51 protein-coding genes and 3 pseudogenes (2 of these 54 running past the window's edge) are annotated in these 57,671 nt (G+C 41.5%); 4 read left to right on the plus strand and 50 right to left on the minus strand.

The window, feature by feature from the left end:
• The 20 genes from FJQ87_RS13995 to FJQ87_RS14090 all read right to left on the minus strand — a co-directional run.
• Positions 1-1,708, minus strand: the 5' portion of a protein-coding gene (locus tag FJQ87_RS13995; RefSeq protein ID WP_140933133.1) for a nucleoside-diphosphate sugar epimerase/dehydratase. Its footprint begins 227 nt before the window's first position; the window shows 1,708 of its 1,935 coding nt (coding positions 1-1,708); the start codon lies at positions 1,706-1,708; its stop codon lies beyond the left edge, outside the window.
• 584 nt (positions 1,709-2,292) lie between these two features.
• Positions 2,293-3,468 (minus strand): DegT/DnrJ/EryC1/StrS aminotransferase family protein, encoded by a 1,176-nt coding sequence (locus FJQ87_RS14000; RefSeq protein ID WP_140933134.1) that lies wholly within the window; start codon positions 3,466-3,468, stop codon positions 2,293-2,295.
• Positions 3,469-3,470: 2 nt separating this feature from the next.
• A complete protein-coding gene (locus FJQ87_RS14005) occupies positions 3,471-4,118 on the minus strand; it encodes an acetyltransferase (RefSeq protein WP_140933135.1) in 648 nt (215 codons plus the stop codon).
• Complete coding sequence (locus FJQ87_RS14010) at positions 4,111-4,722, minus strand: sugar transferase (RefSeq protein WP_140933136.1); 612 nt, start codon at positions 4,720-4,722, stop codon at positions 4,111-4,113. The genes FJQ87_RS14005 and FJQ87_RS14010 overlap by 8 nt, the downstream gene beginning before the upstream one ends.
• Positions 4,719-5,927, minus strand: coding sequence for a glycosyltransferase family 4 protein (locus FJQ87_RS14015; protein WP_140933137.1), 1,209 nt, complete (start codon positions 5,925-5,927; stop codon positions 4,719-4,721). Before FJQ87_RS14015 ends, FJQ87_RS14010 begins: the two co-directional genes overlap by 4 nt.
• A gap of 69 nt (positions 5,928-5,996) precedes the next feature.
• Positions 5,997-7,127: a UDP-N-acetylglucosamine 2-epimerase (non-hydrolyzing) gene (gene wecB, locus FJQ87_RS14020; protein WP_140933138.1), complete on the minus strand. Its 1,131-nt coding sequence runs from the start codon at positions 7,125-7,127 to the stop codon at positions 5,997-5,999.
• Positions 7,128-7,145: 18 nt separating this feature from the next.
• Complete coding sequence (locus FJQ87_RS14025) at positions 7,146-8,249, minus strand: NAD-dependent epimerase/dehydratase family protein (protein ID WP_140933139.1); 1,104 nt, start codon at positions 8,247-8,249, stop codon at positions 7,146-7,148.
• The gene (locus FJQ87_RS14030; RefSeq protein ID WP_140933140.1) at positions 8,250-9,287 is read right to left on the minus strand and encodes a polysaccharide biosynthesis protein; all 1,038 of its coding nucleotides are present in this window, start codon (positions 9,285-9,287) and stop codon (positions 8,250-8,252) included.
• Positions 9,288-10,145 (minus strand): glycosyltransferase family 2 protein, encoded by an 858-nt coding sequence (locus FJQ87_RS14035; protein WP_140933141.1) that lies wholly within the window; start codon positions 10,143-10,145, stop codon positions 9,288-9,290. It abuts the gene before it with no gap.
• On the minus strand, positions 10,142-11,254 hold the full coding sequence (locus FJQ87_RS14040; RefSeq protein ID WP_140933142.1) for a hypothetical protein: 1,113 nt from the start codon (positions 11,252-11,254) through the stop codon (positions 10,142-10,144). The genes FJQ87_RS14035 and FJQ87_RS14040 overlap by 4 nt, the downstream gene beginning before the upstream one ends.
• Before the next feature lie 146 nt (positions 11,255-11,400).
• Positions 11,401-12,711 carry a glycosyltransferase family 4 protein gene (locus tag FJQ87_RS14045; protein WP_140933143.1) on the minus strand — a complete coding sequence of 437 codons (1,311 nt, stop codon included), beginning with the start codon at positions 12,709-12,711 and terminating at the stop codon, positions 11,401-11,403.
• 112 nt (positions 12,712-12,823) lie between these two features.
• Positions 12,824-13,831, minus strand: a complete 1,008-nt coding sequence (locus FJQ87_RS14050) for a glycosyltransferase (protein WP_140933144.1) — start codon at positions 13,829-13,831, stop codon at positions 12,824-12,826.
• Between the two features lie 141 nt (positions 13,832-13,972).
• Positions 13,973-14,686 (minus strand): dTDP-4-amino-4,6-dideoxyglucose formyltransferase, encoded by a 714-nt coding sequence (locus FJQ87_RS14055; RefSeq protein ID WP_140933145.1) that lies wholly within the window; start codon positions 14,684-14,686, stop codon positions 13,973-13,975.
• Positions 14,687-14,705: 19 nt separating this feature from the next.
• Entirely contained in the window at positions 14,706-15,818 is a 1,113-nt protein-coding gene (gene vioA, locus FJQ87_RS14060; RefSeq protein WP_140933146.1) for a dTDP-4-amino-4,6-dideoxy-D-glucose aminotransferase VioA, read from the minus strand.
• A 30-nt stretch (positions 15,819-15,848) separates the two neighbouring features.
• Complete coding sequence (locus FJQ87_RS14065; protein WP_140933147.1) at positions 15,849-17,276, minus strand: lipopolysaccharide biosynthesis protein; 1,428 nt, start codon at positions 17,274-17,276, stop codon at positions 15,849-15,851.
• 4 nt (positions 17,277-17,280) lie between these two features.
• Complete coding sequence (rfbA, locus tag FJQ87_RS14070) at positions 17,281-18,156, minus strand: glucose-1-phosphate thymidylyltransferase RfbA (RefSeq protein WP_140933148.1); 876 nt, start codon at positions 18,154-18,156, stop codon at positions 17,281-17,283.
• A gap of 48 nt (positions 18,157-18,204) precedes the next feature.
• Positions 18,205-19,290, minus strand: a complete 1,086-nt coding sequence (rfbB, locus tag FJQ87_RS14075) for a dTDP-glucose 4,6-dehydratase (RefSeq protein WP_140933149.1) — start codon at positions 19,288-19,290, stop codon at positions 18,205-18,207.
• 227 nt (positions 19,291-19,517) lie between these two features.
• Entirely contained in the window at positions 19,518-20,483 is a 966-nt protein-coding gene (locus FJQ87_RS14080; RefSeq protein ID WP_140933150.1) for a Wzz/FepE/Etk N-terminal domain-containing protein, read from the minus strand.
• A 285-nt stretch (positions 20,484-20,768) separates the two neighbouring features.
• Complete coding sequence (locus tag FJQ87_RS14085; protein ID WP_168195202.1) at positions 20,769-23,552, minus strand: SLBB domain-containing protein; 2,784 nt, start codon at positions 23,550-23,552, stop codon at positions 20,769-20,771.
• Positions 23,553-24,273: 721 nt separating this feature from the next.
• The gene (locus FJQ87_RS14090) at positions 24,274-24,882 is read right to left on the minus strand and encodes a transcription termination/antitermination NusG family protein (RefSeq protein WP_140933151.1); all 609 of its coding nucleotides are present in this window, start codon (positions 24,880-24,882) and stop codon (positions 24,274-24,276) included.
• 501 nt (positions 24,883-25,383) lie between these two features.
• Here FJQ87_RS14090 and FJQ87_RS14095 point away from each other — a divergent pair.
• Complete coding sequence (locus FJQ87_RS14095) at positions 25,384-26,889, plus strand: peptide MFS transporter (protein ID WP_140933152.1); 1,506 nt, start codon at positions 25,384-25,386, stop codon at positions 26,887-26,889.
• An 83-nt stretch (positions 26,890-26,972) separates the two neighbouring features.
• Here FJQ87_RS14095 and FJQ87_RS14100 read toward each other — a convergent pair whose 3' ends face one another.
• Entirely contained in the window at positions 26,973-27,776 is an 804-nt protein-coding gene (locus FJQ87_RS14100; RefSeq protein WP_168195204.1) for an IS4 family transposase, read from the minus strand.
• 53 nt (positions 27,777-27,829) lie between these two features.
• On the opposite strand from FJQ87_RS14100, the gene FJQ87_RS14105 reads away from it, so the two are divergent.
• From FJQ87_RS14105 to FJQ87_RS14120, 3 genes and pseudogenes are all read left to right on the plus strand, one after another.
• A complete protein-coding gene (locus FJQ87_RS14105) occupies positions 27,830-28,174 on the plus strand; it encodes an IS66 family insertion sequence element accessory protein TnpB (protein ID WP_140933154.1) in 345 nt (114 codons plus the stop codon).
• Positions 28,175-28,176: 2 nt separating this feature from the next.
• Positions 28,177-28,521: pseudogene (tnpB, locus tag FJQ87_RS14110) on the plus strand (IS66 family insertion sequence element accessory protein TnpB).
• An 80-nt stretch (positions 28,522-28,601) separates the two neighbouring features.
• A complete protein-coding gene (locus FJQ87_RS14120) occupies positions 28,602-30,104 on the plus strand; it encodes an IS66 family transposase (RefSeq protein ID WP_140933155.1) in 1,503 nt (500 codons plus the stop codon).
• A 114-nt stretch (positions 30,105-30,218) separates the two neighbouring features.
• On the opposite strand, the pseudogene FJQ87_RS14125 reads toward FJQ87_RS14120, so the two are convergent.
• From FJQ87_RS14125 to FJQ87_RS14265, 29 genes and pseudogenes are all read right to left on the minus strand, one after another.
• Positions 30,219-30,707 (minus strand): annotated as a pseudogene (locus FJQ87_RS14125) (IS3 family transposase); the annotation flags it as partial.
• A gap of 80 nt (positions 30,708-30,787) precedes the next feature.
• Positions 30,788-32,311 (minus strand): group II intron reverse transcriptase/maturase, encoded by a 1,524-nt coding sequence (gene ltrA / locus FJQ87_RS14130; RefSeq protein WP_140933156.1) that lies wholly within the window; start codon positions 32,309-32,311, stop codon positions 30,788-30,790.
• A gap of 664 nt (positions 32,312-32,975) precedes the next feature.
• Positions 32,976-33,679 (minus strand): annotated as a pseudogene (locus FJQ87_RS14135) (IS3 family transposase); the annotation flags it as partial.
• An 83-nt stretch (positions 33,680-33,762) separates the two neighbouring features.
• Positions 33,763-35,318, minus strand: a protein-coding gene (locus tag FJQ87_RS14140; RefSeq protein WP_140933157.1) for an IS3 family transposase whose coding sequence is annotated in 2 segments (ribosomal slippage) — positions 33,763-34,856 and positions 34,856-35,318 — 1,557 coding nt in all. Because the reading frame shifts where the segments join, the coding sequence is not laid out codon by codon here.
• A 44-nt stretch (positions 35,319-35,362) separates the two neighbouring features.
• Positions 35,363-35,692: a transposase DNA-binding-containing protein gene (locus tag FJQ87_RS14145; RefSeq protein WP_140933158.1), complete on the minus strand. Its 330-nt coding sequence runs from the start codon at positions 35,690-35,692 to the stop codon at positions 35,363-35,365.
• Positions 35,693-35,792: 100 nt separating this feature from the next.
• Entirely contained in the window at positions 35,793-36,893 is a 1,101-nt protein-coding gene (locus FJQ87_RS14150; protein WP_140934136.1) for a response regulator, read from the minus strand.
• Positions 36,894-37,137: 244 nt separating this feature from the next.
• A complete protein-coding gene (locus FJQ87_RS14155; protein ID WP_240778927.1) occupies positions 37,138-37,908 on the minus strand; it encodes a VacJ family lipoprotein in 771 nt (256 codons plus the stop codon).
• 277 nt (positions 37,909-38,185) lie between these two features.
• The gene (locus FJQ87_RS14160; protein WP_240778929.1) at positions 38,186-38,560 is read right to left on the minus strand and encodes a DUF2802 domain-containing protein; all 375 of its coding nucleotides are present in this window, start codon (positions 38,558-38,560) and stop codon (positions 38,186-38,188) included.
• Between the two features lie 314 nt (positions 38,561-38,874).
• Positions 38,875-39,366 (minus strand): chemotaxis protein CheW, encoded by a 492-nt coding sequence (locus FJQ87_RS14165; protein ID WP_140933161.1) that lies wholly within the window; start codon positions 39,364-39,366, stop codon positions 38,875-38,877.
• Positions 39,367-39,373: 7 nt separating this feature from the next.
• Complete coding sequence (locus FJQ87_RS14170; protein ID WP_140933162.1) at positions 39,374-40,384, minus strand: chemotaxis protein CheW; 1,011 nt, start codon at positions 40,382-40,384, stop codon at positions 39,374-39,376.
• The gene (locus FJQ87_RS14175) at positions 40,368-41,159 is read right to left on the minus strand and encodes a ParA family protein (RefSeq protein ID WP_140933163.1); all 792 of its coding nucleotides are present in this window, start codon (positions 41,157-41,159) and stop codon (positions 40,368-40,370) included. Before FJQ87_RS14175 ends, FJQ87_RS14170 begins: the two co-directional genes overlap by 17 nt.
• 22 nt (positions 41,160-41,181) lie before the next feature.
• The gene (locus tag FJQ87_RS14180; protein WP_140933164.1) at positions 41,182-41,697 is read right to left on the minus strand and encodes a hypothetical protein; all 516 of its coding nucleotides are present in this window, start codon (positions 41,695-41,697) and stop codon (positions 41,182-41,184) included.
• A 34-nt stretch (positions 41,698-41,731) separates the two neighbouring features.
• Positions 41,732-42,940, minus strand: a complete 1,209-nt coding sequence (locus FJQ87_RS14185; RefSeq protein WP_140933165.1) for a chemotaxis response regulator protein-glutamate methylesterase — start codon at positions 42,938-42,940, stop codon at positions 41,732-41,734.
• Between the two features lie 23 nt (positions 42,941-42,963).
• A complete protein-coding gene (locus FJQ87_RS14190) occupies positions 42,964-45,123 on the minus strand; it encodes a chemotaxis protein CheA (RefSeq protein WP_140933166.1) in 2,160 nt (719 codons plus the stop codon).
• A gap of 15 nt (positions 45,124-45,138) precedes the next feature.
• Complete coding sequence (locus FJQ87_RS14195; RefSeq protein WP_140933167.1) at positions 45,139-45,876, minus strand: protein phosphatase CheZ; 738 nt, start codon at positions 45,874-45,876, stop codon at positions 45,139-45,141.
• Positions 45,877-45,890: 14 nt separating this feature from the next.
• Positions 45,891-46,274 carry a chemotaxis response regulator CheY gene (gene cheY, locus FJQ87_RS14200; protein WP_140933168.1) on the minus strand — a complete coding sequence of 128 codons (384 nt, stop codon included), beginning with the start codon at positions 46,272-46,274 and terminating at the stop codon, positions 45,891-45,893.
• Positions 46,275-46,308: 34 nt separating this feature from the next.
• Positions 46,309-47,028: an RNA polymerase sigma factor FliA gene (locus tag FJQ87_RS14205; protein ID WP_140933169.1), complete on the minus strand. Its 720-nt coding sequence runs from the start codon at positions 47,026-47,028 to the stop codon at positions 46,309-46,311.
• Positions 47,021-47,902 (minus strand): MinD/ParA family protein, encoded by an 882-nt coding sequence (locus FJQ87_RS14210; RefSeq protein WP_140933170.1) that lies wholly within the window; start codon positions 47,900-47,902, stop codon positions 47,021-47,023. The genes FJQ87_RS14205 and FJQ87_RS14210 overlap by 8 nt, the downstream gene beginning before the upstream one ends.
• 4 nt (positions 47,903-47,906) lie before the next feature.
• Positions 47,907-49,421 carry a flagellar biosynthesis protein FlhF gene (gene flhF / locus FJQ87_RS14215; protein WP_140933171.1) on the minus strand — a complete coding sequence of 505 codons (1,515 nt, stop codon included), beginning with the start codon at positions 49,419-49,421 and terminating at the stop codon, positions 47,907-47,909.
• An 11-nt stretch (positions 49,422-49,432) separates the two neighbouring features.
• Positions 49,433-51,532 carry a flagellar biosynthesis protein FlhA gene (flhA, locus tag FJQ87_RS14220; protein WP_140933172.1) on the minus strand — a complete coding sequence of 700 codons (2,100 nt, stop codon included), beginning with the start codon at positions 51,530-51,532 and terminating at the stop codon, positions 49,433-49,435.
• A 130-nt stretch (positions 51,533-51,662) separates the two neighbouring features.
• Complete coding sequence (gene flhB, locus FJQ87_RS14225; protein ID WP_140933173.1) at positions 51,663-52,793, minus strand: flagellar biosynthesis protein FlhB; 1,131 nt, start codon at positions 52,791-52,793, stop codon at positions 51,663-51,665.
• A 45-nt stretch (positions 52,794-52,838) separates the two neighbouring features.
• On the minus strand, positions 52,839-53,630 hold the full coding sequence (gene fliR, locus FJQ87_RS14230) for a flagellar biosynthetic protein FliR (RefSeq protein WP_140933174.1): 792 nt from the start codon (positions 53,628-53,630) through the stop codon (positions 52,839-52,841).
• 20 nt (positions 53,631-53,650) lie between these two features.
• The gene (gene fliQ, locus FJQ87_RS14235) at positions 53,651-53,920 is read right to left on the minus strand and encodes a flagellar biosynthesis protein FliQ (protein ID WP_140933175.1); all 270 of its coding nucleotides are present in this window, start codon (positions 53,918-53,920) and stop codon (positions 53,651-53,653) included.
• Positions 53,921-53,951: 31 nt separating this feature from the next.
• Positions 53,952-54,716 carry a flagellar type III secretion system pore protein FliP gene (gene fliP, locus FJQ87_RS14240; protein WP_140933176.1) on the minus strand — a complete coding sequence of 255 codons (765 nt, stop codon included), beginning with the start codon at positions 54,714-54,716 and terminating at the stop codon, positions 53,952-53,954.
• Positions 54,713-55,219, minus strand: a complete 507-nt coding sequence (fliO, locus tag FJQ87_RS14245) for a flagellar biosynthetic protein FliO (RefSeq protein ID WP_140933177.1) — start codon at positions 55,217-55,219, stop codon at positions 54,713-54,715. Before fliO ends, fliP begins: the two co-directional genes overlap by 4 nt.
• An 8-nt stretch (positions 55,220-55,227) precedes the next feature.
• Complete coding sequence (gene fliN / locus FJQ87_RS14250) at positions 55,228-55,605, minus strand: flagellar motor switch protein FliN (RefSeq protein ID WP_140933178.1); 378 nt, start codon at positions 55,603-55,605, stop codon at positions 55,228-55,230.
• The gene (gene fliM / locus FJQ87_RS14255; protein ID WP_140933179.1) at positions 55,598-56,632 is read right to left on the minus strand and encodes a flagellar motor switch protein FliM; all 1,035 of its coding nucleotides are present in this window, start codon (positions 56,630-56,632) and stop codon (positions 55,598-55,600) included. Before fliM ends, fliN begins: the two co-directional genes overlap by 8 nt.
• Before the next feature lie 18 nt (positions 56,633-56,650).
• Positions 56,651-57,181, minus strand: coding sequence for a flagellar basal body-associated protein FliL (fliL, locus tag FJQ87_RS14260; protein WP_140933180.1), 531 nt, complete (start codon positions 57,179-57,181; stop codon positions 56,651-56,653).
• Positions 57,182-57,281: 100 nt separating this feature from the next.
• On the minus strand, positions 57,282-57,671 hold the final stretch of the coding sequence (locus tag FJQ87_RS14265) for a flagellar hook-length control protein FliK (protein WP_140933181.1). It continues 1,566 nt past the right edge of the window; only the last 390 of its 1,956 coding nucleotides appear in the window; the start codon falls outside the window, past its right edge; it ends in the stop codon at positions 57,282-57,284.

Here is a 57,671-nt window from a genome sequence, read left to right on the forward strand (position 1 = left end):
CATGCTCTGTACCTGTGACATCATCACCGATGAGTAACTCTTCATACAGTTTTTCACCTGGTCGTAAGCCACTAAACTGGATTTCAATATCTCCCTCAGGAAAATCACTGTCACGTACAGAAAAGCCGCTGAGGCGGATCATCTTAGCGGCTAAATCGACAATCTTTACCGATTTACCCATATCAAGCACAAACACGTCCCCACCTTTGCCCATAGCACCAGCTTGGATAACAAGCTGTGAGGCTTCAGGGATCGTCATAAAGAAACGAGTGATTTCAGGATGAGTGACGGTAACAGGACCAGCATTAGCAATTTGTGCCCGAAATAATGGCACAACCGAGCCCGATGAACCGAGCACATTTCCAAAGCGAACCATACAAAAACGGGTATTAGACTGAGTTTTAGATAAAGCTTGTAATACTAGTTCAGCCATTCGCTTTGTCGTGCCCATGACATTGGTCGGTCTAACTGCTTTATCGGTAGAAATTAATACAAATGTTTCGACTTTAGCTGCGATGGCTGATTTAGCAGTATATAAAGTACCAAATATATTGTTACGTACCCCTTCAACGACATTATGCTCAACTAAAGGTACGTGTTTATACGCTGCGGCATGATAAACGGTTTGCACCTTAAAGGCTTTCATGACTGCCAACACTCGATGCTCACGCTGTACTGAGCCCAACATAGGAAATATTTCAACGTTAAGCCCTAAATCACGGGCCGTCGCAATAAGTTCCCGCTCAATGGAGTACAAAGCAAACTCTGATAGTTCAAACAACACTAATTTTTTAGGTGATTGTTTTAAAATCTGCCTACATAACTCAGAGCCAATAGAGCCCCCAGCGCCAGTTACCATCACCACTTTATCGGTAATATTGGCAGCTAACAAATCTTGTCTTGGGACTACGCTATCACGCCCCAGAAGATCTTCAATATCAACTTCTTTGACATCACTAAATAACTTATCGCCACTAACGAGATCAGCCATTGCAGGTAACGTCATAACTTTAACCATTAGTGGCTCAAGCTGATTAATAATATCTTGTCTGCGTGATCGCGATGCACTCGGGATAGCTAACAAGACACGAGATGCTGCTTTTTGCTTAATTAGTCTACATAACTCTTGTGGGGCATGGACATGCAGGCCTTGAATAACCGTTTTTTGCAAGTTTTCATCATCATCAACGAAAGCAATAGGATGATACTCATGACTTTGAGCCAGTGCGTTAGCTGTTTGACGGCCACTTACGCCAGCGCCATAAATTATCACTGGCTCTCCCTGACGGTTCATCCCTTCAACGACTAATGAACGCATAATAATTCTGGGGCCACCAACTAAAACCAAGGCGAAAGCAGCATAAATAATTGGTACCGTACGAGGTAAGTCAATGTTTCCATAATAAGCAAACAGAACTAATGCTATCGTTGAAATTCCAACCCCAGTAAGAATAGCCAAGAAAGCTTGCGAGCCCATGTAACGTAGCACAGCACGATAAAGGCCAACTCTTATAAAGGCTGCAATGCTCACTGGAATGGTTAACGCAATAAGTACCCAATATTGAACATGGACTAATACATCGAATGAGTCGACTCGTACCACTAGAGCGAAAACAAAAGCAAGCACTAAGAACGCTGAATCAATGACGACACTAACTGCGCGCTTTTGGGACCGTGTTAACGAAAATAAGAACTGCAAACATTCCATCACTTACTCCAAAGACAATTCACGAGCATTTAACCAACTAGGCGACCTAAATCTCATCACTCCGCGATAAGGATTTAAGTTACAACACTACTGCACAGCCTGATAGTTTAACACCCATGCATATTATTCATTTCTAAAAAAATTCAAATTTTGCGTTAGCAGAGTAAAATTATGTAATTACAAATTACACTAGAATAGGATATATCCCGTTATCCCAACAAGATGGCCTCCTATTACGCAGCTTAACACATACGCCCATGACCACCTTGAAAACATAGAGTACGACAACTGAAGGCTATCAAGATTCAAGAGGAGTGAACACATACTGACAGTCACGTAACTCACCAGACGCAATGCTATCATCCACGCTTGCTAAACAAAGAGATCCACACTAGAACTTTACAGTCACACTCGACAAATACGCGCGATATTATGCTTAATAAAGTTCAGAAAGCGTGCTGCACAAAAAAACAGCGAGACAGATTTTTTTGCCATTTCGGAAATTTGAGACATAAACGAAAAAACGCTAAGCGTTGCAAAACAAACGCCTAGCGTCACACTTCGAATAGATAAGCTTAAAGGGGCTACTTTTGAGCAGACTGAAGCACTGAACGAATAACATCACAGCTTTTTTGCATTTCTGGTGCAGTTAATGTGGGATGAACAAGGAACATTAAACTGGTTTCACCGAGCTGCACAGCATTGGGTAAGCGCTCAGCAGGGCGCCACGGCGTGTTATCAAATGCTTTTTCAAGATAAATTTCTGAACAACTGCCTTGATAAGCTGGCACGCCCGTTGCGTTGATTTCCTCAACGATGCGATCACGGCTCCAACCTTCTTTAAGTTGGTCAGGGTTGACGAATAGATAATGCTTGTACTCTGCGTGTTCTATATAATCCGCGACTTCCACACAACGCACAATGGCTAAATCCACTACCGTTTGATCAATCAGTTTACCATTATGTTGTCGTTTTGCAGTCCACTCAGACATACGCTTAAGCTGTATACGGCCTAACACACCTTGAAGCTCTGTCATACGCCAATTAGTACCAAAGCTTTCATGCAGCCATCGAAAACCACTGGGATAATGACGGTTATAAATAGCATCATAACTTTTACCATGATCTTTATAGGACCACATGCTAGACCACAGGTCATGATCATTAGTGGTAACTAAGCCACCTTCGCCACCAGTAGTCATAATTTTATCTTGGCAAAAAGACCAAGCCCCGATATGCCCAATAGTACCAACACTGCGGCCTTTGTATTTGGCACCATGTGCTTGTGCGCAGTCTTCAATAACATAAAAACCACGCTCATTGGCCAATGACATAATTGCATCCATTTCCGCCGGCATACCAGCAAGATGCACAACTATCACAGCTTTAGTTTTTTTTGTGATAACTTTGGAGATAGTTTCAGCCGTGATGTTCTGACTATTAAGATCAACATCTGCAAACACTGGATTAGCACCTGCTGTAACGATTGATGAAGCAGAGGCTAAAAATGTACGCGGAGTAGTGATAACTTCATCACCAGTACCGATATTAAGGGCTTTTAACGCAACATCAAGTGCAAGTGTGCCATTACCCAAAGCGATGGCATATTCACAATTGACCCAAGCGGCAAACTCTTTTTCAAATTCCCGGCACTCGTTACCAGTCCAGTAATTAACTTTATTTGACAGCAGTACGCGACTAACTGCATCGGCCTCTTCTTGAGTAAAACTCGGCCACGGAGAAAAAGGTGTATTTAGCACAATTATAATTCCTTACGGTTGATTGGCTTAGCAGGAATACCAATAACCGTCTGATTATTTAATACATCATTAATTACTGTTGCTCCTGCTGCAACAATAGAGTTTGAACCAATTCGTATAAGCTGTTTAATTTGGCTGCCAATACCAATCCAACAACATTCTGCAACTTGAACAGCACCAGCTAAATGTGCACCAGGACTAATGTGAACACCATCAGCGATCATGCAATCATGATCGACTGAAGCAACAGTATTAATAATACATCCCTTACCAATGTAACTGAATGAATTAACGACTGCACCAGCCATCACAACCGTGCCATCACCAAGTTGAGCGTAATTGCTTACTACTGCACTAGGGTGAACTAAAGGCAAACAACAAGCTCCGTGCTCAAAGAGAAGTCTATACTTTTTTAACCGAGTAGCATTGTCACCAATGGCAACTACTATATTTGTATAATCATGAATTCGCTTTATGAGGATATCGCTATTACCATATACGGGCCAATGCTCTATCCGAGCTAACTCTGGCCATCTGTCATCGTAAAAATGAATTTCAGTGAAACCATTGAGCTCAGCAATTTCGGCAATCACTTTGCCATGGCCACTAGCACCAAGAATAGCGCATGATCCAGATGAGGAATTACTCATCTCCATTGCCTTGCTGCGTTTGCCCTGTGAAAGGCTCAATTGTCACATGACCTTCAGCAGAGATTCCTTCTTTGATAAAGACTTTTTTGACTGTTGACAGCAAAATCTTAATATCTAGGAGGAAAGTTCTGTTATCTACATACCAGACATCAAGCTTAAACTTCTCTTCCCAACTAATGGCATTTCGACCATTAATTTGCGCCCAGCCAGTAACGCCTGGGCGAACTTCATGGCGACGTTCTTGCTCATCACTGTAAAGTGGCAAATATTGCATCAATAATGGACGTGGACCAACTAAGCTCATTTCACCTTTAACAACATTCCAAAGCTCCGGTAACTCATCTAAGCTTGAATTTCTCAATTTATTACCGAATGAAGTCATCCGTTCTGTATCTGGCAATGGATTGCCATCAATATCCAACACATCTTTCATTGTACGAAACTTAATCATATTGAAAGGTTTTCCATTTTTTCCAGGACGTGTTTGCCGGAAAATCACAGGGGAGCCGAGATTCTCTTTAATTTTCCAAGCAACAAATAAAATAATTGGAGACAGTAAAAAAAGTGCTAAAATTGATAATATTAAATCAAATATCCGTTTCATTTTATATCCTCGAATACAGAAATAAACTTATTAACTCCTCGTTCAAGAGATAAATGGTCATGATAAAAATTACTAGCATTTAGAGCCATTTGATATCTTTCCTCAATGCTCAAGTCAGTTAATTGATGAATAGCTAAAGCTAAAGATTCAGATGAGTTCGCTTTACAGCAAACACCAGCTTGAGCCATTTGAATTAATTGACTAGCGTCACCATCAACCCCCATTACGATGGGTTTACCAACAGCTAAGTAAGCTTGCGTACGAGATGGTATCGTAATTGAAAATAATGGGTCATCTGTCAAATGAACTAATAGAATATCTGCAGCATTTAAAATTCCCCCAACCTCTTGCATCGGAACTCGCGGCAAAAAGAACATATTATCAAGCTGCAATTCATCAACTTTTTTCTGTGCTGATAATTTTGCAACTCCATCACCAACTAATACTATATTAACAGGAGTATTTCGCTCACTGAGCAATTTGGCGGCATCCACAATCGCAGGTAATCCCTGAGCAAAACCAAGATTACCTGCAAAAACAACGTTTAATTTATTGTTTAATGGCAAAGAAACTTTTGTTTCAGTTGAGTTTGCTAAAGCAACTTCATCACACCAATTATAAATAACTTCAATTTTGGATTCTGGAATACCTTTAGCAATCAATTTATTCTTAAAACCTGGCGACAACACAACTATTTTTGCAGCACGTTTATATACAAAATTACAAACGACATCTACAACTGAAAGCGCTTTTTTGTTGGAAAGCATCCTTGTCGCAGCAAGTGTTTCTGGCCATAAATCCTGGATGTCAGTAATAAAAGGGACACACCTGAACATGCCGATAAACAATGCAGATAAAGATGTGGTTAGTGGGGGGTGATAACTATAAATTACATCAGGCCTATTAGCTTTTAATAAACCACAAATTAACGAACTGCAAGCAAAGGAAATATAATTAAAAACTCTTTTTATCGCGGAACTATTGTGACTCGGGTACAAAGGTACTCTATGAACAACTACATCATTGATAACATCTTTCTTATATAATGAAATTTTATAACCGTCATATACTTTACCGCCTGGATAATTAGGAAAGCCGGTAATGACCTCTACTTGATGTCCCTTTTTTACCAATTCTTGAGCAAAAAGAAGTCCTTTAAACGTTGGTTCTGGATCAAACCATTGCGTGACAATTAAAATTTTCAAAATATTTTCAACTTGTAAGTTATACGATAGTCTGTATAAGGAGGTAATTACTCCTTATACAAGTAATAATTAATACTGTTTCCAAACAGTACGCATAACATAATCACGATAGCTATGAATTATGCGTACAACTTTAACAGAAACATTAGGCATGCTGTAATCTGCAACCAAACGTAAATCACGTAATTCACCACGACTTTGAGTATCTAAAATAGATAAAGCTTGAATCACTCTTTCGACGTCTAAACCAACCATCATTACTGAAGCTTCTTCCATACCCTCTGGTCGTTCATGCGCCTCACGTAAATTAACAGCTGGGAAATTCATAATAGATGATTCTTCATTAATAGTACCACTATCAGAAAGTACTGCCTTTGCATTTTTCTGTAGATGATTGTAATCATGAAAACCTAGAGGTTTTAATAATTGAATATTAGGGTGAAACTCTATCCCCTGTGCCTCTATTCGGTTACGGGTACGTGGGTGAGTAGAAACAATAACAGGTAAATTATAAAGCTCTGCAACAGTATTTAAAGTTTCTGCTAACTTAGTTAACTGCTTAGGAGAATCAACGTTTTCTTCACGGTGAGCACTTACAACAAAGAATTGCCCTTTCTGTAATCTCAAGCGCGAAAGTACATCTGAACCATCAATTTGCGGCATATAATGATTGAGCACTTCAAACATTGGGCTCCCTGTTTTAATCACACGATCAGCCGGTAAACCTTCAGCCAATAGATAATCACGAGCAATCGTACTATAGGTTAAATTAATATCTGCGGTGTGATCTACAATACGACGATTAGTCTCTTCGGGCACACGTTGATCGAAGCAACGGTTACCCGCTTCCATATGGAAAATAGGCACTTTACGTCGCTTAGCTGGAATTGCTGACAAACAAGAATTAGTGTCACCGAGCACTAACATAGCTTCAGGCTGTACTTCTTCTAATACTTGGTCGACTTTAATTATCACTTGACCAATAGTTTCTGCTGCATTTTTACCCGCAGCATTCAAAAAATAATCTGGCTTTCGTACACCTAAATCATTAAAAAAAACTTCATTAAGTTCGAAGTCATAATTTTGACCAGTGTGCACCAAAATATGTTCGCAGTGTTCATCTAATTCAGAAAGTACACGGGATAAACGGATAATCTCTGGACGGGTACCAACAACAGACATGACTTTTAATTTTTTCATTCTACTTACTCAAAATCATTATAAAGGACAAGCAAAAGTATCTGGTGCTTCACGATCAAAAATTTCGTTAGCCCACAGCAAGACAATCATTTCTTCATCACCAGTATTGGTAATATCATGTGACCAACCAGGAACAGTCTCAACAATACGAGGAAAGCTACTATCTGTTTCTAATTCATAACGCTCACCAGTAGCTATATGTTCAAACTTAAATAATGCTTTTCCCTTTACAACAAGAAACTTCTCGTTTTTTGTATGATGGTAATGACCACCACGGGTAATACCAGGATAAGCAGTAAAGAAAGAAAACTGTCCAGCGTCTTTAGTTTTTAGCATTTCACTAAAAACCCCACGCTCATCTCCATAACTTGGAATTGAATAACTAAATTGTGCAGGAGATAAATAGCTAAGATAAGTAGAATAAAGCGCTCTAGAAAGTCCAGCCCCAACATTTTCAGTGATTAAATTATCACGACTATGTTTGAATGATCTTAATAATGTAGCAACGTCCCCTACTGTAGTATGATATTCTGGTTTAACACTCTTAAAGCCAATGCTTTTGGAACCATCTAAGAGCGATATCAAACCATGACATACGTCGTCGATATAAACTAGATTCACGGGGGCCAATGGATCATTGATAGTGACATCTAAATCATTAATAATATTGTGACAAAAAGTTGCTACAAAGGAGTTATAATTAGGACGACACCATTTACCAAAGACATTAGGAAAACGATAAATATAATATGGAGAGTTAGTGCTTTTGCCATATTCCTCAACAGATATTTCTGCCAAACTCTTGCTACGCCCATACGGATTGTCTAGCTCTGCTTGAATCGAAGAACTAATTACTAATGGTACTGATTTTCCAGACATTTCTAACTGGTTTGTAATGAAAGTTGTTAGATCAGTATTTCCTTCAAGGAATTCAGCATCATTATCAGGGCGATTAACACCAGCTAAGTGATAAACAAAATCTGCATCGAGGAGTAATTTGGCAAGAACATCAAGAGATGTCTCGCGATCTATTTCAACAACATCATTATAACCATTCTCATTTAGCATTAAACACAAGTTTTTGCCAATAAAACCTTTGGCGCCAGTAACAATAATTCTCATTTAGACACCCTCTGGAACAACTAGACTGCCAGCCTCAATATCTGCAATAAAATCCAACTTATGAAGCAACTTGACCATACCATCTACATCTAAACGCTCGGTATTGTGTGAATTGTAATCTTCAATAACGGATAGATCTTGTTCACCTTCTTCATGGAACTTAGAGTAATTTAGGTCGCGGTTGTCTGACGGAATACGGTAATAACCGCCTTGATCTTCAGCAACAAACATCTCCTCACGGCTACACAAAGCCTCATAAAGTTTCTCACCATGACGAGTACCAATAACATTCACTTGATGATCAGGCTTGGCGGTTATTTTAAGTAAAGCTTTTACAAGTACATCGATTGTAGCAGCAGGAGCTTTCTGAACAAAAATATCACCATTCGATCCATGTTCAAAGGCGTGTAGGACAAGGTCTACTGCATCATCTAAAGTCATCATAAAACGAGTCATATTAGGATCTGTAACAGTAATTGCTTGATCGTTAATAATTTGACGTAAAAATAATGGAATAACGGAACCACGAGATGCCATTACATTCCCGTAACGGGTTGCACTAATCACTGTTTTGGCTGGATCTAAATTGCGTGATTTAGCGACAATCACCTTTTCCATCATAGCCTTAGATATACCCATGGCATTGATGGGATAAACAGCTTTATCTGTACTTAAGCATACAATTCGCTTAACTTCATTTTGAATCGCTGCCTCAAGTACATTTTCAGTGCCAATGACATTAGTCTTAACCGCTTCCATCGGATAAAACTCACAACTTGGAACCTGCTTTAATGCTGCTGCATGATAAATGAAATCAACACCACGACTAGCATTTAATATACTGTTATAATCTCTTACGTCGCCTATATAAAACTTAATCTTAGGATGATTATATTTCTTACGCATATCATCTTGTTTTTTCTCATCGCGAGAAAAAATACGAATTTCTTTAATATCAGTATTTAAAAAACGATTAAGAACAGCATTACCAAATGAACCAGTACCACCAGTAATTAAAAGTACTTTATTATTAAACATTCAATTATCACCTTTGTAATTGCAAAATAAACGTAAATGTCCATCATCTATAAGATTACTATCTATAAATTCATTTTGTCTAAATTTGACACTATATAAATATAATGATGGAAAAATCGACATGATTTTCAATACTACTAGCTTTAAAGATACCTTAATCACTTCCTTTCTAATGACGCCATTACGAATACTTTTAAAGAGTTTAGTTTGTGTTTTTATCACCGACAATCTTGACTTCACGGCATCAATTGTCTTAAATATGTTAACTTCCCTATCTTCAAAATATATAAATAGATATTCTTTACAATAGAAACCTTTATATTTTGTTTGTAAAAAAAGCATTATATTTAAGTCTTCACCTGTTCGCATTGAAACAGGATAATTTAAATCATCAGAAATAGATTTATTAAAGGCCAGTGTAGCATGAACAAATTCAGCATCTAACTTATTTATACCAATAGAAAAATGTCTAGCGCCCTTTAATTTAAATCTCATATCTGAAATCAACGCATAAGAACAAAAAAAATCATAGCCACTTTTGAAAGCATTTGCAATTTTATCAAGTCTAGTTTCATGGTACAAATCGTCAACATCCCAAACTACTATATAATTGGTAGAAGCATTTTCAATACCAAAATTTCTAGCAAAACCTCTGCCCATATTATCAGTATACGTAAAAAACCTTACCCTACTATCGAAACTGGAAATTTCCCGAATTATATTAGCGGTATTGTCAGTAGAACCATCATCTACAAAAATCCATTCCCAATCATCATGTGTCTGACTGAGTAAATTTAAGTACGAACGCTTAACATAACTGTCACACTGATAAGATGGTGTCAATATTGACAGTTTCATAGTTTAATACCACCTAGTTTATTTAATTTATAAAGGCCAAAAGTAATCAATACTAAATAGTTAGTCATCGCATTAGAAGTCAATCCGACTCCTTTAAAATAAAAAACAAAAAGAGAAGAAATCAAGCAAAATAATACCAAACTACCAAACTTTCTACTAATATAAGAAAACGTTCTAAAATGTAGCGTAAAGAACAGAACAAAAACAAGCAAAACATTAAACAAGCCCATAAGAAATATATCATTAACATAACCAATATCGCTATTTAGTAAAGACATAGCATTCTTATTGTCGAATACATCCATACCGGTGCCAAACCAAAAACTAAATCGATCATTTGGAAAAAAATGCATATTCTCTAAAACCTGAAATGTTCCAACTTTATTTCCATTAATAAGAGAGAAAACCTCATCAACCATATCAAGCAGACGCCCAAATGCCTTTTCATCATAAAAATCAGTATAACTGAAAATAAGGAATATTGTGGCAGCAAAAAAACCACCAACAGCTAATCTAAATACAGAAATCAAATTAAATATAAATAAAAATACGATTAACAATAATAGAAATAATGGTGGAAAAAGACCAACTCTAGCATTAATTACTGCACCGATAGCGAACAGCAATCCTAATAAAAAAAATTTTTTAGAGAAATTTTGAGATTTAAGAGAAATGGATATGCACAGCATGGAAAAAATTCCTAATACCATACCAAGATCAGATGTATAGCCAGAAGCAAGACCAAAAGAACGCATCCCTCCATGAGAATTTGAAATTGAAATCAGTAAATCTGCATCACGACTTGTCTGTAGAATTAAATCTCGAACTCCAGGTACGGTTATAGAAATTATGACTATCAAAATTTGCAGTAAGCTTATATTAAGCAAAAAACGTAAAAAATATCTTTCATTAAAATCAACATTATCACTTATAACACTCACAATAAAAAAAGCACAAACTGGAGTTTCTATGAATAAAATAAAATATACATAAATCTTGTAAGCATTGACATCATTCCCTATAAAGTGATGCATCAAAAAGACAAGCAAAAGATATAAAAATATAAAAACTGAAAGAAGACAATATTTTGATGATAAAAACATCATCATTTTCTTTGGAAATCTAATTAAGTAAATAAGAGCAACAAAAAAAAGTAAATGCAATATATGAAATGGACTAAAATTTGTCGGTGTAAAGATATATAAAAAAGAATATATGTATATTAGAAATATGTATATTGATGATTTCTTAATAGTCATAAATGAGTCAACAGAGTATTTTGTAAAACATCTTTTGAAAAGTGTTCCTTTGCATACTTATATCCTGAGTTTACAAAAAAACAATATGTTTCCTGTGAAGAAACGACATCGTATATAAGCTGTTTATTTACAGAATCAGATGATGAACTATTTAAAAATAATCCAACATGATTGGTACTGATTAACTCCATAGACGCTAATTCTGGAGGTCCAAAAGCTAAAAGACATCTTTTTGACGAGAGACATTCTGATATTTTAGTTGATATGGATAAATATGTTTTTGATTTGTACTTAGGAATGGCACTCTCTACATGAAGTAAAAAATGCGCAGTATTATAAACGCCTTTCATTTCTTTTGCAGACATAAAACCATTAACAATTATGTTAACACCAACAATACTCTTTAATTCTGTCATTAAATCAAGTGATAAGCAGTTAGCGCTACAAATTATAATTTGAAAGTCAAAGGAATCATCCATCAGACCAACAGAACCGATCAACTTGCATAAATCAACTAATGCGCGGTCTCTTCCAAGTGTTAAACCACCTGCATAAATAAACTTGATCTGTGAATCCTGCAAACTAACTTTAGTTAATCGATTGCTATTGAAATCAACTGCATTATTTAAGATGTAGAAATCTCTAGAAAATTCACTTTTATATTTTACTGCCATTTTGTCACTAATACAAAAACAAGATTTCGCATTTAAAACTGATTCCTTCACCTTATTAAAGAATAATTTATTTAATACATTAAACCTTGATGTTCTTGTATTAAATATATAATCATCAGTAAAAAAAATATGTAAAGGGATATTCTTTTTAATTGAAAGCTTTAAGGCAATATCAAATAAGAATCTAGATTCTCCACCTAATACAAAAATGGCAGTGGGCTTAAAGTCATCAATCCATACATTTAATCTTTCTCCATCATAAATTTTCAATGAATAAATAAACTCTCTAATCAAATTTTTTATGGAAGATAACTTTTTAAAATGACGAATAATAGTAGAATGCTTGCCATACACATCTCTAGGCTCATTGGAATTTAAGTTGTATGTTTTCCCTCCAAAATCAAAGTTTAATTTAAAGAAATTTTTTATAATATCTAAATCAGTAATTCTGAAAAATAAATTAAATTTATACGAGTCTGGAATCTCTGTTTGAAAATATAACTGAGCGATTGCATCACTAGGAAAACAATCAAAAATAGAATGTAGAGTTTTGCCATTATTAGCTGTGCTAGAAAGACTATTATGACTAATTATCAAGATTTTTTCTTTGGATAACTTTTTTTCATAACTCATAATTTATGCAACCTGAAAATTACTGTAGTAACAACTTTAAATTTTATTTTCATTCATTAGCAACTTATTAACCAAATCAATAAAAACACTGCCCCTACAAGAAAAACCTGCACTATCTACTCAAACGTCCCTTTATCAAACTTACAAGTTGAACACAAAAGAAATTTATTGTAGAAACAAGACTAACAGATGTCGATTTAAACAAATAGCTAATAGCATTTCTATAATCTTTCAGTTGCAAAGATACAAGAAACAAAGAAAATAAATATTCAATTTTCTTATTTTTTATAGCCAATTTAGCTTCATTATCTAACGAATACATATCATTTAATTTTAATATACAATCATAAGATCTGTTTTTTAAAACGATAAATTTATTTTTATCCATGAGACTACTTAGACTTCCAACTGCACTTAATCGATACACTACTGTTTTTTCAGGAAGATATATACAACCATTAGGGTATGAACAAAATAGGTGAACATAATAATCACATACAGGAGCGTTATAGAACCAACTTGGAATATGATTTAAAGCACTTTTTCTAAAAAAGAATGACGCTGTTGGATAAAAATCTTTTCTCGGCCCTAGAATACAGTTTGCAAATGGTATTAATAATTTTTCTTGTCCAATGTTACAAAAATCATTATAAGAACCATCATTAGATAATCCTACAGCAGATGAAATAACAATGTTGTAACCTTTATTGTCTTCAAGTTCTTTTATTTGTTTTTGTAGTTTGTCATTCGTATACCAAAAATCATCACCTTCACACAAAGCTATATATTCCCCTTGTGCAATATCTAGGCAATGTTTAAAAGGCATATTAATATTTATCGAGAACTGATTATCTATTTGCGTTATAACTTTTATCAGAGATGGATATTTGCTTTTATATGAATTCAATATACTTTTAGTGTTATCAGTCGAAGCATCATCATGAACAATAATTTCAAATCTATATTCGGTCACTTGAGACAAGAAACTATCTACAGCATTCTTAATATATATATCTTGATTGTATGTAGGGCACACTACTGAAACATAAACTTTATCTGTATATTTCCAATGTTTAATAACATCGTTTTCCGTATTCGGAGACTCAAGCAACATTAACATTTAAACTCTCAAAAATTTAACCACATGTTCAATTGGAATGTTTAGATTCAAACTTTCAAACCTAAATACTTCCCCTTAACTACAAATCATGTTTTATAGGCAACATATAATGCTAAGTAATAAGTTTTAATACTGTCTTAATTACATTATATCGACTTTTATATATCGTTTTATTTCATCTGCGTCAACAAAATAAGCATTTTTAAAATCACCGTGACTTAGTGCTCTCAGAAGTTCAATATGCTCTTTAAGTGTTCCTACATGCTCTAGATTTAAATTACACAACTCGTTGAAGTCATTGATGGAATTATAGTTGCCAACTTCTTTAGGTGAGAAAGTTTCATAATCACCCAAAACAATTCGTTCAAACCATTCTGAAAGAAGTTCTAATTCAATATTTTGAACCTTTTCATATACTTCTAATGACGTATCAAAATCGGCAATAAATGTTTGTTTCTGTATAATTATGTCACCCGCATCCACATCCTCATTCATTAGATGTATTGTTGCACCTATTGGCAACTTATTTATAATTGAAAAAACTTGAGGAAACCAACCTCTATTATAGGGATTTAATCCAGGATGAACATTTACGCATACTGTATTATTCACTATTTCAGCGGGAAATATTTGTTTGCAGTGAAGAGAAAAAATTACATCATATCGACGAGCAAAATCAACATCTTTGCTCTTTATATCTATCTCTTCTGCGCCAAGCTCCTGCATCAAAAATGGCGTTTTGTTGATTTTTGAATAGCAAAAATCACACTCTATGTCATTTATTCCAGGTATAATTATCTGTTTAATAAATGAAGTTAGTTTTGGATTATCAGATACAATTAAGATTTTTTTCATGACTCAACCACCGTTACTTTTAATCAACACGAGAGATGCATTCTATTATCATTGATAGTGCCGAATCAGTTAAATCACTATAAATTGGCAAACAGAGCACTTTATCTGCCAAAGCATTCGCTAGTGGTAGATGCGCCATGCTTGCACTCGGCAGGCCTCGATACATAGGCATATTACTTATAAGAGGGTAAAAATATCGGCGAGATAGAATATTATTGGCTTTCAGCTTGTCGTATAACTCATCGCGGCTAAGTGGATAATCAGCTTCTACCAAAATAGGGAAATAAGAAAAATTGCTATTAGCATGAACATCATGCTGATATAAGGTAATGCCATTTACATCCGCCAAAGCTTGGCGATAGCATTCATCAATTGTTTGGCGCTGCTGCATGGCCTTATCAATATGTTTAAGCTGAACCAAACCAAATGCAGCATTAATTTCGCTCATTTTTCCGTTAATTCCTGGCGCAGTAACAGTAAGTTCATCAGAGATACCAAAGTTTTTTAGGCAATCAATGCGCTGCTTAGTTTTGGCATCTGGGCAAATAATCGCACCGCCTTCAAAGGTGTTAAACACTTTAGTGGCATGAAAACTTAAAATAGAAAGATCCCCCCACTTAAGTAAACTTTGACCTTTGTAGTTAACGCCAAAAGCATGAGCTGCATCGTAAATAACCTTAAGACCATAGTTATCAGCTATTTTTTGAATTGCTTCAACATCACAAGGATTAGAATAGCAATGTACTGGCATAATGGCTGTAGTACGGGGGGTAATTGCCGCTTCAATTTTGGCGGGATCGATATTGAATGTAGCAGGATCTATATCAACAAATACCGGCGCTAAACCATTCCACATAATTGAGTGACTGGTTGCAACAAACGAATAGGGAGTAGTAATCACCTCACCACTGATACGCATTGCTTGGAGTGCAGTGATTAAGGCGATCGTTGCATTATTGAATAATGAAACATACTCAACGCCAAGATATTCACATAGTTTTCCCTCAAGCTCTTGATGAAATGGTCCATTATTAGTTAGCCAGCGGTTATCCCAAATTTTTTCAAGTAATGGGATAAATTCGCTTAATTCTGGTAAAAATGGTTGGGTCACTGGGATTAATTTATTAGTCATGCTTATATCCAAAGAAAAGTAACTTAACAATCAACGGCGCAATACGCTACACATTTTTAACAGCAGCTTTTTTTGTGCCAAAAATAAGTACAAACCATAAACTAACAATGCAACAGTCAGGTTTACGCCAATTTGCAACCAGGGTTTTGAGAAATTTAAACCAGCAGCAAATCCTAGGATAGCAGCCGTAAACACGGCAAACCAAATGGGAAAAAGATCTTTAAACTGCTGCCATTGACTTAATTGCGAGAGTTTAGCGGTGTAATAGGTATTAAGTAGTAAAGCTAAATAGGAGGTCATCGAAAAACCAAGGCACATGGCCAGCAAACCATAAGGAATGGTTAGCAACAACACAGAAACGCCAATAACCTTTTTTATTATCTCTAACTTTAAAAATAGATCGCTGCGCCCAAATACTTGCAACAGATTCAAATTTATTACGTGAATTGGATATAACATATAGCCCATACACAATACAGTTAACAACAATGCCGCATCACTCCATTGCTCACCTAATAAGCTGGTTAACAACGGATTGGCTATCAAACCCAAGGCCATAATTAACGGGAAAATTAACACAGCTGCCAATTTTAAGGTTTGGCGATAGGCGCGTTGCATTTTATTGGAGTTATCTTGCAACTGACTAAACATCGGAAAAGTCACGCCTTGAATAATACCAGTCAACGTAGATGCAGGCACACTCGCCAATTGATTTGCCTGAGTAAATTGCCCCACCACGGCAGGACTAAATTTTTTAGCAATAATGATTTGATAAAGATTATTATATGTTACGTCTAACAAACCTGATAAGAGCAACTTACTTCCGTAATTAAAAAGATAATTAAAAGAATTTTTCGTGATACTGCCTCGTGGAAACCAAGGGGCAAAAAGGTTAAAAAACAACGTGGAGCAACAAGCGTTAAGTAAGGTTTGTGTAACTAGGGCCCAAACGCCAAAACCGTTTATCGCCATCACAATCGCAGTTGGCCCACTAATCAGCACACTTAACACAGAGATTTTGGCTTGAGTCTTAAAATCCATCGTCACATTAAGCTTAACCCGTGGAATTAAGGTGAATGCATTAATAAATACTGTGATTCCTAAAACCCGTAGCAGACTTTGTAATTCATTTTGCTGATAAAACGTGGCAATAGCAGGTGCACTGATATAAAGAGTCAAATAACACAAAGCCGCAACTGCGATGTTGTAATAGAAAGCAGTAACTAGGTCACTTTCGCTACGATCTGTTTTGCGTATTAACGCTGTAGTAAAACCACTATCGACAAACACGTTAGCAATCGCAATGAAAACCGCTAACATGCCGACTAAACCAAAGGAAGTTGGCCCCAACAACCGTGCCAAATATAATGTAATAGCCAATTGAATGCCTTGAGTTAAAAAGCGATCCAATGCGCTCCATTGCAGACCTTTTTTAGTTTTTGTGGTTAGATCAGTCATTGACTTAATGCTTAGGCAAAGTGAGCAGATACTGCCCATAACTATTCTTACTCATTAATTGACCGCGAGCAGTCAATTGCTTTTCATTTAACCAGTTCTGTAAATAGGCGATTTCTTCTAAACAGGCAATTTTATAACCTTGCCGTTTCTCTAATGTTTCAACAAATTGTGCCGCCTCTAATAAACTTTCATGGGTTCCTGTGTCGAGCCAAGCAAAACCGCGCCCAAGCATTTCAACATGCAAATTACCTTTATTTAAGTAAATCTCATTTAAGCAGGTAATTTCGAGTTCGCCACGGTTTGAAGGCTTAACTTTCTTGGCTTGTTTAACCACATCGTTCGGGTAGAAATAAAGTCCCGTAACTGCATAGTGACTCTTGGGATTGATAGGTTTTTCTTCAATGCTGATCGCTTTTTGGTCTTGATCAAATTCGACTACACCAAATCGCTCGGGATCTTTGACTTGATATCCAAATACAGTAGCAGCCTCACCAGTTTTTGCTTTAACGACAGCTTTTTTTAATTTTGCGCTGAAATTCTGGCCATAAAAAATATTATCACCGAGTACTAGGCATACGGCATCGTTGCCGATAAATTCTTCACCAATAATAAATGCCTGTGCTAAACCATCGGGACTAGGCTGCACAGCATATTCCAACGCAATACCAAACTGACTGCCATCGCCGAGTAAACGCTTAAATCCATCTTGATCTTCAGGCGTTGTAATGATGAGAATCTCACGGATTCCAGCTAGCATTAATACAGATAAAGGGTAATAAATCATAGGTTTATCATAAACAGGTAAAAGCTGCTTAGATACTCCCATTGTTATTGGGTAGAGCCGAGTACCAGAGCCGCCAGCTAAAATCATTCCTTTCATAAAACCTCAAATTCTAAACTTTGAACATGTCAGATATAAAAAACGCTATTAAGAATTAATGCCTAAGCGTTCGCGTTGATAGCTGCCATCTTGTACATGCTGGCACCACTCTTGGTTAGTCAAATACCATTCGATGGTTTTACGTAAACCCGTTTCAAATGTTTCTTGTGGTCGCCAATTAAGCTCATTATTCATTTTGCTTGAATCAATAGCATAGCGACGGTCATGACCAGGCCTATCAGTCACATAAGTGATTTGTTCTGCGTATAACGTGTCTTTTGGCACCAGAGCATCCAAGATAGTGCATATGGTTTGCACCACTTCTAAATTTTGTTTTTCGTTATGGCCGCCAATATTGTAAGTTTCACCAATTACTCCTTCAGTGACCACCTTGTATAACGCTCGCGCATGATCTTCGACATAAAGCCAATCACGTATCTGGTCGCCTTTACCATAAATAGGTAATGGCTTGCCTTCAAGCGCATTCAAAATGACTAACGGGATTAACTTTTCAGGGAAGTGGTAAGGACCATAGTTATTAGAGCAATTGGTCACTATGGTCGGTAAACCATAAGTTCGCAGCCAAGCTCGTACTAAATGATCACTTGATGCTTTAGATGCTGAGTAAGGGCTGCTAGGTGCGTAAGCTGTTGTTTCAGTAAACAGAGGTAATTCTTGATTTACAGCTTGGCCCTCTTGCTCATCTGGGTGAGGCAAATCGCCATACACTTCATCGGTAGAAATATGATGGAAGCGAAATGCAGCTTTGCGCTCAGCATCGAGTTGCATCCAATATTGACGAGCTGCTTCGAGTAACGTGTAAGTGCCAACAATATTGGTTTGAATAAAATCACTTGGACCTGTGATTGAGCGGTCAACATGAGATTCTGCCGCCAAATGCATCACAGCATCTGGTTGGTGCTGCGCAAACACTCTGTCTAACTCGGCACAATCGCAAATATCTACTTGTTCGAATGCATAACGTTCGCTGCTCTCAACACTGACTAAAGATTCCAGGTTGCCCGCATACGTTAGTTTATCAACATTGACGACACTATCTTGGGTGTTATTGATAATATGACGAACAACGGCTGATCCAATAAAACCGGCGCCGCCAGTAACAAGTATTTTCATTATTTACTACCAAAATCGTTGAATAAAGCCAAAGTTTATGACTTATGAAGAGGAGATATGTGCGGAAAAGTGTTAGGTTTCATCTCAGACATTTTCTGCCGCCAGAGACACTAATTATCCATTTTGAGACAGTCGATAGCGTGGCGGCAGGCGTAGAGCCTAGGTTTTGCGGTTTTTGTTTACCCCGTCCCAATAGGCTCTTTTTTTTATATTTACTCTGTGCTAGCTCATCCTTTTCTTACAAAATGTCTTACCAGCACTATCATGACCCCCAGCATACCGCCAAGCATGGTTCCCAAAATACAAATTAAAGCGCGTTTTGGCTTAGCCTTTTCTTCTGGTACCAGGGCTGGGTCAATGGTATTAAATACGTATTCTTCACGTACGTTAGCAAACATGATAGTTTTCTGAGCTTGTTCCATTAACTGGTAAAGCACTGAACGCATATCGGCAATTTTAGTTTCACGTAATTGTTGTTCTAAGAAGGCTTGTCCACGTTCTGCTTCCATCACATCGCGCTTTTTCATCACTTCATTAATGTCTTGAACTAACCAGTCAACCCATTGTTTAGCAACATAAGGAGAAACACTTTCAACCGACACTGTCACCATGCCAGTATCTTTAGCGCTATTGACTGCCATTATTTTAATAAAAGCTTTATAAGCCTCTTGTAGTGAAGGTTCTGGCTGAAATGGCGCATTGACAACACGAATCCATGTTTTGGTGGTAGCATCATACAGCTTAGGGTCGTAAACCACATTATTACTGGCCATATCCCATTTTTCAGAGGCCATTAATTCTGGGAGTATTTGGTGCTTTTTAATAAAATCACCAATAAACTGCCGGGATTTCATTACTTCAATAGCAAGCTGACTTTTGTCGCTGCTACCACCACCTAAGTTAATCCCCGCCATACTGGCTAAGCCGCCAAACTGACCGGCTAATGCAGACAAACCGCCACCACTTTGTTCAGTTTCTGCAGGTGCTAATAAAGCTTCAGCTTTATAGATATTAGGTTGCATGATTGCATATACCACTGCACCTATGGCGAATACCGCTGTAACAGCAATAATTAACCATTTTCCTTGCCAGATAACTGAAAATAGTTCGCGCAAATCAATTTCATCATCGTTAGTTTGCTGTATATTGGCAAAATTAGCATCTTGGCATTTTTGTTGTAGTTGATTGGTCATTAATATTTAGACTCGAAATTCTGTATGCTTAACAGTAGGAGATTTAGCGATTAGGAATAGCAAAATATTGATAATGAATCAGAGTTAAATACTCACCAACATCAATAGTCTCTAAAATTAATTGCTTAATAATTTAAATTTAAATTAAAACTAATATCACCGTCCTAGATTTTTCATTAATCTAAAGATACTTAGTTAAATATACATTGAAATTTATTATAAGATCTAACTCAAAAAATTTAACAATCACAGAGCAGATAGCATCTACTCTGTGATTAAAATTATTTATAGGTTAGCCACTGTCGCGAATGCCACAGCACTATTGTAGATAATTTGTGTGATTTGCGACCATAAAGTCAGATTGTCTTTGTACTCAGTATCAAGTGGTACAATAATAGTATCACCTGGTATTAATTCATCGCGGTTACTGTACCAGAATGAACCACTTGGCATCATCACACTACCATCAGCCTTAATTACATAAGTGCGCGCTGTATCGGCGCGGCGACGATCACCACCAGACATTCCAATATAATCATCAACAGTTAACCCACCCTTGTATCTATGGGTCGCGGCATGCTGAACTTCACCCATAACAGCAATAGTTTGTACGGTTGATGGGATATATAGAATATCTTGATTTTCAAGCTGAATATCTGCTTGTTTAACGCCAACTGATATAGCTGGCAAATCAACTACTAGACGACCAACAGCTTTGATATTTTCAAGGTCAGTCAGCATTAACTGCGCATCATTATAGTTAACTACGTTACCATCTTTCGATACACCGCGGGTCGCTATATCGCGACGAAGTTGATCGGCAAGCTTTTTAATTTCTAATTGCTCTTGCTTGCGTACCGATTCACGCACAAAAACAGCAGAAGGCAAATAAGCATATTCAGTAAAACCACCGGCACGATTAATCACATCTTCTAGTGTCTCACCGCGGCGAATGTTGTAAACCCCAGGGAACTTTACCTCACCGCGAATTTCTACCGATTGGTATTCCTGCCAATCAGGCGTTGTCATCACAGTTAAAATATCACGACTTTCAAGCACAGTATTAGCTTCATTGTTTCCGCTTAGCACTTCAGATAAAGCGACTGTCTTATGCTCAATGCGAGATCCCGCTGCCGTTACCTTGGTACGAGTTAATTCAGCTCGCTCAGTATAAGCGCCTTCTTTTAAGCCACCGCCAGCAGTAATCAACTGTTTAACATTACCGTTAACAGTCAATGGATATACCCCTGGAAAGCGGACTTCACCATTTACCGCAACAATTTGTACACCGTTACCGGCGCGTCCTTGACTGTTAAGCTTAATTATGACCGGATAAAGCAACTCACCGCGATTCATCTGACCGCTAAGTTTGATTAAATCATCATCTTCAAACAAGTTAGCCAACATGCGGTTAACTTCACCCGTGATGAGTTTTTGTTGCTCAGCATCCATGCCAACTTGTTTATCGTTTAAAACTACACCACCAATTTCATTACGCTGATTAATGTCACGCTGCTGTAATTGGGCAAATCCGGCTTTAAATAAATCAGTTCCAATCATGCTATCACCGGTTAAGTCGGTGATTTTTTCAACTCTGTCTTTTACCAGCTTATTCAGTTGATAACGATTTTGGGTTTCATCGTTAAAATTGAAAACGATAATTTTATCTCTTGCCTGTAGCACGAGATCTTGTTCACTACCTTTAGCAGCAACCGCTAGACCAGGCGCAAATTGCAATACTTCAACATTGCCAAATTGATCAACATCGCGCACGACTATGGCGTAATCAAGATCGGCACTAATAGTCAGATCGCCCCACAGTGATGGGATCAGATCACTAACGCGAATTCCTGCATGCCATTGATATTTACCAGGACGCACGACTGCGCCAACCATAGTGATGGCAGATTCAAACTGAGTGGACGCTGTTTTAACGCGAACGAAATCACCATTTTGTGCCATTACTGCACGACCAGCATCAGCTGTTAAGTCAATATTCTTAATAGAACGTAAACCATCGGTATTATAACGTTCAATTGAACTGCTTTTTGGATAAGCGCCAGCCTTCAAGCCAGCAGCCATAGTTATAACGTCACCTAAAGTTTCACCTGCTTTAATTTCATAAATAGCAGGGCGACGAACTTCACCGTTAACTCGCACTAAATCAGATACTGCTGGGATAAAAACCACATCACCTGATTGCAAACGTATATCACCTGATGCATCACCAAACATCAGTAAATCGTACAAATCAAATCGCCCTATTAGCTTACCATCACGCTTTACCTGAATATTACGCAGAGAGCCAATATCGTTAATTCCTCCAGCAACAAATAGAGCTTGAGTCACAGTAGATAAGCTGGATACTGTATAAGAACCTGGCTTATAGGCGTCACCGGCGACAAAAATCCGAATCGATCGCAACTCACCCATGGTGATATTCGATTCCATGCCAATCATTTGTTTATCAATACGTTTTGTCAGTGATTCACGCATATCAGCAAAGGTCAAACCAGCAACACTGATAGGGCCAAGTTCTGGGAACTCTACGCTACCATCACGCCCAACCATTAAATCAAACTCTTTATTTTCTTTACCGTAGAGTTGAACTTTGATGTGATCGCCAGGGCCAATAACATAGGTCGAAGGTACAGGAACATCAGATACCGGAGCAAAGGTTGTGGGCTCGCCTGCGAAAAGTTCAATGCCAAAACGCTTTAGTTCTTGTTTATCTTGCCCTTCTTCAAAATCAAATTCTTTTTTCTTATTCTTTTTGTCGATATCACTCTGCTGAAAGTCTGCTTGATTAAATTGACCATTGCCACTTTGTTGACCACGAGCATTAATTAAATTCGGGTTTTCCATGGTTTGATTAGCACGACCACCAGAACCGTTTAGCATAGAGGGATCTATCCCATATTGCTTGGCAACACGTTCTTGCTCGGCTGGCGGGAGCTTTTTAAATTGCTCGATCATCTGTGGTGATGGGGTTACTGCTTGTGCTTGCCCCGTCATCAGTAACAGCGTTGCTACGCCGGCAATGATGAGTTTTTTATAAGTTCTGTACACCCGATATCTCCATGAAAATAAACAAATTTAATAGCTTGATTAAGAAGGAAGCTAAACTAGTGTCTAACTTTTAGACATTCACATATAGTCTTGAGATTTCTAGGCTAATGAATCAATAAGACCATCGTTGATAAACAAAGAAGCTAAATGGAAATTTTGCTACAAAGACTTAAATCAACCAATGACACCTACCAATGACACGCCAAAACCATTAAGAGGCATTTCGTTTTACCATGTAAAAGTCACCAGACTAACTTACTGTATGACTTGGTAATTTAATTATTTGATTTATCGCAATGAAGATATAGCAAGATTTAATTTCTTGATAAGTGACTGTTTTAGCTGACATTATATAAATGCATTCTTGAGTGACACGCAATTTAGACACGCTACCGCCCATAGGTTGCGGCTCCTAAATTGCCCCCCATCAACTGGGATTTATTATTGACTTCAAAAATATAATGCAAATTTCACTTCAATTTAGCTAGGTTAAGCATCGGCTAATGTCACTAATCGAAATAGCATTTCACAAGGCGGAAAATTATAGCAATAAAGCAAATTAACTGCAGCAATTTATCGTTTTCACGATCCTGTTAGCGGGTAATTCAACCACTTCCCACCACACACACTAAAAACGAAAATTTGACAAAAGCTTACTCAGAGAAATCGGATTTACGTTGGTACTACAACTGTACATAGCCACCAAACACCTCATCTTTGATTAATGAGATTTCTGAACGGTTTGAGGAAGCACTATTGGCGTTAACACTTGTTTATCAACTTTAATAGTTTGCAATCTACCGAGCACTTCCATCAGTATGATGCACCGAGCTTTATCGTCTTGCTGTTCAAAAATACCGGTAAGCGATTTAAATGGTCCATCGATAAATTCAACCATCTCGCCATGGCTAAATTCATGCTGCATTTCTTCAGGTTCGTCATTAAGCGAATGGACAACTGATTGAACACCTTCAGTCAAGTCAATCACCCCTAGCAGGCGCTCTTGCCGTTTTACGCTGTAAACCAAATGACATAATGGCTGCATTTTTTCGCGGCAATCGACAATACCAGCGACACCCCGAGTATTTCTAATCATCGAGGCAGCGGTAACTTCGGGGTCAAACCGAACAAAAAGATAACCAGGAAATAATGGCACTGATTTTATAGAGAGCTTGCCACGGCTATTTTTTGATTGCTGTTGAACCATGGGCAAGTAAGTGTTGATGTGCTGTAAGCTAAGATTTTGCTGAGCTCTAATTTCATTTCGCGGTTTACAATAGAGCAAATACCAAGCTTTCATAACAATTCTCTTTCGCTGACAAGGTGACATCCATTTCTTGCGCGGAATGATACCAAAACATCACCTGATAGCAATACTACTAAGGTTATTGCTTGCCTCATTTATGCGACAAATGCGACCCAAGCACCGCCAACCTTGACTCTCCTTGTGATGAAAATTACTTAATCCACCTTTAGAGTATCCCTCAGGTTACACAAACACACACTATTCGCTTACGTCGCCCCAAATCTGAACGGTTTTACCCAACCTAGCGGCATCTAAGGCCAAGGCTATTTCCCGTCACAGGTAAATTATCGAGGTTTTATCGAAATGGCGCCTAGGCTGTGCGTTGACTTTTATCAACTTTAAGGGGTATATAAGATAGGCTTTTTTGCATTTGAAGGCTTTTACAATAAAACAATACAATAAACAGCAGCGTTGACTCTAAAGCCACTTCACCAATCTTGACGAGTGAAGCAAGGACAATACTAAATCAGAGCGCGCCTTTCGTAGCCAATGCTATGAGATAATCACAAATTGAAGGTGAATTTAATGAGCGTAACAAAACCTCAGGGAACTATGCTAGGCCATCCTAAAGGCTTGTTCCTACTGTTTACTACCGAGTTATGGGAACGGTTCAGTTATTATGCAATGCGTGCCATTTTGGTGCTGTATTTGGTTGATCAAGTAGCTAAGCAAGGCGGAGGTGGTCTAGGCTGGACACAAGCTGATGCATTATCACTTTATGGTACTTTTACTGCGTTAGTATATTTAACTCCTCTTATTGGTGGATGGCTTGCTGATAATTATCTCGGACAGCGCAAAGCCATTTACTTTGGTGGTGCGTTAATGGCCGCGGGCCAGTTTACCCTAGCTGCGCCACATGCCTGGTTCCCTGGCGCCGAAACTACTATGTTTTACATTGGCTTAGGCACTTTAATATTAGGTAACGGCTTATTTAAACCAAATATTTCCACTATGGTTGGCGATCTTTACGAAGAAGGTGACCATAGACGCGATGGCGCTTTTACTATCTTCTACATGGGCATTAACTTAGGTGCGGCCTTGTCAGGATTTGTAGTTGCTTGGGCTTATACCAATTTCGGCCACACTGAAATCGTTAACGGCCAAGAAATCATGGTTAACAACTGGCAAGCCGGATTTTTCTGCGCTGGTATTGGTATGTTGTTATCACTGGTCATTCAATACTTATTCGCCCAAAAGTTATTAGGCGATATAGGTACAGTGCCGGCTGCAAGACTGGAGCGTGAACGTCAAGAAAAACTGGGGAATGTGCGTAAAGAACCACTCACTAAAATCGAACGGGACCGTATCAAGGTCATTATGGTGCTTGGCCTGTTCACTATCATCTTCTGGGCTGGTTTTGAGCAAGCCGGTGGTTTGATGAACTTATTTACTAACGAATTTACTGACCGTTATATTGGCACATGGGAAGTTCCGACCACCTACTTCCAATCACTTAATGCTATTTTCATCGTATTATTTGCTCCAGTAGTAGCATCGATTTGGATTCGCTTAGGTAAGCGTGAACCCAATTCACCAGTTAAGTTTGCCTTAGGTTTATTTTTACTCGCCATTGGTTTCTTATTCATGATTGGCGCTGTAGTAGAAATGGAAGGCAGCCCAACCGCTAAATCGAGCATGTGGTGGTTAGTGGGAGCTTACTTCTTCCATACCATGGGTGAATTGTGTTTATCACCAATTGGTTTATCTATGGTGACTAAATTAGCCCCGCTGCGCATTGCATCGCTGATGATGGGTGCTTGGTTCCTATTCATCGCTATGGCTAACTATGTAGCAGGTTTTGTAGGCTCTATGATTGGCCACGGTGGTGGTAAAGAAGAACAGTTAGCTAACGCTATGTCAATCTTTGCCGGTATTGCCATTACGGCCACCATTTCATCCATAGTACTTTACTTCATGGCTGATAAATTAGTTGACTGGATGCATGGCGCTGAATCAAAGATTCACGGTGAAGAAGCCATATTAGAGCAAGAGATAGCGGTAACTGCTGAGCATGAAGCAATTAAACGTTAATATTCTTATCTAATTTAAATAAAAAAACCGACGTAAGTCGGTTTTTTTATTTAACAGTCCAAATCCTGTCTCTTGATCAGATCTCATAGCGTTTCTCCGGCTTCAAATAGGGCTTTGGCTAAGCGATACCCCTTTACCTGAGCCTGAAGATCATCCCATCCCTCCCAAATCGTGGACCAGCTGGCCATTCCCGTGCGCTTGCTATCATTAAAGCCTCCTAGTTTGGCCAAGGATTGATAAGCCCACTTCATATTTGGGACTTCTTTGCCTTTATGTCCCCTTGGCTTGTAGAGCTGCATCAGTACTCGCCATTCATCATTCTCTAAGACATTGCTGCAGCTTTGATTTTCCATGCTTTGCGCTGCTTCGATTTGCCCTCTTTTTCTCAGATAAATTGGCAGGCTCATCACTTCCCGAAGTTGCAGTAGCCGCACACCAATAAAGCAAAGTATCGAGGCCGCTCGCTCAAGGTTGTCTGGAGATGTCATGCGTAACCTTTCAACCCCCGCGCCGGTTTTCCACGCCTTATGAAAGTCCTCAATGCGCCATCTAGTGGTATAAATATCAATCACATGAAGTTGCTGCGCCAACGTGTCAATCGGCTCACTGGTCAGTAGCATCCAAGATAGTCCATCTTCACCTTGGGGAGGATTGAGCTCTTGTGCGTACACCACATTAATCGCATGCTGCTGACGATTATGTTTGATGTTAACCGTACTGGCTTTGAGGGTGAGTTTGGCTGTTCGCGAGGGACGATTCTTGCTTTTCCCACTGGCTTCCTTTATGCCTTTTTGTGGGATGGCGATGGTGTATCCGCCGGTAACGGGATGACTATCCATGTGCTCAAACAGCTTAGCCGTAACCGTCCAGCTAACCACACCTCGCATCGTTAATCTGATTATTTGAAAATATCTGCTCATTGATAAATTTGGAGCAGGTGATGACAACTCACAAAACAAGTCAGCAGTGGCGACAGTTACTTTTACAACGCAATACTTTTAGTGGCACTAATATCGAATTTTGCCAGCAACATAATGTCTCGATTACCACCTATTATAAACAGCGCGCTTTACTGGGTAAGCAACAGTACCAGCCAAGCGTGTCAGAGCAAACATCTCACGCTACTCAATCACGCTTTATACAACTAAAACAAACCACGACTGAAGTCTGCGCGCAAACTCACCAACAACCTATGCTGTTTAATACGCGAACCGGCCAACTCACTCTTCCAGCGGATTTAGCAACAACGGATATAGTTACCATCATTAAGGGGCTAATGGTATGAAGATGTTTGTTGATGTGCCTTCCGTCTATTTATGTGCCGATGCTGTCGATTTTCGTAAATCAATTAACGGTTTGGCGGCTTTAGTCGAAGCAGAGCTAGAGCTGTCCGTCCTTAATGGTGCACTATTTGTGTTTTGCAATAAAGGCCACGATAAACTCAAATGACTTTATTGGGATAACACCGGCTTTGCGCTATGGTATAAGCGATTAGACAAGCATAAGTTCAAATGGCCCAAACTCATATCACCCACCATGACATTATCCGAGCAGCAATTACACGGGTTATTAGGGGGTTATGATGTGATTGGCCACAGTAAAATTGATGTGACGGGTAAGCAACTACGTTAATATTTGCGATCAATTGATGATCATCAAAACAAGGTCAATTAGCACTACAAAGCCTTTCGATATGCCTTAACATAGGCGTCATGAAAAATGAACTCGCCCTTAAACAGCGTATTGCTGAGCTTGAAAAGCTGCTCGAAAATGAGCGTCAATTATCTCTACAAAAAGATGCACTCATCGCAGCTTTAGAAGAGCGCTGGCGCTTGGCTCAACAAAAACAATTCGGCAAAAGTGCTGAAGGCTTTGTTGGGCAAGGCGAGTTATTCAATGAAGTAGAAGAGATTGTTGAAGCCGTTGAGGCCGAGCAACAATCCATTAGCTATACCCGTAAAAAGCCTGTGCGTAAGCCACTGCCAAAAGACTTACCCCGTGAGCAGGTTATCCATGATATCACCGATAAGACCTGTGATTGCTGTGGCAGTGAGTTACATAAAATGGGCGAGGATAAATCAGAAAAGCTTGAGTTTATTCCAGCGCAAATCAAAGTGATTGAGCACATTAGGCCTAAATACGCTTGCCGCCACTGTGATAAATCCTCGACTCAAACGCCGATTAAACAAGCCTCAATGCCAGCAATGCCAATCAATAAAGGCATTGCTACAAGCAGTTTACTCAGTCAGCTTATCACCAGTAAATATCAATACGGGTTACCGCTTTATCGCCAGGAAGCGATGTTTAAGCAATATGGCATTGAGCTCAGTCGCCAGACAATGAGCAGCTGGATAGACAAATCAGCCACACTCTTCGCACCATTAGTTGAACGGCTTAAAACAGCGTTGTTAAAACAGCCCACGTTGTTTGCTGATGAAACGCCATTAAAAGTGGTGAAATCCGATAAAGTAAACAGCTACATGTGGGTCTATTGCTCAGGTCGAGATTCACCAGCCCCGAATAATCCTATCCCTAATATTGTGCTTTACGACTTCCATAACAGTCGGGCTGCCGCCTGCGTGGTCAATTATCTTGATGGATATCAAGGCTATTTGCACGTAGATGGATATCAAGCTTATGAAAAAACACAGGCAACCCTAGTGGGATGCTGGGCACACGCTCGTCGTAAATTTATCGAGGCAAAAAAGCTGCAAGGCAAAAATAAAACCGGCAAAGCGGATATGGTATTAAGCCTTATCCAAAAACTGTACGGTGTAGAGTCACGCATCAACGATAAAAGTCCTGATGAAAAGTACATTGCCAGACAAGAGGCTAGCCTGCCTATCCTAGGCAAGCTAAAAGCATGGCTTGAGCAAAACCAGCCCAATTTAGTGGGTAATACCAAACTGATGGAGGCAGCTAATTACCTGGCTAATCAATGGCACAAACTCATTCGTTATGTTGATGATGGCAGGCTGAGTATTGATAACAATCGTGCAGAGCGAGCCGTAAAACCGTTTGTGATTGGCCGAAAAAATTGGTTATTCAGTCAGACAGCTAATGGGGCTAATGCCAGTACCACGCTTTACAGCATAGTAGAAACGGCCAAGGTCAATGGCTTAGTACCATTTGATTACATCATGGCCTGTCTTAATGAACTGTGCCAACCAGCACCGGATATCGACAGCCTGTTACCATGGAATTTTAAAAGATAGGTGTAGTTGCCCAGACGCTTACGCTTAGCCTCGTATTCTACTAGGTTTCTTGCATGTTTTGCCCGCACCACAAACCGTTCACTATGTGATTGTTTATCCGATAAATTGAAGTGGTCAAGTTTTATTGGCCACTAACTTAGAATCTAATGCATATCTTTGCTCAGATTCATTTGGTGTTAGACCTGCATTGTAATGATGTGGCCTAACGTTGTTGTAATATCTAATGATGTAATCATTGATGTGATGCTTTGCTTCAATAAAGCTGCGGTATCCTGCAGTTGGTATCCATTCCACCTTAAGACTTCTGAAAAATCGCTCCATTGGGGCGTTATCCCAGCAATTTCCACGTCGAGATAAGCTTTGTGTTATGCGATAGCGCCATAAGCGCTGTCGGTATTTTCGGCTTGTATAATGGCTACCTTGATCGCTATGGAATATCAATCCTTGCGGGCGACCACGGCACTCATACGCCATATCCAGCGCCTTTAATGTCAATGTGGTATCCGGTGAATACGACATAGCCCAGCCGATAACCTTGCGGCCAAATAAATCTAAAACAACTGCCAAGTAGGCCCAACGGTTGCCAGTCCAAAGTAGAGTAAGAGGCAGAGCGTAGTCGAACTATTTCTCTGCTTCTCCTCTCCGAACCGTACGTGCACCTTTCAGCGCATACGGCTCTCCGCTTAATTGTGGCTAACAGCCATGGCAACATCGCTATAGCGAGACATGACAGTATTTCTAATTTCATCTCTGAGGTAGGAGTTTGCTTCTGGTGATCGCCATCTAAAGGGTAATTTAGGGCTACTCACTAATCTAAATAGTGACGCGCCACATAAATTTCCACGATTGCTTTTACCAAATAACACCCATGTCGTTGCCTGATTTGGTGTTGGACGTTTGATCCATGTCATCATTAACGATTTAATAGAACAACGATATTTTCTAGCCAACCACTTAGCGAGTTTCCAGAAAATAATACGATCAATTTTGCTGTAAACTTTCGCGGTGTAATCAGTATGTCGATAAAATTGTGCCCAACCCTTAAGTTTGCGATTGAGTTGTTCCACTTTGTCTATCTTGCTACAGCTATGATCCCCTGATAAAGCCTGACTCAATGAATGAGAAAATGCTTTGGCTTTACCGTTTGGAATACCAGTCACCACTCGCATATTTCCCTTAGGTCCACGCTTTCGAATGATCCTATGTCCGAGAAATATAAAACCGTCATTCACATGTGTAATATGAGTTTTATCCATATTTAACGTGAGTTGCAGCTTACCTTCTAGGAAGTGTCGACATTGGTCACGAATTGCCTCTGCTTGTTGTTTATTGCCTTTGACAATCACTAGAAAGTCATCAGCATAACGGCAATAAGCAACGGCAGGTTTCCATTGTCTGTTTTCCTCAACCGCAGGTTTTCGCTTGATTTTGATACTGTGGTTCCAGTACCAGCGGTCTTTACGGGCTTTCTTGCTCAAGTAACATTTATCCAAATATTGATCGAACTCATTAAGCATTATGTTTGACAATAACGGAGAAATTACACCACCTTGTGGTACGCCTTCGCTTGTTGCACAAAATAGGTTACGTTCAATGTGTCCAGCTTTAATGAAGCGCCAAAGCAAATCATTAAATCGACGGCAGTTGATCCGTTTACGAACACATTTCATCAATAATCGATGGTGAACTGTATCAAAATAGCTTGATAAGTCTCCTTCAATTATCCAGCGACCTCGAGGCTCATTGGATTCGGTCATTTGTAGTTTAACCGTGCGAATGGCGTGATGGACACTGCGCTCTGGTCTAAAGCCATAGGACAACGAATGAAAATCATTTTCCCATATCGGCTCCATTGCCATGAGCATGGCACGTTGAACTATTCTATCCCTAAGCGTTGGTATACCTAAAGGACGTAGCTTTCCATTGGCCTTGGGAATATAGATCCGTCTAGCAGGCATCGGTTGATAGTTACCTGACAGCAGATCATCTCTGATCTCATCAAGATAACCAGCCAAATAAGCCTGTATATGAATCTTTGTTATTCCATCAACACCAGGCGTTTTAGCACCTTTTGAAGAAAGCGTTACTTCAGCCGCTTGGCGAAGCCAATGCGGGTGACTGATAAGGCGCAGCAGTCGATTAACGCGACGCGTTTTATCGGTTGCTGTCCATGTTGCTAATTTACGTTGCTGTTCGCTGATTATCAAAGGTCTTCACTTCATTAAGGTCAGGTAATTTGCTGACGCAAATCAATTAAACTGTGTCCCTTCGCCATGTAATGGGCTTTCCCCATCTCAGACTACTACGAACACTCCGCCAGCTTGTTTGTCATCAGGGTCATGCTCCCTTAGCATTCAAAACAAACCTTCCCCGGTTTATCTACCTGAACTCAAACATATTGGGGTGGATGCCGATCGCAGTCTTTGACCTTATCGTACTGTAAGGTGATGATGCTTAAACGCAGAATTGTGATTTAACGTTTATCCATTAATAAGTACATATTTATTACTCATTAATTCGGCAATAGTGCCCATACGTTTAGCACTATTGCAGCACCATATTGCCTGTTAATTCGTGTAGGCAATGGCGACGTTTCAGCCCATAGATGCGGGTTAACCGGTTCATGTTCTTCATCCGTCCAATACTTAGTCTAGAGGAGCATCTTGGCTTAACGAATTCGCCTCACTCCCCGTTGTCAGCGAGTTACATCACCTTATCAGCATACGATAAGTCACTGCCGCTCAGACTCAACTATCTGCACAACCAGATAGTGCCATAAACAATGTAGCTCCTGCCGTAGTGTTCATGTATTTCAGATAGACTCGTGGTTCGTTAAAGCATTCCATGCTAGTGCTGAACTCCGGGCACACCGTAGGTTACATCGCCACACCAAACCGTATTTGGCTCAACAACATCAAATTGTCTATTGAGTAAATTGGGGATGTCTGTGTATTCATTTCCTGATTTTTTATAGCGATGCTGTGGCTGCTGGCAACTCACCAGTCCTAACTTTTTCATCAAGCGGCCTGCTCGATAGCGACTTAATTGCACATCTTGCGTTGTCGCTATGGTTGCAATAGTTCTGGCTCCTGCAGAGCCTTCACTTTGCTCGTGTATATCCTTAACCTTTGTTTCCAAGAGAACTTGTGCTGTGTTCATTGTTCTATCGCGCTTAAGCCAGTAACGATAACTGCTACGGTGAACTCCAAATACATCACATGAAACTGAGATAGGATAACGCCCTGCTTGATGGATTTTCTCGATTATCGAGAACTGTTCAGCGAGTCCGACATCAAGAGAGCGGTAGCCTTTTTTAATATGTCTTTTTCCATTTCAATGCGCGCGATTTTTTTCTTTAGCTCACGAATTTCAATCTGCTCAGATGTCATTGGCGAGGCATTGGGAGCTATGCCTCGACGCTCAAGTTTTAACTGTGACACCCACTTACTGACAGTTGATTTGCCAACGCCCATGGCTTTTGCTGCTTCCTCTTGTGTATAACCTTGATCAAGCACAAGCTGTGCGGTTTCAAGCTTAATTGCAGCAGTATATGTTGCTCGTGTTTTATTCGTCATTTTGTCACCCAATGTATACGCCCTAAGCATAATATTTGTTTCTTAATGGATGGCCAAATTAACTATGCCACTTCACTTAAATATTAAGCTGCATTTATTACGCCTTTTATTGGTGCTTTATCTGGGTTTAGGGTCACGGCTCCAACCGCCTCACAATTTCTCACGTCTTTAGACCAGCGCGTCGGTCTTCTTGCCTTTGCCGCTTCAAGCACTTCCTTACGCTTGGCTAAAATCGCGTTATCTAGCTGAGCATGACGTTGTCCTGGTGATACAAAATTGAGCTGGCTGTGTTTATGCTCATCGTTGTACCACTTCACAAACTTCTCAACCCATTCTCTTGCGCCAGCTAAACTGCTAAAACCCGATTTTGGCCACTGTGGTCGGTATTTTAAGGTTTTAAATAACGACTCTGAAAAGGGGTTGTCGTTACTCACCCGCGGCCGACTTAATGATGCCGTAATACCGAGTTCTTCTAGCTTGGCTTTCATGGTCAGTGACTTCATCGGCGCCCCATTATCAGAGTGCAGCACTAATGGCGTATTAAAACATTGCTCGCGTAACATGCAGCGTTGGATTAGCGCGGCGGCGTACTCACCGCATTCTTGTTCATGAACTTCGTAACCCACTATTTTTCTACTGTAAATATCTTCAAACATGTACAGATAATAGAACTGGCCTTTGACGGTTGAAGCCAAATAAGTGATGTCCCATGACCACAGTTGATTCGGCCCATCAGCCTGATAACTTAACGGTTTGCTTCGATTTACAGCAATCTGGGTGCGACCACGATGATTAAGTTGATTATTGGCATGTAATACTCTGTAAAAGCTTGATTCTGAGGCGATATAAATCCCGCTATCTAATAATGTCGGCACAATTTGCGACGGTGGTAAGCTGGCATACTCCTCTTGATTACACACACTTAATATCTGTTGTCGCTCATGTGCTTCGAGTTTATTTGCCGGTTCTGGTCGAGCCGCTATTGGTCTTAAATCGGCTTGCACTTGGCCTGCTCGATACCAACGTCGATAAGTGCGTTTACTGAGTCCAGTTTCAGCACAAGCCTTGTAAAGGCGAGCACCATTGATATACGCCTCTTGAATTAAGGCAATCAATTCTATGCGCTCAGGCAAGGGAGTTAGCTCTCCTCGCTGTCGTCCCCCCAGAGCGCATTGAGCTTTTTTCTGAGCACCAGTAACGCAGCAGCTTCAGCCAGCGCTTTCTCCTTGTAGCGCAATTCTCGTTGCAATGATTTGATTTCGGCTTTGTCAGCCTTGGCCTGCTGTTTAATGGTTTTGGTTTGTACTTCTGAGGTTTGAAAACCAGCTAAACAATCCTGTTTCCACTGCTGTACTTGTTCGCGAAACAAGCCTTTTTCACGGCAATACTGACTTAACTCGGCTTCCGATAGCGGGGCTGTTTCAATGAGTACCGCAAACTTAGCTTCAGCTGACCAGTCATCAGTTGTTAATGTTTTACCTGGCACGGGGCGACCTTCTTTTCTGACAATATCTCGCCAATGATACAAGGTTTGCACCGCAATGCCTTCTTCCCGAGCAACCTCTGCGACCGTTAAATTGTGAGGCGGTAATAATTTTTTAAGGATCGCCTCTTTACGTTCTGGTGAATACCGAGCCATATCGTTCTCTTTTGCCGCACCCTGTCTTTAAAAATAATGATTATTTAAGGGTGACAACAATCCTGACACAGGGGGTAACTCAGGGCTGTCGTGTCTTCGAGAGCAAGTATTTCATTTATATTTTCAATCGCTTGGGCGGTGCGAGCAAAACCGGCGGCTCTGATCATAGATGGGCTAACATTATCATTGCGGATCAATCGATAGGCTCCTTCGAGTTTGGCATCTTCACCATTACAAGATCTGGCAACCGATTTACCGCTGCCAACCGCCATGTATTCAGCGACGACGGTTAACCTTGCCGCTCGTCGTTTATCACCTAGCTCAGCATGATGAAAGTGATCATATGCCCATTTGTTCGGGTTAAAAATTGACATTAAAAATGATGAAGTGAGTGAATTTGCATGATCTGATCATCGCCAGTCAAGAAAGTTCCATTTTTTGCTAATAATTTGTGTAGAAGAGACAGGTCCAAATCTAACAACTAATTTGAATAAAACCACCAGCCGGAATATCGGCATTACTTTGTAAACCAGTAAAATCATCATCCAATAATAAACGTTGATGTATGGGATAAAGACTACTAATGCAAAGTTTTTCGTGAGGTAATAAGGTGCGAAATTGTGAACTAGGCTTACTCCAATCAAGTAAGCCTAATGACATGGAATCAGCTAGTGCTAATGGAGTCAAGCCATCTTGATTTCTTAAATAACAACGTAAACCAGAGCCAGCTTGGCAAATTTGCGCTCTAAAGCTTTCGACATCTAAGCTGATATAAATCATATCCGTCACTATATCTAATCCCGACTTTAATAGCCGTTCATTTAAATACTTCAACATTTGACCAGGTTCGATGACCATTTTGCTAAGGTTATTGCGATATTCTTTCAACTTGAAATTAATAAAACTTCGTAACAACACACTCGCAAATGCCGCGGGATTATCTTCAGGATAAAAATGCGCCATATACATAACCACGTAGCGATTATCGACCATAGCTGAGTCAATAAAATACGAGCTAATCTCACTGGCATTAAATAAGCTGTACTGCACTCTAGCATTAGGATATTCAATGACACTGGCGGGAAATAGTTGTTGTTGTACATGCATTGCAGCGGCGGTGTTTTTTTTTAATAAGGCGAGATTTTCTGACAATTCCAACATTGATAGCTGATTAAGTTCAGCAATGTCATTCGTACCATGAAACGGCTGTAAGTACTGTTTAATAACCGCTTCAATCATAAATAGATCAACTACAGGCTTAACTAAATAATCATTAGCACCTATTCGAAGCGCATCAATGACATCGGCCATTACATTATTACCAGAAATAACAATGGAACACACTGCAGGATCAATTTTATGTATAGCCTTGAGCATCTCAAGGCCTCCCATATTGGGCATGCTGAGATCGGCAAGCACAACATCAACATTATGATGTTCAAATGCTTGTAAGCCTAAAGCGCCATCCTCAGCTTCAATAATCTCGGCTCCACGATTGCTAAGAAAGCCCGAGACCAGTTTTCGAAATACTGGATCGTCTTCTACAAGCAACACGGTCACATCTTTTAACGACATATCATAGCCCTTAAGTTCATCGCTTCTTAAGAGTAGCAGCTCATCGACTAAGCCGTCATTTGCATATACAAGAGCCAACACTAAAACTAACATCTAGACGTCTTAGCTCTTGTTGCGACAAGCAAGATATTGCAAAATTTCCTTTACTGGGATTATCAACTTCATGACAAATTGAGCGCGACCAAGTGAAAGAAAACACAATCATGCTTTCCACTAAAACATAAAGTGAAAAGCCTGATCTTGATTAATCAAGCTCCTGCAAATACTCTTCAAGAAGTTTGTCATCATCCTGATTTTTTGGAACATTTCCATCATACACCTTATAGTTAGTATGTTGGAAGAAGGCATCTTTTACAAAGGTATAGGGATCGAGCGCATTATCCACTAATCTTTCTTGATCAATCGCTTGAGCTCGAGCATCAAGATTTTTAAAGCCCCACTTAAGCGCTGACTGTAAAAATGTCAGTTCTGATAGTGGAAAATAGAGATCATCCACCCAATCAGAGGATATTTCCCGAGTAGTGTAAGGGCCAAGCACTGGCACCATTAAATAGGGGCCATCAGGCACGCCATAAAAACCTAACACTTCACTAAAATCATCCTGCTTACGCGGCATTCCCATCATGCCAGCAACATCCACCATTCCCAGCAGACCGATTGTTGAGTTAATCACAAATCGGCCACCGGCATTTGCAGCCCAGCCAAATTTACCTTGGAGGGTGTTATTGACTAAGCTCGCCGGTTCTTCAAGATTATTAACTACATTATTGATACCGCTTTTTACCGGTGACGGCACATAGTCTTTATAGCCATGAGAAATCGGGCGATACAAATAATAGTCAAGATATTGATAGTTAAAATGCCACATCGCCCGGTTGAAGGATTCAAATGGGTCTCTTGGGTCATTGTAAACTACTGTTGCAACTGGTTCAGTCACAACGATTGGAGTTTCACTGGCAATAGCATCAACACTTAAGCTTGTTGATAACGACACCCAGACCCAACCTAAGGTCAATCGTTTCATTTCGGTTTCACCATCAATACTGAATAAATAAAATGACGTAAAGTGCAGTGCTAAACTTAAGTATAAGGTGAATTTTACGAGTTAGTTTAAGCAGTGCCAAAATTATGACGTGATAGGATACCAAGACGCTAGCCATTGGCAACACAAAAGAGAGATAAAATGTAAATTCCCCTTATAACCAAACTTTCATACTTATGTCTTTGAATTTTTAAATGATTAATTTTCAGCAGCCACACTATTTTTATCATTATTTTACTAGACAAAATCATCAGACATCTTGTCTATGTAGCCTTAATAACAATTCAGCTTCGGCTCTGGGAAGCTCGCACTCTATCATTAGCTCATTTACATCCGCCCCTAAAGACACCATTTTAGTGGCTCTAGAATAGAGGCGCGCTTTAGGATCATGCTCTTGGGTTTCCTCTAGTTTAGCGGCTTGCTGGCTAATATTATTTTCAAGCTCAATCACCCGCCGGCCAACGCCTATAGTCCCACTTCGCAATTCAATAACCTCACGCTTTAACTCTTCCCTGTGCTTGTCGCTGGCCTTGATAATTTTGCCTAACGCATCAACTCTATGGCTGAGTTTTTTGACATACCAAACTAACCCTATGACGAAAAAAAATGCCAGAGTACTAGCCATTACAGCTACCATTACCAGTAACTCCCCCATGATTACCCCTTATCAATAACTCGCTCAGACAAAATTTAATAAGCGCTTGGCGTCAACACTTAATGATTATTTCTAATCAGCAAAATGTACGCCAAGATTGCAACTGTTGAAACAGTGATTTTTCCAGTACTAGGATGGCTAATGGCTAATGGCTAATGGCTAATGGCTAATCATTGAAATAAGCGTTAGGCTAAGGTAATGAACAAATGGTATTACTGATAAAAATAGAATGGAGAAAAATAAAAAGCGCCACACATTAGTTGGCGCTCTGAGTAAGCACTGAATTAAATTTCTTGCACTTCGTTCCATTCATCTTCAGATAGTAGCTTATCTAAATCTACCAGAATCAATAATTCGTTATCTCGATTACTGACACCTTGAATAAATTTAGAACTCTCCTCAGTACCTACATTAGGGGCATTATCGATTTCACTGCGGCGTAAATAAACAACCTCAGCCACACTATCAACCAAGATGCCTATCACTTGTTTTTCAGCCTCAATAATCACAATGCGGGTTGAGTCATCAACTGCTGAAGGAGGTAAATCAAAACGGGAACGAGTGTCAATGACAGTCACGACATTGCCACGCAGGTTAATAATTCCAAGTACATAATGGGGAGCACCGGGCACAGGGGCTATATCTGTGTAACGCAGTACCTCTTGAACCTGCATAACATTAATGCCATAGGTCTCATTATCTAAATGAAATGTAACCCATTGTAAAACTGCATCATCCTTGGCAGCGAAGGCTGCTACACTACTTGTTTCTGACATAATTACCTCAGCCTAACGGATCCTGACAACTTAAACCGGCATCGAGCATTTGTATTAATACTGGCACATTTAAAATGCCGCACATTTGCTCCCTAATTACACCGGCTAACCATGGTCGTTTGCCGGGTTTATTGCGCCAATTAATTTGTGACTTATCAATTTTTACTGCATTAACTAAAGATTCGCACGCTATTCCCCAGTTACTGTTTTCTAATAATACAACATATTGATACCTTATGCCTTGAGCTAAGTTATTATCATATTTTTCTGGCATCACCCAAGCGCAAGTATTCACTACGTTGACTTGGCGACTGCGATGAAGCTGCACACCTAAATACCAACTTGGCCTTCCAATAATATGATTCATTCGCTCTAATCTAACTATACCGCCTAAATTAACTAAAGGCACAGCTAACAACAGACCAGCCACTTTAAAGAATAGTACTTGAAATTCATTTTCGAGTACTTCTGCCAAATCTTTTATGTTGTTAGGTGGCGACATCCCAGTTTGAGTTGCTAATTCTGTTTGTATAAATGCGCTTTCAGTTAATCGAGTTTCAACAAATGGCTCGCTGCTGATTGGATTAAGTTCGATATCCTGTTTATCTGTTACCAATAAAGTATTAATGGTTTGGCTGGATTGAGCGACCGCCTCGATAGTGTTCGCCTGAAATAATGGCGCGAGTAGCTTTTCCAGTGCCGATTTATCTAACATCTGCTCGCGGCTTTTAGGTGCAAAGGGATACTTAGTTTCTAGTGACGATTTAATCCATTGGTAAGGCGCTTTAGTAAGCTGCTTAGTGACCACATCATCAAAATCGTCATAGTCATCATAGTCATCATAGCTATCATCAATTTTTGCAGTTGGCGCAGTACTGCCCACACTCGCTTTAGTGGCAGATACATTCGTTAACCCTTGCATTTCAGTCACTTTAGCCGAGGTTATGCTTGGCGCTTTGGGCTCCGCCAGCAATACATTGAAATACTCGAGGACGGTTTCATCAACTGACTTGGGCATGTTGTAAATTTCCAGCGAATAAGTATTCAACTAATCTCTCATAGGCTACAACCCCACGGCAAGTAGATGCGTAATGAGAAGCTGGTAAGTGCGCTAAGCTTGCGTCACGAAATTTTGTATCCACAGGGATAACATCTGACCACAGATGCTGATGATAATGCTGACTTAAAGTCTCCAGTGCTAAAGGCGCTGCTTTAGTGCGTCTATCATACATGGTCGCCACTATGCTAAAGCTATAGTCGATGGATTTTGAGCGCCCCATGATTTTCATGGTTTTAATCATCCGCTCAAGTCCTTTGATGGCTAAAAACTCGGTTTGCACTGGAATAATTATATGATCGCTAGCCGCTAATGCATTGACCATCAGCACACCCAGCACTGGCGAGCAATCAATCAAGACATAGTCATAATCATGCTGACATAAACGGCAAAGGTCTCTTAACACTAACCCCATACCCTCTTGATGACCAAGTGCGCGATCAAGTGTCGCTAAGGCCATAGTGGCAGGTAATAAATCGATACCACTAATTAATGTTGGCACGATTTGCTGGCAAATAAGCTCACGAGTCAATGGTTTATTGGCCATAAAAAGATCATACAAGGAGCCTGGCACCTCTTCAGAATCAATCCCGAGGTAATAGCCCAGTGAAGCATGCGGATCGGTATCTATTAATAACACCTTTTGTCGGCGCTGATTTAGCAAGCCCGCTAGAGTTACCACAGTCGTGGTTTTCCCCACCCCGCCCTTTTGGTTGGCTATGGTCCAAACTTTCACATTTTCTCCCAACAATTTTTTATTATTGATTATCTTGTCGTGTGGTAACGCGAATGCCACCATGAGGCAACAACAGCACTTTAACCCCATGTTCATCTTCTGACAATTCAACCGAATGAGCTGCTGGAGTCGCCAATATCGTCTGCCTTAATGGCGCTTTAGGCATAGTTAGTGCTTGCTTACTTGATGCTGACGTTTGCTCATCACTATGGTTAGTTGTTGAGTTTGCATCTAGGCTAGCGACTAAATTAACGGCGACATTGGCTTCAGACTTTGTTTCAGGCTTTTTGGCCAACGTGGGCTCAGCACTTGCAGAGTCAACATCCTGGGCCGCCAATAAGGTTTGAATTTGCTCTGGATTGTTGTTTAACCAAGTCGCAAAATCTTGCGCTTGCTCATTACCTACCACGATTAAGGTTTGCGTTGCTTGCAAACGCTGTACATCTTGGGTTAATTGCTGCCGAATTTGCCTTTGCTGCCAACTAAATAGCAGCAATAACAGGACTATGGCCAGTTCAATTAATATTACTGACCACATTGTTAAGCTTTTATCTGAACTCTTGGTATTTGAGCTAGCCACGACCCGTCTCTTTTATTATGGCCTCGCCGATATCAGCAAGCGGCAATGAATAACTGCTTAATCCAGCGTTAGTAACAGCTTGCGGCATGCCATACACCACGCAACTGGCCTCATCTTGCGCCCATATTTCGCCGCCGGCTTCTTTTATCAGCCTTGAACCATCGCGGCCATCTGAACCCATGCCGGTTAAAATCAGCGCTAATGTGTCTCTGCCGATAATTTTTGCCACCGAGGCAAAGGTAATATCGACACTCGGTTTATAATTCAATTCACTGGGACCGGGTAACACTTTAAGGCGGCCAAGATTACCGTCTTTTTCAAGTAACATCTGCATGCCGCCAGGGGCCAAATAAGCGCAGCCCGCGCGTAACACATCACCATTTTCAGCTTCTTTGACTTCAATCTTACATAAGCTATTTAAACGACTTGCAAATGCTGGCGTAAAGGCCGCTGGCATATGTTGAACTAACAAAATCGGATGCGGAAAATTGGCAGGTAAAGAGGTTAATACCTCTTGCAGCGCTACTGGACCTCCGGTCGACGTCCCTATTGCCACTAATCGATATTGCTTGCCTGAGCCTCTAATTTTGGTGGTCCGCGGCGGCGTATCTTTAGCCAAACTGGCATGAGTTGCGCTACTAACTCCCCACGCTTTGACACCCTGTTTGGCCTTGTTGTCATTGCCAACGCTGACGTCATTATTAGATCTTGCTTCATAACTGGATTTTGCTTGCTGAAAAGCACCTAAAGGCTCAGTTTTTACCGGACTATCGCTACGATTGCTGGATATTACCCGCGTCACTCGGCGACGGCTAATAGCCTTGATGCGTTGCTGCAATAACAGCACTGCCTCATCTTTATTGGTGGCAATATCTTCAAAACACTTGGGTAAAAAATCAAGCGCCCCAGCATCTAAAGCCTCTAAGGTTGCTTTTGCGCCATCATGAGTTAGGGATGAGAACATTAAAATGGGCACAGGCTGACAGCTCATAATTTCCCGCACCGCCATAATGCCATTCATTACCGGCATTTCCACATCCATAGTGATGACATCAGGCTTTAACTCTTTTGCCAATTTAACGGCTTCCATGCCATTATTGGCAGTACCAATGACTTCCAAATCAGGATCTTGATTGACAATCTCGCTTACCCGACGACGAAAGAAGCTAGAGTCATCGACAACTAATACTTTAATAGCCATTAAAATCCTTATTTGGCGTTTAGTTATTGTTTCTTAGCGTAATATTTCAACATTCCTGGCACATCAAGAATGAGTGCAATGCCGCCATCTGAGGTAATAGTTGCCCCTGACATACCAGGGGTTCCTTGTAATAATTTACCCAAAGGTTTAATCACCACTTCTTCTTGGCCAATTAAAGCATCGACCACAAATCCAATTAAGCGATTTCCTAATTGCACTATTACGGCATGCCCATGTTTCTTATCACCATGTTTAAAATTAGTGCGCGGTTTCAACCAGCTTTCGAGATAAAATAACGGGATAGCTTGATTACGCACTACCACAGTAATTTGACCATCGACCACATTAGTCTTAGTTAAATCGAGATGGAAAATTTCGTTCACGCTCGACAGTGGCAAAGCAAACACTTGCGTCGCGACTTCCACCATTAAGGTCGGCATGATAGCTAAGGTTAACGGAACTTTAATCTCAAGAACTGTGCCAACACCCTTAGTCGAATCCACATTCACTGTACCGTTAAGTTGGGTAATACGGGTCTTAACCACGTCCATACCCACACCACGGCCAGAAATGTCAGAGATTTCGGTTTTGGTTGAGAACCCTGGCGCAAAAATCAGATTGTAAGCTTCTCTATCTGACATGCGTTCAGCCATGTCTTCATCAAGAACGCCGCGCTTAATGGCTATCTCTTTAAGCTTAGCGGGATCCATACCGCCGCCATCATCTTCAATTTTAAGTAGAATATGATCGCCTTCTTGGCTCGCTGACAGCGTAATTGTGCCGGTTTTAGGTTTGCCATTGGCAACCCGTACATCTGGCATCTCAATGCCGTGATCCACTGAGTTTCTGACTAAGTGCACTAACGGGTCTGCTAGCGCTTCAACCAAGTTTTTATCTAAGTCAGTTTCTTCCCCCACCATGACTAAATCGATTTCTTTATTTAAAGTGCGCGCTAAATCGCGTACAACCCGCGGGAAACGTCCAAACACCTTTTTAATCGGCTGCATGCGGGTTTTCATAACCGCGCCCTGCAAATCTCCAGTGACTAAATCAAGATTGGCTAAGGCCTTTGACATTTCCTCATCTTCACGGGTCACGCCAAGGCTTACCAAGCGATTGCGCACTAGCACTAACTCGCCGACCATATTCATAATTTCATCGAGTCTGGCGGTATCGACCCTTAGGGTAGTATCAGCTTGTGGCGCAGATTTTGCGGCAGTGGCTGGCGCTTCCTTAGGGACGACTGCAGGCGCTTTAGCCGCAGGAGGTACTATAGAAGATGTTGGTGTTGGAGATGAAGTCGCTTTTGCTGGAGCTGGCGTTGCAGCAACCGCTTTAGCGGCAGTTGGCGCAGGTTCAATCGCTTTCGGCGCGCCATGACTACCGTGCAATTCATCCAGTAAACGCTCGAATTCACTATCAGTAATTTCATCGGTTTCAACCATAGCCTTAACTTCGGCCGGTTTTTCGTTGCTATGCAGCTTATCAAGCAATGCTTCAAACTCATCATCTGTGATGTCATCATTGCTACTAGTACTTGGTTCATCATCAAAACCAAAACCGTCGAAAATAGGCGCAGCGCTTGGCGTATTGACCTCATTGGTATTGACGTTAGCCTCACCGCCATGCAGCGCATTTAACATGCTTTCAAATTCACCATCATTGATATCATCAATGGTGCCATCACCGCGAATCGACGTTGGTGCCGCTTCTGGCGGAGCAGGTTCGTCAATAACCTCTACGGTAGCATGGCTAGCGCTGTGGCTTGGACTCCCCTCTTCGCCCGCTAAGACTTCACCATTAGCAAGACGGGTTAACGCGCCAAGTAATTCAGCTGAAGCTGACTCTTGTTCTTGGCCTGCTTGAGTTTGAGAGAACATATGATTAATGCTATCAACGGATTGCAAAATGATATCCATTAATTCTGACGTCACTTTACGTTTGCCATTACGCAATAAGTCAAAGGTATTTTCGGCTTGGTGACAAACTTGCACCATGGGATTTAAACTTAAAAAGCCAGCGCCACCTTTTACCGTGTGGAATCCGCGAAAAATAGCATTCAACAAATCCGTGTCGTCAGGGTTATTTTCAAGTTCTACTAGCTGTTCTTGCAGTAGCTCTAGAATCTCGCCCGCTTCAATTAGAAAATCCTGAAGGATCTCTTCATCCACATCAAAAGACATTGACTTAACTCCTTATCAAAAACCTAAACTTGAAAGCAAATCATCCACTTCGTCTTGACCTGCAACCGCGTCTTGACGAACATCTGCATTCATTATTGGGCCTTCGGCTTCAATCCCTGATAGTTGCGATGATTTATCCCTTGTTTCTGGTAGGTCACCAAACACGGTTAACATCGAAACTAAGTTGTTTTCTACTTCACGAACGAGATCTATGACTCGGCGGATCATTTGCCCAGTTAAGTCTTGGAAATCCTGAGCCATCAATACCTGATTCAATAACTCTTTTAAGCGTAAAGTATTTTCTTCCGTGTGCTGCATAAAATGTTGAACGTCATGACACAAACTTTTAAATTCGGCCAAATCAATATCTCGGCGCATCAGCCTTTCCCAAGCAGGCTTAACGCTCGCAAGACTCGTCAATAGTGTGTCGGCAACTGGTAAGGCTATTTCAACGGCATCCATAGTCTTGTTAGCTGCTTGTTCTGTCATTTGAATGACATAATTTAAGCGCTCTTTGGCATCGGGAATATCTGTATGTGCCAAAGCAGTTAAACGACTGTCGAGTTGAAAATCGGCTAGAGAATTGTGCAACTGACGGGTGAGCTTCCCCACTTCATCAAATAATTCTTTTTGCAGAGGTTGAGCTAGTTCCCGAATAAAATCATCAGCCAATTGTTGTTGACCATCACTAAGCATTGCCACAAGTTGGTGGGCCTGCTCAAGGTTGATTAGCCCGGTGGTTGCATCCTGCATAGCATATCCTTTGCTTAACCGAGACGTTCGAAGATTTTATCCAGTTTTTCTTTGAGGGTAGCGGCGGTAAAAGGCTTAACCACATAGCCATTTACCCCGGCTTGCGCCGCTGCAATAATCTGTTCTCGCTTAGCTTCTGCGGTCACCATTAATACCGGAATGGTTTTTAATTTATCATCAGCACGCATCGCCTTTAATAAATCAATACCTTGCATTCCCGGCATGTTCCAATCTGTGACCACAAAGTCAAAGTCCCCTTTTTGCAACATAGGCAGCGCGGTTGAACCGTCATCGGCTTCCTGTGTGTTATTAAATCCTAGATCACGCAACAAGTTTTTAATGATCCGTCTCATGGTCGAAAAGTCATCCACGATAAGAATTTTCATGTTCTTGTCCAAGGCTTCCTCCGGTGAGCTACTGCTCCGTCAGTATTTATAATTGTGTCCATTGTTTGAGTTTGGCTTTTAACCTAAGCATTGCCTGACTGTGGATCTGGCTAACTCGTGACTCACTCACCTCAAGTATGGCTCCTATTTCTTTTAAATTCAGTTCTTCATCGTAATAAAGCGATAAAACTAAAGCATCTTTTTCGGGTAACAACGTAATGGCATGAACTAGAGCGCTTTGAAATTGTGATTGCGCTAAAGACTCAAACGTACCGTCATCGACACTAGCATCCGGAGCGAAAAAATCAGTCGTTCCGCCTAGATCTTCTATCCCTATGATTTTTCCTGTAGAAACATCGTTAAGAATATGATGGTACTCATCTAGCGGCATAGCAAGTTTATCGGCAATTTCTATATCAGAAGGATCTCGACCTAAGGCTTGTTCTAGTGTTTCAATGGCTTGGGCAACTAGACGATTATTGCGATGCACTGAGCGTGGAACCCAGTCGCCACGGCGAATTTCATCCAACATGGCACCGCGAATGCGGATGCCGGCAAAGGTTTCAAATTTCGCGCCCTTGCTACTATCAAAATTTGACGATGCTTCCAGCAACCCCATCATTCCGGCTTGTAATAAATCATCTAATTGAACAGATGGAGGTAAACGCGCCAACAAATGGTGGGCGATGCGTTTCACTAACGGCGCATATTGTTCAACTATGCTGGTCTTATCATGGTTGCCGGAATATGCGGCTGCTTTATTCACTCGCCCTATCCTCTTGATAATTTGGTCGCTGCACTAATCGTTCAACAAAAAACTCAAGATGCCCACCAGGCTGAGTCGGCACCGGCCAACTGATGACCTTGTTTGCCAAGCCTTGATACGCAATTGCCGCAGGAGATTTAGGATAAGCTTCCACAACCAATTTCTGTTTGCGGACGGACTTACGTAGATTTTCATCGAAAGGTATGGTCGCGACTAACTCCAAGGCGACATCCAAAAATCTATCCGTGACACGACTAAGCTTAGCAAACAACTCCATTCCTTCACGTAAAGTTCTGACCATATTGGCCACAATTTTAAAGTGGAACACTCCGTGCTCACGGCTTAAAATTTTAATTAAAGCATAAGCATCCGTGATTGACGTGGGTTCATCACACACTACCACGACGACATCTTGTGCAGCGCGGGAAAAACTTAACACCATGTCAGAAATACCGGCGGCAGTATCAACCACTAGCACATCAAACTGAGTGCGCATTTCACTAAAGGCGCGAATTAGCCCGGCGTGCTGGGCAGGAGTGAGCTCCACCATGCCTTGAGTGCCAGAGGTTGCCGGCACTATGCCTATGCCTTTAGGACCGCGAACAATAATATCGTCAAGCTCGGCTTCACCGGATAACACATGGGATAAATTACGTTCAGCGCGAATACCGAGCATAACGTCGACGTTAGCTAATCCTAAGTCGGCATCAAGCACCAGCACCCGCTTGCCTTTTTCAGCCATAGCCACCGCAGTATTGATTGAGACACTGGTTTTACCCACACCGCCTTTACCGCCTGTGACCGCAATAACTTTAACTTTCTCATTCATAGGTTGATTCATTTTGCGTAAACCGCTTGCTTGATCAGGAGTCATAACTTTACTCAAATGCATAGGCCATAGAATCTGACCAGGTTTCTTGTAATTCTTGTGCTGACACATTGAGTCCAACTAAGGCCTGCTTAGCGAGGGCATAGGTGTCGGCTACCTGCATATCTTCGGGTACTCTTTGACCGTCAGTGACATAACTTAATGGTAAGCTATTGGCAATTAAGGTGCACAATGCTGCTGCGATGGAAACAGATTCATCCATTTTAGTTAACACAGCGCCAGCCAATGGAATGCGCTGAAAATGACGTACGGCTTCTTCCATTACTTTACGCTGAGAAGTGGCTGATAACACTAAATAACTGCGGATTGGGAGGCGATTATTGGCGGCTAACGTATCCAATTGTTGATAGAGTCGCATGTCCCTTTGCCCCATACCCGCCGTATCAATTAACACTAATTTTCGATTTTTAAATTGATATAGTATTTGCTCTAACTCATTAATATCATGAGCTTGCTTCACAGGGCACCCCATAATCTTGCCATAGGTGGCTAATTGTTCAAAGGCGCCAATGCGATAATGATCCATAGTAATTAAGCCCACGCTATCACTGCCATGCTTGGCAGCAAAACGCGCGGCCAATTTGGCTAAGGTGGTGGTTTTACCAACCCCAGTTGGCCCCACAAAAGCCACTATACCGCCGCGATGAACTATATCATCACCCTGATTATTTAACATATTGGCTAAACTTTGTGGCAATGCATGCACAAGCTCAGCTGGAGAATAATGCTGAGTTAAACTGGCTAATTTAGCAGCAAGGACGGGCGAAAATTCCGCTTCTAACAAATTTTGCTCAAGCATGGCGCCCACGGGATCTTGACGCTGTTTTTTATCCGTCAGTAACGATGACAACTGATGCGTCAATAAATGTCGCAATGAGCTTAATTCTTCACGCATGGCCACTATGTCGGTGGCCTCATGATTATCGGCTCTGCGTTTAGTGCGTGAGTTTGATGCTGTATTTGAATGCGCGCTTAAACTAGCGGCGACATTAGATTTTGCCGCTTGCTCTAATCCGCGCGCCCACGCGGGTAACTCAGGCGCCGCTTCTTGATTAACTTGCTGCAATTTTGCATGCTGCTTTGCCAGTAATGCCTGCAGGCTATCGCCATCACTCACTTGCGCTTGCTGCTCAGGCGCTAACGGTTGACGCAGCAGAGGTTTTGGCGCTGCCACTGTGGCTGACTGATTTCTGGCGCGTATGCTTGCTTGGGCGCTTTGTGCATTAGCTTGCGTGCCAAGAGATACAGTATCATCGCTAAGTGCGCGCGCTGGAGCCTGCGCATTTGCAACAGTATTCGCATTGGCAAACAAGGTCTTAGCCAATGACTGCGGCGCCGAGCTTGCGATATTCGCTTTAGGTTCGTCGTAATCCACAGCTGCCACTATCTCTATGCCGCCAGGGACTTTCTTGTTAGACATGATCACAGCATCTGAGCCTAAAGTATCTTTCACTTGAGCTAGGGCACTGCGCATATCTTTTGCAAAAAATCGTTTAATTTTCAATTAAATGTCCTCTAGTGACCGACAGCGGCGACTATCCTAATTTGTTTCTCATCGGGGACTTCTTGATACGAAATCACCCGCAAATTAGGAATTGTGTACTTAGTAAACCTAGATAAGGTCGACCTAAGCATGCCCGAGGTTAATAACACTGCAGGTTGCCCTACCATCTCTTGTCGTTGCGCCGCATCGGCCAATGACTGCTGCATCCGTTCTGCCAGTCCAGGCTCAATGTTAGGACCTTCACCGCCAGACGCTTGCATTGACTGATGCAACATCTGTTCCAACTCTGGCGCCAAGGTTATGACGGGAATTTCTAATTCTGGGCCGGAGATTTCCTGAACTATCATGCGTTTCAAGGCGATACGCACAGCAGCTGTCAGTACCTCGGTATCATTACTCTTAGTGCCATACTCAAGTAAGGTTTGCACTATGGTCTTTAAGTCGCGAATAGAGACGCCATCATTCAGTAAATTCTGCATCACTTTAACTACTGAGCCTAAAGACATGACATCTGGCACTAAGCCATCCACCAGCTTAGGTGACAGCTTGGCCAGCATATCCAGCAGTTGCTGCACTTCCTCGTAACCCAATAATTTAAACGAGTTATTATGCAATAACTGACTTAAGTGAGTGGCCACTACCGTGGCAGCATCTACGACTGTGTAACCTAAGGTTTGGGCTTGCTCGCGCTGTGAGGGGTTAATCCATACCGCTTCTAATCCAAAGGCGGGATCGCGAGTCGGCGTGCCATCTAACTTGCCATACACTTGGCCAGGATTGATGGCAAGCTCGCAATCATGGCGAATCTCCGCCTCACCCACAGTGACGCCCATTAAGGCAATACGGTAAGAATTGGGTGATAAATCAAGATTATCGCGAATATGCACCGCAGGAATTAAGAAACCCAATTCTTGTGACAGTTTTTTACGCACGCCTTTAATGCGCCCAAGCAATTCGCCGCCTTGGCCTTTATCCACTAATGGGATGAGTCGATAGCCAACCTCAAGCCCAATAGTGTCAACATGATGCACATCATCCCAACTCAGCTCTTTAGGCCCTTTATTTTCGCTCTCAACTGGGCCAGTCAGCGCCGCTTCTGCCGCTAACGCTTTAGCTCGCGCCTGCTTACGATAAAGCAGCCAAGCTATACCACCGGTTAACCCTGCAAAACTGATGAACGCTAAATGCGGCATACCAGGCACTATGCCCATGATAAACATCACAGCCGAGGCAATGGCGAGCGCCTTTGGGTTGTCAAACATTTGGCCAATCATCATCTGCCCCATGTCACCCGCTTCATTTTGGCGAGTCACCATTAAGGCGGCAGCAATGGATAATAATAACCCGGGAATTTGCGCGACTAAGCCATCACCTATGGTTAGTAAAGTGTAGATTTCAGCCGCTTCACCAAAACTTAAGCCGTGCTGCATCATGCCGATAATAAAGCCGCCTATTATGTTGATAAACAAAATAATAATGCCGGCAATGGCATCTCCTTTGGTGAATTTTGACGCGCCGTCCATAGCGCCGTAAAAGTCGGCTTCACGAGTCACTTCTTGACGCCTAGTCCGGGCTTGCTCTTGAGTAATTAAGCCCGCATTTAAATCTGCATCAATGGCCATTTGCTTGCCAGGCATAGCGTCCAAGGTGAAGCGAGCACTTACTTCTGAGATGCGGCCCGCACCTTTGGTTACGACCGAGAAGTTGATTATGATTAAGATTAAAAACACCACTAAGCCCACGGCATAATTACCGCCTATGACCACAGTACCAAAGGCCTCAATCACTTTACCGGCAGCTGCAGGGCCATTATGGCCTTCAAGTAACACCACACGGGTGGATGCTACGTTAAGCGCCAGTCTTAATAAGGTGGCAACTAACAATACCGTTGGGAAAGCGGCAAAATCTAACGGCCGATTGGTGTAAATCGCCACCAGTAGCACGACTAATGCGAGCGAAATATTAAAGGAAAACAAGATATCTAATAGCAGCGGCGGCATGGGTAGCACTATCATCGCCAGCGCGGCTAACACCAGCGCCGGCGTGCCAATGCCGCGCATATGGGCTGGCTTAATTTGCTTTATTTGACCAAACGTGGCTTTCATATCCATAACAAGCTGCCTGAACTTTGACGCTGCGAGCGAGAGTCATCTCACTCAGCAAGGATTACGCCAAGTGTGTTTAGTCATTTGTTGGAGTCGCCAATAGCCCGTTTACAAGCTTAAACGGGCTATTGACTGCTTAATGCTTAAGCTCATCAGGGATAGGTTGATTGGCGGGAATGGGCGTGGGTTTGCGACCTTTACCTTGCTGGAATTGCTTTAACTGATAAATATAGGCGAGCACCTGCGCCACGGCGGTAAACAAGCCATCGGGGATTTGTTGATCAAGCTTAGTGCTGTAATAAATAGCGCGAGTGAGCGGCGGCGCTGACACGATAGGAATATTGTAAGCCCTAGCAATTTCTCGAATTTTAAAGGCAATCTCATCACTGCCTTTGGCCACCACAAAAGGCACGGCCGCCTGTTTGACATCGTATTTAAGCGCCACAGCGTAGTGCTCTGGGTTCACCATAATCACATCCGCCTCAGGGATTTTTGCCATCATACGGCGCTGGGAAATCTCGCGCTGCATTTGCCGAATTTTGCCTTTTACTTCTGGCTTACCTTCAGTGTCCTTGTATTCATCTTTAATCTCTTGCAGCGTCATTTTAAGCTGCTTGTTATGGTGCCACATCTGAAAGGGGACATCGATGGCGGCGATAAGGATCAATGAGCTACACAGTAGTAAAAACATCCACGCCAGTAAATCCATGGCATCACGCATATTGCTGGGTAAATGACCCCGTGACAGCTGTAAAATATCGCCGTAGTAAAATTTTAATAGCAAATACACCATGGCGACCACCACAGCGAATTTAGCTAATCCCTTACCCAGTTCAACTAAAGCTTGCACTCCAAACATTCGCTTAAAGCCAGCCATAGGGCTCATCTTACTGGCCTTAGGCATCATGGCTTGGGTCGAGAAATTAAAGCCGCCAAGTAAAATATTGCCAATGATGGCAACCACAGTCAGCATCAAAATAAAACTTGCCACTGGCCAAGCGAGTTCTGATACCACCACTTTCCAAATATTAAACATGGCATTAGCATCAAATATTTGGGCGCGGGTGCGACCAAAGGTGGCCGCCATAACATTGGCAAGCCCTTGGGCAATGGCAGGCCCAGTCACGATAAGCCCTATGGCCGAGGCCAATAATACCGCCGCAGTACCTAATTCTTTAGAGCGGGCAATTTGCCCTTTTTCGCGCGCCTGCTCTAGGCGCCTCGATGTGGGTTGTTCGGTTTTTTCTTGACCGCTGTCTTCAGACATTATCCCTGCTCCACTGACTATTTCACCGCCAAGACTTAAGGCGTTTTAGGGTTTAACTTGGCATTGCAGCGCCAATAAATCACACATAAGCACTTGAGCTGCCGCCCAGATTTCATGAAAATGCGCCATGATGGGCTCAAGAGTTAACCAAATAATCACTAGACCACTTATCATGGTGATAGGAAAACCAATGGCGAAAATGTTGAGTTGCGGCGATGCCCGCGTCATCACGCCAAAAGCAATGTTAATCAGGAGTAAGGCGACTATGGCAGAAATGGACATAGTGAGCGCTGCGCCAAACATATAACTGCCCCATAGGGCTAAGTCTTGATAACGCTCAATATTAATGCCACTAGTCGACACTGGAATCGTCTCAAAGCTCGCAATAAGCATGCGGATCATCAACAGATGTCCATCAACAGCTAAAAATATTAAGGTGCTTAATAATAGGAAAAAGTTGCTCACCACTGGGGTTTGCTGGCCTGAACCTGGGTCCACCATGGAAGCAAAACCTAAGGATGTTTGCATACCGATAATTTGCCCTGCCAACACAAAGATTTGCACCATTAATATCGATATCAGTCCGGTCGCGACCCCAATCAAAATTTGCTGAGCACTCACAAAAATAGCGGGAAATGAAAATAACTGAATATCTGGCATAGGGGGCAGCATAGGCGCGACTGCAACGGTAATGGCCATAGCGAGTAATAATCGCACTCGTCTTGGGGTTGTGGTGGCGCCAAACACCACCATCACCATCAACATGCTAGAAATGCGAAACAGCGGCCAGACATAGGCAGCTAAGGTCGCATTAATACTGCTAAATAAAATATCCACATTCAGCCTTTACCCTTGAGTTAGCCTATGATCATAGGAATGCGCCGCACCATTTCAATAAAGAAATCCATCATGGTTTGTATTAGCCAATGGCCTAAAAACATCAGTGCGAACAAGGTGGCTAATAAACGAGGTAAAAAACTTAAGGTCTGTTCGTTGATTGAGGTCGCCGCTTGAAACACGGCCACCACTAAGCCGACAATTAGCCCTGGCACAACGATCACAGAAACCATAATCACTATGGCGCCTAAGGCCTCACGGAAAATATCCACCATCATCTCAGGTGACATAATTTCTCCTTAAGCAATAACGCCGCCACTATCAGTTACCTAAGCCAAAACTGGTAGCGAGCGACCCCATGACTAAGCTCCAACCATCCACCAGCACAAACAGCATAATCTTAAAGGGTAAAGACACTATCATGGGCGACAGCATCATCATGCCCATGGCCATCAAGATACTGGCGACGACTAAATCCAACACCAGAAACGGAATAAACAGCATGAAACCAATTTGAAACGCCGTCTTTAATTCACTGGTAATGAAGGCCGGCACTATCACTTGCATTGGGGTAGCTTCGGGCGATGGGATATTGTCGTAACCTGCGATATCTATGAAGGTTTTTAAATCGGTATCACGAGTTTGTGCCAGCATAAAGGCTTTGAGTGGATCTTTTCCTTGCTGATAAGCCTGCTCAATATTCAGCGTGCCATCCATATAAGGGGTCACAGCTTTAGCATAAATCTCATCAAACACCGGCGTCATAATAAAAAACGTCATGAATAAGCTAAGACCAATCAACACTTGGTTTGAAGGCGTTTGTTGCAGCCCTATGGCTTGGCGCAAAATAGACAGCACCACTATGATGCGAGTAAATGAGGTCAACATAATCACCATGGCCGGAATAAAGCTCATGGCTGTCATTAGCAATAAAATTTGCATAGTGACTGAATATTGACTCGAGCCATCGGGCCCTTGAGTGACAGTAACCGCAGGTAAAATGCCGTCACTCGCCCATAAGGCTGGACTTAACAACAGCAGAGGCAGCAACCATAGGCTGAGCCTAGTAATGGCTGCCAGTTTCATAGCGCAGGATCCTCGCGCCGTACATGCACAGAACCTGCGCCTTGCTTAGCTTGCTTTACTTGTTTGAGCCTTTCAGCAAAGTTAATAGGGGTGTGATTAATAGGTTCTGCCAACTTATCGAGCAAACTAATGTTGTGCGCTGTAACCCCTAATAAATATTGCTGACCATCAAGCTCCATCAGCACTAATTTTTCCTTTTGGCCTAAGGGCGTGACTGCTATGGTTTTGATTAACCCATGCTGGCCAGGCACTAAATTTAAGCGCCTCACTAACCAAGCCAGGACAAAAATCACCACTAACACCACCACTAAACCGCCTGCCATGCTGGCCATGGTCGCTATCGATGTGGGGTCAGCACTGGCAACACCTGCTTGGCTTATGCCAGTGGCGGCGCTGCTCGTCACATTATTCGCCACATTGCTTGCAACATTACTTGCCCCATCGCCAGCAACCTTAGTTGCGGTATCAGAAGCATTGCTCGCCAGCGCTATAAGTCCTGACATGATTGTCCTTATTTGAGTTTTTTAATCCGTTCGGTTTGGCTAATCACATCGGTAAGACGAATACCGAATTTATCGTTAACGACCACTACTTCCCCATGGGCAATCAAGGTGCCGTTGACCATGACATCCAATGGCTCGCCCGCCACCCTATCAAGCTCCACCACTGAGCCTTGATTTAGCTGCAGTAAATTTCTAATGGAAATAAAACTGCGACCAACTTCCATGGCGATAGTTACAGGAATATCCATGATGCTATCAAGCTTGGCTTTCTCTTCTGCTGAAATTGGCGCTGACTCATCTTTAAACTGATCAAGCACCACAGCACTCGCTTCTTCATCCGCTTGCTCCGCCATAGCGGCGGCCCAATCATCCATATCATTACTCATGAGTATCACCTTGTAGTTCTTTCGCTTTGCCTTTTCTGGTAATCAGTTGTAATTGACTCTTCATAGGCGCTGGCCGCGGAATTTTTTCATAGATTTTCAGGGCCAAATTGTCGCCTGCTTGCCCAAGCTTGCAGCGAAAACTTGGCAATTTCTCCACTTCCATCACCATGTATTCAGGTAAATCCACTGGGATAATATCGCCCGCTTTCATCTCCATCACATCTTTAAGGGTGACGACCTTTTTCACTACTGTGGATTCAATGGCAACATCCACATCCATAATTTCATCCCGCAGCGCCTGCGACCAGCGAATATCCGTATCTTGCTTGTCACTCTGCACGCCGGCGTCAAGCATCTCGCGAATCGGTTCTATCATGGAGTACGGCATAGTGATGTGAAAATCACCGCCGCCACCATCAAGTTCAATATGAAATGAACTGATCACCACCACTTCGGTGGGGCTCACTATGTTGGCCATGGCAGGGTTCACTTCAGAATCTAAATATTCAAATTCTGTATCCATCACCGGTGCCCAAGCATCTTTGTAATCTTCAAAAATAATTTTGAGCAGCAACTGAATAATCCGCCGCTCTGTGGGGGTAAATTCCCGCCCTTCAATTTTGGCGTGAAAGCGGCCATCGCCGCCAAAAAAGTTATCCACCAAAATAAACACTAAACGCGCTTCCATGGTGATGAGCCCAGTCCCTTTAAGTGGGCTAAAGCGCACCATGTTAAGACTGGTTGGCACAAACAAGGTGTGAATGTATTCACCAAATTTGAGCATTTGCACGCCATTAATCGAGACCTCAACCGAGCGGCGCATCATGTTGAACATGCTTATGCGTAAGTGCCGGGCAAAGCGTTCATTAACTATCTCCAAGGTCGGCATACGGCCGCGCACAATTCTATCTTGGGAAGAAAAGTCATAAGAACGACCAGCTCCTGCCTCACTAGGGCTATCTTCTTCTACATCGTCGACGCCATGCAGTAGGGCATCAATTTCGTCTTGGCTTAATAAATCGCTCACACTCAGACCTTATCTTGGTTATTGCATGACAAAACCCGTAAAGAGCACTTGCTCCACCAACTTACGACCCGTCACAGTTTGCACTGTGGTTTGCACTTTATTTAACGCGTCGGTGCGCAGTTCATCTTTACCCGCTTGCGTACTAAGATTGCTGGCTTCGGCCGCGCTAAAGCTTGATAACAAGGCATCTTCAATTAAGGGAATATGTTTAGAAATTAGGGCTGCATCTTCAGTGCCGCGCCCCATAAGTTGCACTTTAATTTCCACCAGACGGGTACGACTGCCTACCGCGAGATTAAATAAGAAGGGTCTTGGCATAGGCACATAAAAGGCTTCACCTGTAGCTGGCGCGCCAGCAGCCGGATCTGTTGCAGGGGCTGCTGCACCGGCTTCGGTGGTTTCAGGGGCAGGCTCTTCACCGCCACTTAAGAAAAAGAAGGCGCCGCCACCAATAGCTAACAGCACAACCACAGCCGCTATGATAATCAGCGGCAGTTTACTTTTTGCCTTAGGTTGGTCTTTGTTTTCAAGTTCAAGTCCAGCAGCCATGGTTAATCCCTTAACATTCACTCATTGATAGTTAACAGCTAACACAAGTAAAACATAAGCGTTAGTTGTTAAATTATATGACTAAATACAGATTACCTGTTTACGCATAATAATCTATACCCTGAGCATAACTAGTTGTCTGATTTGAACTTGTTTCGAGCTCGGCGCTGCTAAGCTCAGTCAACATATCGGTTTGTCCTTCAATGCCGCCTTCTTGCTTACCTTGCTGCTGTTGCTCTTTGCCTTGTTCAGACACCTGTGAGTCCGCTAATTGCATGCCCTGATCATTGAGTAAGTCGCGTAGTTTCGGCATGGCTTGTTCAAGCATGTCGCGGGTTTGCGCTGAGGCTGCCACAAACTGCACTTGGGTTTGATCGCCCTGCACTTGAATGCGCACTAACAGGCTGCCAAGTTCAGGCGGGTCGAGACGAATTTCCGCTTGCCCAATCCCTTGAGACACCATGGCCAGCAATTGTGATCGCATCACAGG

Source organism: Shewanella sp. SNU WT4 (assembly GCF_006494715.1).
Classification (GTDB): Bacteria; Pseudomonadota; Gammaproteobacteria; order Enterobacterales; family Shewanellaceae; genus Shewanella.

Bases quoted from the DNA above. Each gene is read 5' to 3' on its own strand.
- FJQ87_RS14120 (WP_140933155.1), top strand. From the start codon at position 28,602: ATGAAAAATGAACTCGCCCTTAAACAGCGTATTGCTGAGCTTGAAAAG.
- fliL (WP_140933180.1), bottom strand. From the start codon at position 57,181: ATGGCTGCTGGACTTGAACTTGAAAACAAAGACCAACCTAAGGCAAAA.
- FJQ87_RS14050 (WP_140933144.1), bottom strand. From the start codon at position 13,831: ATGTTAATGTTGCTTGAGTCTCCGAATACGGAAAACGATGTTATTAAA.
- FJQ87_RS14030 (WP_140933140.1), bottom strand. From the start codon at position 9,287: ATGTTTAATAATAAAGTACTTTTAATTACTGGTGGTACTGGTTCATTT.
- flhB (WP_140933173.1), bottom strand. From the start codon at position 52,793: ATGTCTGAAGACAGCGGTCAAGAAAAAACCGAACAACCCACATCGAGG.
- fliN (WP_140933178.1), bottom strand. From the start codon at position 55,605: ATGAGTAATGATATGGATGATTGGGCCGCCGCTATGGCGGAGCAAGCG.
- FJQ87_RS14190 (WP_140933166.1), bottom strand. From the start codon at position 45,123: ATGTCTTTTGATGTGGATGAAGAGATCCTTCAGGATTTTCTAATTGAA.
- FJQ87_RS14040 (WP_140933142.1), bottom strand. From the start codon at position 11,254: ATGATGATGTTTTTATCATCAAAATATTGTCTTCTTTCAGTTTTTATA.
- FJQ87_RS14035 (WP_140933141.1), bottom strand. From the start codon at position 10,145: ATGAAACTGTCAATATTGACACCATCTTATCAGTGTGACAGTTATGTT.
- vioA (WP_140933146.1), bottom strand. From the start codon at position 15,818: ATGACTAATAAATTAATCCCAGTGACCCAACCATTTTTACCAGAATTA.
- flhA (WP_140933172.1), bottom strand. From the start codon at position 51,532: ATGGATATGAAAGCCACGTTTGGTCAAATAAAGCAAATTAAGCCAGCC.
- rfbA (WP_140933148.1), bottom strand. From the start codon at position 18,156: ATGAAAGGAATGATTTTAGCTGGCGGCTCTGGTACTCGGCTCTACCCA.
- FJQ87_RS14095 (WP_140933152.1), top strand. From the start codon at position 25,384: ATGAGCGTAACAAAACCTCAGGGAACTATGCTAGGCCATCCTAAAGGC.
- FJQ87_RS14045 (WP_140933143.1), bottom strand. From the start codon at position 12,711: ATGAGTTATGAAAAAAAGTTATCCAAAGAAAAAATCTTGATAATTAGT.
- FJQ87_RS14055 (WP_140933145.1), bottom strand. From the start codon at position 14,686: ATGAAAAAAATCTTAATTGTATCTGATAATCCAAAACTAACTTCATTT.
- fliP (WP_140933176.1), bottom strand. From the start codon at position 54,716: ATGAAACTGGCAGCCATTACTAGGCTCAGCCTATGGTTGCTGCCTCTG.
- FJQ87_RS14105 (WP_140933154.1), top strand. From the start codon at position 27,830: ATGACAACTCACAAAACAAGTCAGCAGTGGCGACAGTTACTTTTACAA.
- FJQ87_RS14100 (WP_168195204.1), bottom strand. From the start codon at position 27,776: ATGCGAGGTGTGGTTAGCTGGACGGTTACGGCTAAGCTGTTTGAGCAC.
- FJQ87_RS14005 (WP_140933135.1), bottom strand. From the start codon at position 4,118: ATGAGTAATTCCTCATCTGGATCATGCGCTATTCTTGGTGCTAGTGGC.
- FJQ87_RS14165 (WP_140933161.1), bottom strand. From the start codon at position 39,366: ATGTCAGAAACAAGTAGTGTAGCAGCCTTCGCTGCCAAGGATGATGCA.
- rfbB (WP_140933149.1), bottom strand. From the start codon at position 19,290: ATGAAAATACTTGTTACTGGCGGCGCCGGTTTTATTGGATCAGCCGTT.
- FJQ87_RS14180 (WP_140933164.1), bottom strand. From the start codon at position 41,697: ATGTGGTCAGTAATATTAATTGAACTGGCCATAGTCCTGTTATTGCTG.
- fliQ (WP_140933175.1), bottom strand. From the start codon at position 53,920: ATGTCACCTGAGATGATGGTGGATATTTTCCGTGAGGCCTTAGGCGCC.
- FJQ87_RS14170 (WP_140933162.1), bottom strand. From the start codon at position 40,384: ATGCCCAAGTCAGTTGATGAAACCGTCCTCGAGTATTTCAATGTATTG.
- FJQ87_RS14160 (WP_240778929.1), bottom strand. From the start codon at position 38,560: ATGGCTAGTACTCTGGCATTTTTTTTCGTCATAGGGTTAGTTTGGTAT.
- FJQ87_RS14210 (WP_140933170.1), bottom strand. From the start codon at position 47,902: ATGACTCCTGATCAAGCAAGCGGTTTACGCAAAATGAATCAACCTATG.
- FJQ87_RS14080 (WP_140933150.1), bottom strand. From the start codon at position 20,483: ATGACCAATCAACTACAACAAAAATGCCAAGATGCTAATTTTGCCAAT.
- FJQ87_RS14065 (WP_140933147.1), bottom strand. From the start codon at position 17,276: ATGACTGATCTAACCACAAAAACTAAAAAAGGTCTGCAATGGAGCGCA.
- FJQ87_RS14025 (WP_140933139.1), bottom strand. From the start codon at position 8,249: ATGAGAATTATTGTTACTGGCGCCAAAGGTTTTATTGGCAAAAACTTG.
- fliO (WP_140933177.1), bottom strand. From the start codon at position 55,219: ATGTCAGGACTTATAGCGCTGGCGAGCAATGCTTCTGATACCGCAACT.
- wecB (WP_140933138.1), bottom strand. From the start codon at position 7,127: ATGAAAAAATTAAAAGTCATGTCTGTTGTTGGTACCCGTCCAGAGATT.
- FJQ87_RS14185 (WP_140933165.1), bottom strand. From the start codon at position 42,940: ATGGCTATTAAAGTATTAGTTGTCGATGACTCTAGCTTCTTTCGTCGT.
- FJQ87_RS14145 (WP_140933158.1), bottom strand. From the start codon at position 35,692: ATGTCAATTTTTAACCCGAACAAATGGGCATATGATCACTTTCATCAT.
- FJQ87_RS14195 (WP_140933167.1), bottom strand. From the start codon at position 45,876: ATGCAGGATGCAACCACCGGGCTAATCAACCTTGAGCAGGCCCACCAA.
- FJQ87_RS14010 (WP_140933136.1), bottom strand. From the start codon at position 4,722: ATGAAACGGATATTTGATTTAATATTATCAATTTTAGCACTTTTTTTA.
- FJQ87_RS14090 (WP_140933151.1), bottom strand. From the start codon at position 24,882: ATGTCACCTTGTCAGCGAAAGAGAATTGTTATGAAAGCTTGGTATTTG.
- FJQ87_RS14150 (WP_140934136.1), bottom strand. From the start codon at position 36,893: ATGTCGTTAAAAGATGTGACCGTGTTGCTTGTAGAAGACGATCCAGTA.